The organism is Gemmobacter lutimaris, assembly GCF_003570715.1.
GTDB classification, from domain to species: Bacteria; Pseudomonadota; Alphaproteobacteria; order Rhodobacterales; family Rhodobacteraceae; genus Gemmobacter; species Gemmobacter lutimaris.
The window spans coordinates 221,676-274,058 of sequence record NZ_QXXQ01000005.1; the positions used below are offsets into that span (position 1 = coordinate 221,676).

General features: G+C 61.8%; 72 protein-coding genes and 1 tRNA gene (2 of these 73 running past the window's edge). 41 read left to right on the forward strand and 32 right to left on the reverse strand.

Going from position 1 to position 52,383, the window contains the following annotated elements; genetic code table 11:
* The 10 genes from D2N39_RS11375 to D2N39_RS11415 form a co-directional block, all read right to left on the reverse strand.
* Positions 1-966, reverse strand: the 5' portion of a protein-coding gene (locus D2N39_RS11375; RefSeq protein WP_199725242.1) for an SNF2-related protein. The gene continues 549 nt to the left of window position 1, outside the view; 966 of the gene's 1,515 nt are visible here — the first part of the coding sequence; its start codon is at positions 964-966; the stop codon falls past the left edge of the window.
* A complete protein-coding gene (locus D2N39_RS11380) occupies positions 963-1,241 on the reverse strand; it encodes a VRR-NUC domain-containing protein (RefSeq protein ID WP_119134893.1) in 279 nt (92 codons plus the stop codon). Before D2N39_RS11380 ends, D2N39_RS11375 begins: the two co-directional genes overlap by 4 nt.
* Positions 1,226-2,005: a hypothetical protein gene (locus D2N39_RS11385; protein WP_119134894.1), complete on the reverse strand. Its 780-nt coding sequence runs from the start codon at positions 2,003-2,005 to the stop codon at positions 1,226-1,228. The genes D2N39_RS11380 and D2N39_RS11385 overlap by 16 nt, the downstream gene beginning before the upstream one ends.
* Complete coding sequence (locus D2N39_RS11390) at positions 2,002-4,065, reverse strand: hypothetical protein (protein ID WP_119134895.1); 2,064 nt, start codon at positions 4,063-4,065, stop codon at positions 2,002-2,004. Before D2N39_RS11390 ends, D2N39_RS11385 begins: the two co-directional genes overlap by 4 nt.
* Positions 4,065-4,232, reverse strand: coding sequence for a hypothetical protein (locus D2N39_RS22870; protein ID WP_158589809.1), 168 nt, complete (start codon positions 4,230-4,232; stop codon positions 4,065-4,067). Before D2N39_RS22870 ends, D2N39_RS11390 begins: the two co-directional genes overlap by 1 nt.
* A 10-nt stretch (positions 4,233-4,242) precedes the next feature.
* Positions 4,243-4,833, reverse strand: a complete 591-nt coding sequence (locus D2N39_RS11395; protein ID WP_119134896.1) for a 3'-5' exonuclease — start codon at positions 4,831-4,833, stop codon at positions 4,243-4,245.
* A 65-nt stretch (positions 4,834-4,898) separates the two neighbouring features.
* On the reverse strand, positions 4,899-5,558 hold the full coding sequence (locus tag D2N39_RS11400; protein WP_119134897.1) for an ssDNA-binding protein: 660 nt from the start codon (positions 5,556-5,558) through the stop codon (positions 4,899-4,901).
* A gap of 36 nt (positions 5,559-5,594) precedes the next feature.
* On the reverse strand, positions 5,595-6,809 hold the full coding sequence (locus tag D2N39_RS11405) for a DUF2800 domain-containing protein (protein WP_147373472.1): 1,215 nt from the start codon (positions 6,807-6,809) through the stop codon (positions 5,595-5,597).
* An 89-nt stretch (positions 6,810-6,898) separates the two neighbouring features.
* A complete protein-coding gene (locus D2N39_RS11410; protein ID WP_119134899.1) occupies positions 6,899-7,084 on the reverse strand; it encodes a hypothetical protein in 186 nt (61 codons plus the stop codon).
* Between the two features lie 90 nt (positions 7,085-7,174).
* A complete protein-coding gene (locus D2N39_RS11415) occupies positions 7,175-7,666 on the reverse strand; it encodes a hypothetical protein (RefSeq protein ID WP_119134900.1) in 492 nt (163 codons plus the stop codon).
* 142 nt (positions 7,667-7,808) lie between these two features.
* Between D2N39_RS11415 and D2N39_RS11420 the strand changes: the two genes are divergently transcribed.
* The 4 genes from D2N39_RS11420 to D2N39_RS11435 are packed head-to-tail and all read left to right on the forward strand — an operon-like array spanning position 7,809 to position 11,675.
* The gene (locus tag D2N39_RS11420; RefSeq protein WP_119134901.1) at positions 7,809-8,159 is read left to right on the forward strand and encodes a helix-turn-helix domain-containing protein; all 351 of its coding nucleotides are present in this window, start codon (positions 7,809-7,811) and stop codon (positions 8,157-8,159) included.
* 20 nt (positions 8,160-8,179) lie between these two features.
* The gene (locus tag D2N39_RS11425) at positions 8,180-10,663 is read left to right on the forward strand and encodes a DUF5906 domain-containing protein (protein WP_119134902.1); all 2,484 of its coding nucleotides are present in this window, start codon (positions 8,180-8,182) and stop codon (positions 10,661-10,663) included.
* Positions 10,664-10,671: 8 nt separating this feature from the next.
* The gene (locus D2N39_RS11430) at positions 10,672-11,364 is read left to right on the forward strand and encodes an NERD domain-containing protein (RefSeq protein WP_119134903.1); all 693 of its coding nucleotides are present in this window, start codon (positions 10,672-10,674) and stop codon (positions 11,362-11,364) included.
* Positions 11,361-11,675, forward strand: a complete 315-nt coding sequence (locus D2N39_RS11435) for a hypothetical protein (RefSeq protein ID WP_119134904.1) — start codon at positions 11,361-11,363, stop codon at positions 11,673-11,675. Before D2N39_RS11430 ends, D2N39_RS11435 begins: the two co-directional genes overlap by 4 nt.
* 62 nt (positions 11,676-11,737) lie before the next feature.
* Here D2N39_RS11435 and D2N39_RS11440 read toward each other — a convergent pair whose 3' ends face one another.
* Positions 11,738-12,079: a hypothetical protein gene (locus D2N39_RS11440; protein WP_119134905.1), complete on the reverse strand. Its 342-nt coding sequence runs from the start codon at positions 12,077-12,079 to the stop codon at positions 11,738-11,740.
* Positions 12,080-12,176: 97 nt separating this feature from the next.
* Here D2N39_RS11440 and D2N39_RS22670 point away from each other — a divergent pair, with 97 nt between their 5' ends.
* Both D2N39_RS22670 and D2N39_RS11445 read left to right on the forward strand, forming a co-directional pair.
* A complete protein-coding gene (locus D2N39_RS22670) occupies positions 12,177-12,851 on the forward strand; it encodes a hypothetical protein (RefSeq protein ID WP_147373473.1) in 675 nt (224 codons plus the stop codon).
* A gap of 7 nt (positions 12,852-12,858) precedes the next feature.
* Positions 12,859-13,131 carry a hypothetical protein gene (locus D2N39_RS11445; protein WP_119134906.1) on the forward strand — a complete coding sequence of 91 codons (273 nt, stop codon included), beginning with the start codon at positions 12,859-12,861 and terminating at the stop codon, positions 13,129-13,131.
* An 18-nt stretch (positions 13,132-13,149) separates the two neighbouring features.
* On the opposite strand, the gene D2N39_RS11450 is transcribed toward D2N39_RS11445, so the two are convergent.
* Complete coding sequence (locus tag D2N39_RS11450) at positions 13,150-13,422, reverse strand: hypothetical protein (RefSeq protein ID WP_119134907.1); 273 nt, start codon at positions 13,420-13,422, stop codon at positions 13,150-13,152.
* Positions 13,423-14,843: 1,421 nt separating this feature from the next.
* Between D2N39_RS11450 and D2N39_RS11460 the strand changes: the two genes are divergently transcribed.
* From D2N39_RS11460 to D2N39_RS11500, 13 genes are all read left to right on the forward strand, one after another.
* Entirely contained in the window at positions 14,844-15,062 is a 219-nt protein-coding gene (locus D2N39_RS11460; protein ID WP_119134908.1) for a hypothetical protein, read from the forward strand.
* 14 nt (positions 15,063-15,076) lie between these two features.
* Positions 15,077-15,487: a hypothetical protein gene (locus D2N39_RS11465; protein WP_119134909.1), complete on the forward strand. Its 411-nt coding sequence runs from the start codon at positions 15,077-15,079 to the stop codon at positions 15,485-15,487.
* Positions 15,488-15,501: 14 nt separating this feature from the next.
* Positions 15,502-15,726 (forward strand): hypothetical protein, encoded by a 225-nt coding sequence (locus D2N39_RS11470; protein ID WP_119134910.1) that lies wholly within the window; start codon positions 15,502-15,504, stop codon positions 15,724-15,726.
* A 108-nt stretch (positions 15,727-15,834) separates the two neighbouring features.
* Positions 15,835-15,960, forward strand: coding sequence for a hypothetical protein (locus D2N39_RS23565; protein WP_267899573.1), 126 nt, complete (start codon positions 15,835-15,837; stop codon positions 15,958-15,960).
* 1,322 nt (positions 15,961-17,282) lie between these two features.
* Complete coding sequence (locus D2N39_RS11475) at positions 17,283-17,492, forward strand: hypothetical protein (protein ID WP_119134911.1); 210 nt, start codon at positions 17,283-17,285, stop codon at positions 17,490-17,492.
* Positions 17,493-17,605: 113 nt separating this feature from the next.
* Positions 17,606-18,604, forward strand: a complete 999-nt coding sequence (locus tag D2N39_RS11480) for a hypothetical protein (RefSeq protein ID WP_119134912.1) — start codon at positions 17,606-17,608, stop codon at positions 18,602-18,604.
* Positions 18,605-18,641: 37 nt separating this feature from the next.
* Entirely contained in the window at positions 18,642-19,409 is a 768-nt protein-coding gene (locus tag D2N39_RS11485) for a hypothetical protein (protein ID WP_119134913.1), read from the forward strand.
* Between the two features lie 4 nt (positions 19,410-19,413).
* A complete protein-coding gene (locus D2N39_RS23570; protein ID WP_267899574.1) occupies positions 19,414-19,536 on the forward strand; it encodes a hypothetical protein in 123 nt (40 codons plus the stop codon).
* Between the two features lie 22 nt (positions 19,537-19,558).
* Entirely contained in the window at positions 19,559-20,050 is a 492-nt protein-coding gene (locus D2N39_RS11490; protein WP_147373474.1) for a hypothetical protein, read from the forward strand.
* Between the two features lie 17 nt (positions 20,051-20,067).
* Positions 20,068-20,211 (forward strand): hypothetical protein, encoded by a 144-nt coding sequence (locus D2N39_RS22875; protein WP_158589810.1) that lies wholly within the window; start codon positions 20,068-20,070, stop codon positions 20,209-20,211.
* Positions 20,208-20,531, forward strand: a complete 324-nt coding sequence (locus tag D2N39_RS11495) for a hypothetical protein (RefSeq protein WP_119134915.1) — start codon at positions 20,208-20,210, stop codon at positions 20,529-20,531. The genes D2N39_RS22875 and D2N39_RS11495 overlap by 4 nt, the downstream gene beginning before the upstream one ends.
* A complete protein-coding gene (locus D2N39_RS22880) occupies positions 20,528-20,773 on the forward strand; it encodes a hypothetical protein (RefSeq protein WP_158589811.1) in 246 nt (81 codons plus the stop codon). The genes D2N39_RS11495 and D2N39_RS22880 overlap by 4 nt, the downstream gene beginning before the upstream one ends.
* Positions 20,774-20,783: 10 nt before the next feature.
* Positions 20,784-22,022 carry a helicase HerA-like domain-containing protein gene (locus D2N39_RS11500; RefSeq protein ID WP_158589812.1) on the forward strand — a complete coding sequence of 413 codons (1,239 nt, stop codon included), beginning with the start codon at positions 20,784-20,786 and terminating at the stop codon, positions 22,020-22,022.
* Positions 22,023-22,923: 901 nt separating this feature from the next.
* On the opposite strand, the gene D2N39_RS11505 is transcribed toward D2N39_RS11500, so the two are convergent.
* Positions 22,924-23,433: a hypothetical protein gene (locus D2N39_RS11505; protein WP_147373475.1), complete on the reverse strand. Its 510-nt coding sequence runs from the start codon at positions 23,431-23,433 to the stop codon at positions 22,924-22,926.
* A 305-nt stretch (positions 23,434-23,738) separates the two neighbouring features.
* Between D2N39_RS11505 and D2N39_RS11510 the strand changes: the two genes are divergently transcribed.
* The 22 genes from D2N39_RS11510 to D2N39_RS11600 all read left to right on the forward strand — a co-directional run bounded on the left by D2N39_RS11510 (position 23,739) and on the right by D2N39_RS11600 (position 34,563).
* A complete protein-coding gene (locus D2N39_RS11510; protein WP_119134918.1) occupies positions 23,739-24,323 on the forward strand; it encodes a hypothetical protein in 585 nt (194 codons plus the stop codon).
* The gene (locus tag D2N39_RS11515; protein WP_119134919.1) at positions 24,320-24,535 is read left to right on the forward strand and encodes a hypothetical protein; all 216 of its coding nucleotides are present in this window, start codon (positions 24,320-24,322) and stop codon (positions 24,533-24,535) included. Before D2N39_RS11510 ends, D2N39_RS11515 begins: the two co-directional genes overlap by 4 nt.
* The gene (locus D2N39_RS22885) at positions 24,535-24,675 is read left to right on the forward strand and encodes a hypothetical protein (protein WP_158589813.1); all 141 of its coding nucleotides are present in this window, start codon (positions 24,535-24,537) and stop codon (positions 24,673-24,675) included. Before D2N39_RS11515 ends, D2N39_RS22885 begins: the two co-directional genes overlap by 1 nt.
* Positions 24,668-25,087 carry a hypothetical protein gene (locus D2N39_RS11520; protein WP_119134920.1) on the forward strand — a complete coding sequence of 140 codons (420 nt, stop codon included), beginning with the start codon at positions 24,668-24,670 and terminating at the stop codon, positions 25,085-25,087. The genes D2N39_RS22885 and D2N39_RS11520 overlap by 8 nt, the downstream gene beginning before the upstream one ends.
* Positions 25,087-25,662 (forward strand): hypothetical protein, encoded by a 576-nt coding sequence (locus tag D2N39_RS11525; protein ID WP_119134921.1) that lies wholly within the window; start codon positions 25,087-25,089, stop codon positions 25,660-25,662. Before D2N39_RS11520 ends, D2N39_RS11525 begins: the two co-directional genes overlap by 1 nt.
* A gap of 67 nt (positions 25,663-25,729) precedes the next feature.
* On the forward strand, positions 25,730-26,044 hold the full coding sequence (locus tag D2N39_RS11530) for an H-NS histone family protein (protein WP_119134922.1): 315 nt from the start codon (positions 25,730-25,732) through the stop codon (positions 26,042-26,044).
* 182 nt (positions 26,045-26,226) lie between these two features.
* A complete protein-coding gene (locus tag D2N39_RS11535; RefSeq protein WP_119134923.1) occupies positions 26,227-26,502 on the forward strand; it encodes a hypothetical protein in 276 nt (91 codons plus the stop codon).
* Positions 26,499-26,861 (forward strand): hypothetical protein, encoded by a 363-nt coding sequence (locus D2N39_RS11540; RefSeq protein WP_119134924.1) that lies wholly within the window; start codon positions 26,499-26,501, stop codon positions 26,859-26,861. The genes D2N39_RS11535 and D2N39_RS11540 overlap by 4 nt, the downstream gene beginning before the upstream one ends.
* Before the next feature lie 92 nt (positions 26,862-26,953).
* Complete coding sequence (locus tag D2N39_RS11545; protein ID WP_119134925.1) at positions 26,954-27,583, forward strand: nucleoside triphosphate pyrophosphohydrolase family protein; 630 nt, start codon at positions 26,954-26,956, stop codon at positions 27,581-27,583.
* A 180-nt stretch (positions 27,584-27,763) separates the two neighbouring features.
* The gene (locus tag D2N39_RS22890) at positions 27,764-27,931 is read left to right on the forward strand and encodes a hypothetical protein (protein WP_158589814.1); all 168 of its coding nucleotides are present in this window, start codon (positions 27,764-27,766) and stop codon (positions 27,929-27,931) included.
* Entirely contained in the window at positions 27,928-28,677 is a 750-nt protein-coding gene (locus tag D2N39_RS11550) for a PriCT-2 domain-containing protein (RefSeq protein ID WP_158589815.1), read from the forward strand. Before D2N39_RS22890 ends, D2N39_RS11550 begins: the two co-directional genes overlap by 4 nt.
* Entirely contained in the window at positions 28,674-29,249 is a 576-nt protein-coding gene (locus D2N39_RS11555) for an HD domain-containing protein (RefSeq protein WP_119134927.1), read from the forward strand. Before D2N39_RS11550 ends, D2N39_RS11555 begins: the two co-directional genes overlap by 4 nt.
* A 3-nt stretch (positions 29,250-29,252) precedes the next feature.
* Entirely contained in the window at positions 29,253-29,522 is a 270-nt protein-coding gene (locus tag D2N39_RS11560) for a hypothetical protein (RefSeq protein ID WP_119134928.1), read from the forward strand.
* A 318-nt stretch (positions 29,523-29,840) separates the two neighbouring features.
* Positions 29,841-30,785, forward strand: a complete 945-nt coding sequence (locus D2N39_RS11565) for an FAD-dependent thymidylate synthase (protein WP_119134929.1) — start codon at positions 29,841-29,843, stop codon at positions 30,783-30,785.
* Positions 30,782-31,342, forward strand: a complete 561-nt coding sequence (locus D2N39_RS11570; RefSeq protein ID WP_119134930.1) for a hypothetical protein — start codon at positions 30,782-30,784, stop codon at positions 31,340-31,342. Before D2N39_RS11565 ends, D2N39_RS11570 begins: the two co-directional genes overlap by 4 nt.
* A 205-nt stretch (positions 31,343-31,547) precedes the next feature.
* Complete coding sequence (locus D2N39_RS11575; protein ID WP_233557126.1) at positions 31,548-31,790, forward strand: DUF2312 domain-containing protein; 243 nt, start codon at positions 31,548-31,550, stop codon at positions 31,788-31,790.
* 22 nt (positions 31,791-31,812) lie between these two features.
* Entirely contained in the window at positions 31,813-32,067 is a 255-nt protein-coding gene (locus D2N39_RS22675; RefSeq protein WP_147373476.1) for a hypothetical protein, read from the forward strand.
* A complete protein-coding gene (locus D2N39_RS11580) occupies positions 32,064-32,501 on the forward strand; it encodes a hypothetical protein (RefSeq protein WP_119134932.1) in 438 nt (145 codons plus the stop codon). The genes D2N39_RS22675 and D2N39_RS11580 overlap by 4 nt, the downstream gene beginning before the upstream one ends.
* Positions 32,498-32,797 carry a hypothetical protein gene (locus tag D2N39_RS11585; RefSeq protein ID WP_119134933.1) on the forward strand — a complete coding sequence of 100 codons (300 nt, stop codon included), beginning with the start codon at positions 32,498-32,500 and terminating at the stop codon, positions 32,795-32,797. The genes D2N39_RS11580 and D2N39_RS11585 overlap by 4 nt, the downstream gene beginning before the upstream one ends.
* On the forward strand, positions 32,794-33,078 hold the full coding sequence (locus D2N39_RS11590; protein WP_119134934.1) for a hypothetical protein: 285 nt from the start codon (positions 32,794-32,796) through the stop codon (positions 33,076-33,078). Before D2N39_RS11585 ends, D2N39_RS11590 begins: the two co-directional genes overlap by 4 nt.
* A 7-nt stretch (positions 33,079-33,085) precedes the next feature.
* Entirely contained in the window at positions 33,086-34,342 is a 1,257-nt protein-coding gene (locus tag D2N39_RS11595; protein WP_119134935.1) for a site-specific DNA-methyltransferase, read from the forward strand.
* Positions 34,339-34,563: a hypothetical protein gene (locus D2N39_RS11600; RefSeq protein WP_119134936.1), complete on the forward strand. Its 225-nt coding sequence runs from the start codon at positions 34,339-34,341 to the stop codon at positions 34,561-34,563. Before D2N39_RS11595 ends, D2N39_RS11600 begins: the two co-directional genes overlap by 4 nt.
* Here the strand turns inward: D2N39_RS11600 and D2N39_RS11605 are convergent.
* The 19 genes from D2N39_RS11605 to D2N39_RS11695 form a co-directional block, all read right to left on the reverse strand.
* A tRNA-Ser gene (locus D2N39_RS11605) sits at positions 34,563-34,636 on the reverse strand. The genes D2N39_RS11600 and D2N39_RS11605 overlap by 1 nt on opposite strands.
* Positions 34,637-34,709: 73 nt before the next feature.
* Complete coding sequence (locus D2N39_RS11610; RefSeq protein WP_119134937.1) at positions 34,710-34,916, reverse strand: hypothetical protein; 207 nt, start codon at positions 34,914-34,916, stop codon at positions 34,710-34,712.
* Positions 34,913-35,281 carry a hypothetical protein gene (locus D2N39_RS11615; RefSeq protein ID WP_119134938.1) on the reverse strand — a complete coding sequence of 123 codons (369 nt, stop codon included), beginning with the start codon at positions 35,279-35,281 and terminating at the stop codon, positions 34,913-34,915. The genes D2N39_RS11610 and D2N39_RS11615 overlap by 4 nt, the downstream gene beginning before the upstream one ends.
* A 28-nt stretch (positions 35,282-35,309) precedes the next feature.
* On the reverse strand, positions 35,310-35,633 hold the full coding sequence (locus D2N39_RS11620; protein WP_119134939.1) for a hypothetical protein: 324 nt from the start codon (positions 35,631-35,633) through the stop codon (positions 35,310-35,312).
* 4 nt (positions 35,634-35,637) lie between these two features.
* Positions 35,638-36,312 (reverse strand): NlpC/P60 family protein, encoded by a 675-nt coding sequence (locus D2N39_RS11625; RefSeq protein ID WP_199725243.1) that lies wholly within the window; start codon positions 36,310-36,312, stop codon positions 35,638-35,640.
* 590 nt (positions 36,313-36,902) lie between these two features.
* Positions 36,903-38,402, reverse strand: coding sequence for a DUF2793 domain-containing protein (locus D2N39_RS11630; RefSeq protein WP_119134940.1), 1,500 nt, complete (start codon positions 38,400-38,402; stop codon positions 36,903-36,905).
* Positions 38,403-38,438: 36 nt separating this feature from the next.
* Entirely contained in the window at positions 38,439-41,381 is a 2,943-nt protein-coding gene (locus D2N39_RS11635) for a phage tail protein (RefSeq protein ID WP_119134941.1), read from the reverse strand.
* On the reverse strand, positions 41,371-41,589 hold the full coding sequence (locus tag D2N39_RS11640; protein ID WP_119134942.1) for a hypothetical protein: 219 nt from the start codon (positions 41,587-41,589) through the stop codon (positions 41,371-41,373). Before D2N39_RS11640 ends, D2N39_RS11635 begins: the two co-directional genes overlap by 11 nt.
* Positions 41,586-41,831, reverse strand: a complete 246-nt coding sequence (locus D2N39_RS11645; protein ID WP_119134943.1) for a hypothetical protein — start codon at positions 41,829-41,831, stop codon at positions 41,586-41,588. The genes D2N39_RS11640 and D2N39_RS11645 overlap by 4 nt, the downstream gene beginning before the upstream one ends.
* Positions 41,832-41,840: 9 nt before the next feature.
* Positions 41,841-42,704: a phage BR0599 family protein gene (locus tag D2N39_RS11650; RefSeq protein ID WP_119134944.1), complete on the reverse strand. Its 864-nt coding sequence runs from the start codon at positions 42,702-42,704 to the stop codon at positions 41,841-41,843.
* 3 nt (positions 42,705-42,707) lie between these two features.
* Entirely contained in the window at positions 42,708-43,910 is a 1,203-nt protein-coding gene (locus D2N39_RS11655) for a hypothetical protein (RefSeq protein ID WP_119134945.1), read from the reverse strand.
* Entirely contained in the window at positions 43,907-48,910 is a 5,004-nt protein-coding gene (locus D2N39_RS11660; protein WP_119134946.1) for a tape measure protein, read from the reverse strand. Before D2N39_RS11660 ends, D2N39_RS11655 begins: the two co-directional genes overlap by 4 nt.
* Positions 48,891-49,148 (reverse strand): hypothetical protein, encoded by a 258-nt coding sequence (locus D2N39_RS11665; RefSeq protein ID WP_147373477.1) that lies wholly within the window; start codon positions 49,146-49,148, stop codon positions 48,891-48,893. Before D2N39_RS11665 ends, D2N39_RS11660 begins: the two co-directional genes overlap by 20 nt.
* A 95-nt stretch (positions 49,149-49,243) precedes the next feature.
* Complete coding sequence (locus D2N39_RS11670) at positions 49,244-49,684, reverse strand: phage pre-tape measure protein (protein WP_119134948.1); 441 nt, start codon at positions 49,682-49,684, stop codon at positions 49,244-49,246.
* A gap of 15 nt (positions 49,685-49,699) precedes the next feature.
* The gene (locus tag D2N39_RS11675) at positions 49,700-50,512 is read right to left on the reverse strand and encodes a phage tail tube protein (RefSeq protein WP_199725244.1); all 813 of its coding nucleotides are present in this window, start codon (positions 50,510-50,512) and stop codon (positions 49,700-49,702) included.
* Between the two features lie 107 nt (positions 50,513-50,619).
* A complete protein-coding gene (locus D2N39_RS11680; protein ID WP_147373478.1) occupies positions 50,620-51,159 on the reverse strand; it encodes a hypothetical protein in 540 nt (179 codons plus the stop codon).
* Position 51,160: 1 nt separating this feature from the next.
* Complete coding sequence (locus D2N39_RS11685; RefSeq protein WP_119134950.1) at positions 51,161-51,784, reverse strand: hypothetical protein; 624 nt, start codon at positions 51,782-51,784, stop codon at positions 51,161-51,163.
* 12 nt (positions 51,785-51,796) lie between these two features.
* Positions 51,797-52,189 (reverse strand): hypothetical protein, encoded by a 393-nt coding sequence (locus D2N39_RS11690; RefSeq protein ID WP_119134951.1) that lies wholly within the window; start codon positions 52,187-52,189, stop codon positions 51,797-51,799.
* Positions 52,189-52,383, reverse strand: the 3' portion of a protein-coding gene (locus tag D2N39_RS11695) for a hypothetical protein (RefSeq protein WP_119134952.1). Its footprint extends 33 nt past the window's final position; only the last 195 of its 228 coding nucleotides appear in the window; its start codon lies off the right edge, out of view — the gene reads right to left on this strand; the stop codon is at positions 52,189-52,191. Before D2N39_RS11695 ends, D2N39_RS11690 begins: the two co-directional genes overlap by 1 nt.

A 52,383-nucleotide genomic window follows, 5' to 3' on the forward strand; every position in this document is an offset into this window, starting at 1 on the left:
GTCGTATACGTCGCTGACCAGATTGCGCCGAAAGCGGTGGTATTCGTCCATCACCTTCGGAGGCAGCCTCACCCTGATTTCGTTCTCCACCAGCTTGGGCAGTTCAGCATAGTCCTTGGGGTTCAGGCTGAACATCACATCGCTGAGGCGCCGCATGATTTCCGCCTCAGCACCGGGTTTCGGCGTCACCTCATAGGTGTAGTTGTTTTGGTTGAACCAGCGGTCCATGAACTGCGTCTTGTTGCGACCCAGCCGTTCACCCTGATCCACGATATAGGACAACCCGTAGAGGTTTTGCAGGCCGTTCGGTGCAGGCGTCCCGGTGAGTTCGATCACGGCGCGGGTCTTTTTCCTGGCCTGCACCAAGACCCCGAACCGGGTTAAGGCACGCTTCGGGGTCCGCATCTTGGCGTTCTTCAGCATGGACGCTTCGTCAATGACGATGGTGTCATAGGGCCACCGCTTGCCATTACCGAAGTGCGCCCACAGCCAGGGCAGGTTTTCCTTGTTGACGATGTGGATTTCGGTCGCCTCGGCACAGCGCGCAGCGCGGCGCTTGGCGTCGCCCGTGATCACGGAATAGGTCGTTTCGCAGGTATGGCGCCAAGCCTCAATCTCGTCGGGCCATGTGGCTTCTGCAACGAACAGCGGAGCCACGATCAACACGCGCCGAACCACTCCGGCGTCCAGCATGTCGCGCAGCGCGGTCAGCGTCGAGACGGTCTTCCCGCTGCCCATGTCATAGGCCAGGATCAGACTCGGCGGGCCGTCTGGCGCCCAGATCGTCTTGATCAGGTCCACCGTGACATTCTGGTAGTGCCGCAGATCGTCGCGGCCCAGCTTGCGCGGTGCGTCGTCCAATGACGGCCCGCCGTTGTGGCTCAGCATGGCTGCGGGTGCCACGGTGCGGGCCACAAGCGGGAAGCCGAGGCGCGCCAGAAGGTGATCGAGGGGCGCGGAACTCATCGGAACAGATCGAACGCCGCTTCGATGGAGTCGATCACATGCACCACGGTCCCGGCGCGGCGCAGCTTGGCGATTTCCCGAACCTGATCCGGCCGCAGCGTCTCGCCGGGCGCCTTGTATTCCACGAGGAACGGCCCGGTATCGTCGCGGCTATAGAACTTATCTGGCGCGCCGCGCCGCCCGGTCCAAGCCAGCTTGCGGACAATGAAGCCCGCCGATTTGGCCCGCTTGTCGGCCTGCGCTTCGATGTAAGCCTCTTTCACGCCGCTCGACATTCCGCAGCGCCTCCTTGCAGTAGATCGTTGAAGTGGTGCAGCGGCTTGCCCCATGTGCGGGCCATGGCTGCGGAGATGCCGGGATATGTGGCGCTGCGGGTCTTCCAGCGTTCATCGCTGGGCGACAGCGCGTTCTGGCCGCTGTCTGTCTGGTTCGCCCAGCGTTCCACGGTCTTGCCGCTGCCTCTGGGCCATTCCACGCGCCGACCCGCAACCCGCTGATCCGCAAACCGAAGCAGCGGGCGCAGGTTGTGCAGCCAAAGGCATGTCGCCTTACTGGCGTCGTCACCGAAGTCGTAAGGCTGGATGATCTGATCCGGCTTGCGGATCGCGGTCGAAATCGCGCCAACGGGGTTTTCGATTGCGATGCGGGGCAGGGGCAGGGCCATGATGCGGCGAACCGTCGCCAAGGCTTCCCGACGCGCGCGCGCGCGGGCCTCTCCGGTCAGCGTGCCGGGCTTGACCCTCTGGTGATACCCAACGCCGGGCCAGCGCGCGAAATCAGGCTCATTGAACGCCCAGGCCGCGCTATTGGTCAGATAGGTGCAATCCGGGTGGAACACGCCGAGGTCGAATGTAAGGCCCACAGCGGTAAAGCGCGCCAAGGTTTCGAACACATCGCCCTGGACGTGCCCCCCTGCGGCGGGCCGGAACACCGACCCATCCACCGCAGGAAGAATGTCGCACGACACGACGAAGTGGCCCCGCGCTTCGAAGGCCCGGCGCGTCATGCCGCTGGTTTCCATGCCGATGAACACCCTCATGCCGCAAGGCCCAGCACGGCTTCAGCAATGGCAATCAACGGGGCACGATAGACACGCGGCGCCGCCCCAATGTCACGAAGCATGTCATGGGCCGCGACGACATAGCGGTGCCGGTCCAGATCGTCGGGCACCTCCATGTCGTCGGGCAGCGTCATCATCGGCTGACAACCCTCGGTCTTTGGGACCATGGGGCGGTTGCCGGTCGTCGGGTGGCCCGCCCGCTTCAGGATCGGGTTGCCTTCCGTGGACCAGTAGTATCGGACCAGTTTGCCCAGATAGCGTTCACCGCCGTAGCCGATCAGCGGTCTGGAACGGATCGTCTTGCCCTTGGCGTCGATCCGTTCGTGAGTGCCATAGATCGGTTCGCCCGGACCCCATGTCGCGCCGCCAGTGGCATTGATGATGCAAAGGAACTGCCGCAGATCGGTGCAGCCGAAGATCGTGTCTTCCAGCGGAATGCCATTGCGCAGATAGCCCAGCACGGCATCCGCAACGATGGTCATTTGCGGGTTCTTCTTCAGGCCGTCGCGGCTCGGGTCGTAGTCGGTGTTAGCCTCGCCCCAAGGCAATTCCTTGGACCAGTGATTCGCCAAGGTGCCTTTTCGCTTATATGAACCGTCGGGTTTCAGGGCGATATAGGCGTTGACGCTTTGGCTGTAGACCGAGGCGTATTCCGCGAACTCAAGGTTGAAAGAGGTAAGCCCTTCCCACCATTCGATAATGTCTTGGATCGGGCTGGGTTTCAGCCTGTCGGTGGGTTTGCCCTTGTCGTTGAGAACAAATCCGTCCCATTTCGTGCGGGGGCATTTGAAGATCACGCCGTCGGTGTTTGCGCTGACCACCGGAATACCGGCGAGGTGCGCAGCCTCGATCAGCATGAGCAGAGACAGTTGGCCGGTCAGGGTGACGGAAATCAGCAGGTGAGGCGCGAACAATACTGAGAACGCCGATCCCAATTTGCCGTAGGAACCGTTGATCGCAATTTTCAGACCCTTGTCGGTAGTCTTGTCTTTCGCGCGTTTCGCGGCAAGTCGGCGGTCAATAATTTGCTTGTAGACCGGCAAGAATTGCGGACCCATGGCCTTGGGATAAAGGCCGAGTTTCATAATGATCGACGGGTATTGCGACGCCACGTCAGCGTCGATCAGAACCACGTCGGCGTCGCTATGAACCGAGCGGTTCGACTCGGTGGAGTGCAACCCGCCAATGCCAAGGGTGTATTTCAGGCCGTCGAATTGAATGTCGAAATCTGAGAATGACTTCGGCAGGTCCACCTTGCAGTTCTTGCCGAGGCGAATATCTGTGTTTCGGATCGTTTCCAGAACTTCGCGCATGTATGGCGTCTGAAACTTGATCCATTCCGGCACTTCATAACGGAAGGCGTGGCCCTCGGAATACATCGCCTTTTGGATGCGCTGCCCACGGTGTTCCTCGACGCGGCTTTTCAGGATGCCTTCACCGACCTGCGCGTCGGATTTGGAGCGCAGTTCGAGGCCATAGGTTTTCCCGAGTTCCACGCGCAGATCGAGCGGTTCAGCGAGGCGGCGAAACAGTTCCTCGGTGCCGTCAAGATCGCCGTATTGGCAATATTCAATAACGTCATCCATTTCCTTCGGGGAAAGGATGCGGTCATGCTCATATGGTAGTTCTTGCAGACGCTTCATCTGCATCCGACCAATCAGGGTCTTGAGGCCGTCCCTGACGGACGGATTAGGTTCGAACAGGTCAATGTGATCCAGGTTCTTCGGGATGACGATTTCAAGTTCCCGCTCGGCCCGCCAATGCGGCACGCGGTTCATAATGATGTGGTTCGCCGCGTCCTTCACATCATCCAATGACGCGCCGCTCAGCATTTTGTAGATCACGGGCAAGTCGAAGTTCAGGCTGTTGAAGCCCACGGTCGTATTGCCGCGCAGAATTTTGCGGACCTTTGCGAAATCGAAATAGGTCCGTTCCGAAAACTCGAAATGCGCGCGAACCCCATCCTCGACCCGCTTGATGCCGAGGTAGAAGAAATTTCGGTAAATCTCGGTGTCGATGATGAGGGTTTTGCCCGGCATCAGCGCGACCCGGCACGGCATTGCGGCGGCTCAGGATCGTTCACATCCCAGGCCAAGTTGCACTTCGCGCACACCATTTGGTCACTGTATTGCCGAGCAACACATGCGGGCCGGGTGTCGGCGGCTTGCGCCGCAATGAACCGCTCATAGGCTTCCTTGATCCGCATGTCGCGCGCCTCACAAGCCCAAGAGGTCGTCAATATCGTTCGCCGGGGCGGTCGGAGCGGCTTGATCACGCTTCGGATCGCGCAGCATTTGCCAGTAGCGGGAAACCCATGCGGCTTGGTGCTTGGCGTCATCCAGGGCGTTGTGATGCACGCCGGAGCCAGCGATTTTCGGGGGGCGCATACCGGAGATTTCCGCGATGGTGCGGCAGCAGCGGATGTTCCAGAATTTCCAGATTGGGTTCAGGTCGAGGGCACGCCAGAAGCCGTATTCCAGAATGGTCATGTCGAAGCCGGGGCCATTGCCCCAGACCTTGACTTGATCCCAATTGGTATAGAACCCGGACAGGTCAGCCAGTGCGATGCGCAACGGCGTTGTTCCTGCCACTACGGCTTTGCGTGCCGCCTCACTCTGGGTCAGCCACCATTTCAGCGTTTCGCCGTCAGGAGCGCCGTATTTCAGGGCGTCACTTACGTCGATTGCGCGATAAAACTCTTGGCCCAATGCGCCGGTTTCAGGGTCGAATTTCACCGCGCCGATGGTCAGGATCGGTGCGTTGGGCCGCGTCCCCATCGTTTCAATGTCGATCATCACATGCAGCATTTCGTTGCCCGATCCATAAAAGGTTGATTGGCGCCCCGCGTTTTACGGGGCGCCAGAATGTTGAATCAGATGCCCAAGTCGTCATCACCGCCGGAAGACGACCCGCTGCCCAGATCGTCTTCGTCGTCGCCGTAGTCATCGAACTCGGAGTCGTCCATGTCGCCGCCAGCGAACTCCTCGTCACGCTTCCAGAATTGCAGAGCGTCGCATGTCACGAAGATGCCGTTGCCGCCCTTGTCCTGCGACTTGATCGGGAACAGGTGGAAATAGGCGATGGCCCAATGGCCTGAGCGGAACAGGTCCAGTAGGATTTCTTCATCGTCAATCTCGTTGCCGCGCCGGTCGCGGAACTTGAACTTCCGGTCGTTGGTCAGCTTGAGATAGCGGGTATCGGCATAGCCGCTGCGCACATCACCATCTTCCGTAAGGTATTTGTCGCCGTCGAACAGCGGCCAGCGGCCTTTCGGGCCATCGTCCAGTGCGGTCTTGAATTTCGCCGGTTCCTTGCCGGGAAATTCCTTGCGCATGAAGTCGATGATCCCTTCGTTGATCACCTTGATCGACGCTGCGCCCTCGGTCGTGTTCTTGTAGAGCAGCCCGTTGGTCCGGTATTTCAGCGAACCGTTCTCGAAGCTGCGGGTCTTTTCAAAGCCCTTGAAGAAACTCAGGCGAACCAGGGCTTTGATGCGGCCGGTCTGAGGATTGAAGGTAGGTTTGAAGGACATTTGGTTTCCTCGTTGGTTGGTTGGTCGGTTTCAGGGTTAAAGCGTGCCCAGATCGTCGCCGTAGTCCTCGAAGTCATCGACAAGCGGCGCGATTGCGTCTCGCTTGTCCTCGATTGGCGCGATGGTGGGCTTGGGGTCTTCTTGGGTGATAAATCCGCCCGGAAGTTCAGCGCCTTTACCCATTGCCTTCAGGGCTTGGGTTGGCGTGATCAGCTTTTTGTTGAACGTGGCGTCAAGGCCGAGACGCTGTTTCAGGAACGCCTCGGCCGCGCCTTCGGTGGCCCACTTTCGCGGGGGCATTCGACCGTATACCGCCTTCTGACCAGCGGTCGGGCCGTTGTCCAAGAGGTGTTGCAGCGCCGCGCCGCCGATGAAGTTCAGCCATTGCTCAATCTCGCGCTTCTTCGTCGCAAGCGCGATGATCCGCTCAGGAGTAAGGCCGTCGATCTGCGGCGGCGCCCACTGTTCCGGCGCGTCGAGGTCGTCAAACTCAAGGTCAAGCAGATCGAACATATCGGCGTTGTGCGCCGGGCAACCGCCCTTGCGGTTCGGCAGGTTCGCGGCGGGGCACCACGCGCAACCCTTCTGGGTCGGGATAAGCGGGGCGCTTGGGTCAGTTGTCGCCGCAGCCTTGACCCGCAGTTCCTCACCGAAGGCCAGTAGTTCATCCAGCGTCACTTCCCAATAGCCGCCACCGGCCGGATGGCGGGGCTGGTCGATGATGATCAGGAACATGGTCGCGTCGGTGACGTGCCGCGCGAAATTGTCCCAGAAGCCCAGGGCGTAAATCATCTGCTGGGTGTTCTTCACCGCAGATACCGGGACGCCTCGGCCATACTTCAGATCGGAAATGACGATGAGGTGACGCCCAGCCACACCGGAGTCGAGCGTTCCGAACTGGCCCGGCATCCAGCGGCTCAGATTGATGCGCTTTTCAACGAACACCTCACCATCGAACTGGCGAATTTCGTCAATTCCGGGCTGTAGGAAGTCAGCCATTTCGGCGTCGCATTCATAGAGCGCGCCGTTGACCCTGACCTTGGTTCCAATGAAGTCATAAGCATCGAACCCAAGATCAAGGCATTGTTCCCTGATCCAGTGGGCCGCAGTCCCCTCATCTGCAAATGTGCTGGATTCATTGGGGTAATTCTTGGTGAAGTTCACCGCGCCGGGGCACGACAGCCACCGGCTAGAATCCGATGGACCGAGGCGCGCATGGGCGCGACCAGTGTTTCCAAATGGTGCAGACATTTCGCTTTCCAAGGCTTTCGCCGCGTGGGCCGCAAGTTCGGCTCACAGAGGGAAAGCCTTGGCCCGGAGTAGGGCCAAGGCATGTGGACTCACTCGACGGCAAGAAGTTCGTCGGCGTGGAACCAGCGGTCTTCGGCACGGCCGTCGGCCGAGGTGTATTCCACGAGGTATTGCGGCATGTTGGACCGCAGGTATTCGGCAAAGCCGGTGATCCGGCCCGTTTCGCCGCTGCGTGCGATTTTGACGTTCTGGCCCATCTCGAAATTGGGGTTCATATCGTTTGCTCCGTCTGATGGATTTCGCGGGTCGTGGACCGCGCCGCGCGTGCATCAGTCGGCACGCGCGGCGCAGCGATACTTCCGGGCTTAGATGCCCAGATCGCCTTCGTCGGCCCCACCTTCCGGCTCGGGATCGGCGGCAAGACGGCCCACGCCGAAGCCCTTGTCGGCCTTCTTCGCCTTGTCGTTCAGCCAGCCGTGCAGCTTGGTGATCTTGCCGTCATCGCCGTCCAGATCGGGCAGGGCCTTGGCGCCGAGTTGCTTCAGCACGTTGCGCAGCGCCTCTTTCCGGGCCGTCACCTCGGGGTGGATGCCATCGGGGTTTTCGGCGTCTTCCTCCTTGGCGAACTCACCCAGCCAGTCACCGAGGTCGGACTTCAGCGCGGCGAAGGCGGACTTTTCCGGCTCAGCCTTCGGTTTGTCGGCAGCCTTCGGTTTGTCGGCGGCCTTCGGCTTGTCAGCAGCCTTCGGCTTGTCGCCGGAAGCGGCGGCGGGGGCGGCGGCCAGGACGGCTTCCAGCGCGGCGGTATTGCGGTTCAGGGCTTCGATCAGCGCGGTTCCGATTGCTTCGATGCTCATTCGCTTTGTCTCCAAGACTCAGGGTTGGGTTCGTCGTGCTGACCGTAGTAATGGCGTTCAATTCTCAGTGCAACAAAAAGTTGACTAGGCAACACATGACGGATAGGCAAAGAGACGCAACGAACTTCAAGAGGTGTATCCCATGGCCCAGAGCGACGAAGACTTGCTCGGCATTGCGGGCGGCAAATATCCCGCGCAACGCAAGGCGACGCGCAATTCCGGCGATCTGGGGCAGTTGCACGCCCTGCTTCGTCGCGGGCTGCCGGATTTTACGCATGACGGAATCTTTGAGGCGAAGCGATTCGCCCGCACCATCGGCGTCAGCTACCAGGCGATCTATAAATGGTTCGACCGGGAGCGGATTTCTCCAAATCGCGTGGCCCGGATCATTGAACTTTCGGAGGAAACGACGGAATGGCCCGAAGGCTTCGTGCCGCTGAAGCGCGATGACTTCTGGCCGTTCATGGGGAACGCCGACAGCCGCGCAATCTGAATCTTGCGCGGTGATCGAGCATGTTGGAACAGGCGGTCGGCCTATCGGAAATCGGCTTTGCGCTGCATTGGCTGCATCAGCGGTCAAAGCGGCCCATCGGCAAGGATTGGGCGAATAAGCCCGTAAACTCGCCCCAGAAATTGCGGGATACATTCGACCCCAAGTTCAACTTGGGTGTCCGTCTCGGAAAATGGTCAAACCTCAGCGGGTTTTTCCTTTACATCATCGACGTTGATATTCGTAAGCCCGAACTTGCCCAGGACGCGCTGGACAAGCTGGGCGACATGCTGCCCGAATTGAACACGCATGTCGCGCCCTGCGTCGTGTCGGGTTCGGGGGGCGCAAGCCGTCACTATTACCTGCTTTGCGACAAGCCTTTCCCGTCACGGAAGTTCGCCCATAGCCCCAGCTTCACGCTGGTATGGGATGACGACAAGGGCCGTGACGTTAAGAAGTGGGATTGGGAACTCCACTTGCTTGGCACTGGTTCGCAGGCCGTAATTCCGCCCTCGATCCACCCCGATACCGGCAAGCGGTATAAATGGATCAGGGAGTTTGACAGGTTCGACTTCGAGTTCGGCGCAATCGACCCGGTTCCTGCCGAAGCCTTGGAGCGGCTTGTCGGCTATGAAAGCGTTGGGGAGATAAACCCCGAACGCCTTCGGCCCATGGGGCTGAGCCTGAGCGACATGCGGGATTACCTCGTTGACCTGCCGGTTGAAACGTGGGTCGAGGACCGTGACGGCTGGTATCGCCTCGGCATGGCGATTCACCACGAAACGGCGGGCAGCGTTGCGGGTTTCGACCTGTGGTGTGAGATTTCGCGCCAGTCGAAGAAGTTCGATGAGCGGGACTCCAAGCGGGTCTGGAAATCGTTCAGGGACCGCAGCGACCGCCTGCCGTTCCGCATGGCTTCTATCGTGGCCGTGGTCAACGACATGCGGATGGAAAGCGAGTTCGAGGACTACGGCGAGGATGATCTTGACGCCGAGGTGGCGGCGGCCCGCGCCGAGGACGAAGGCACGACGCCGGGCATGTTCGATGACCTGTTGGGCGACGCCAACGGGAAGGTGCCGGGTCGCAAGCCCTCGAAGTCCCAAGTGGCTCTGGCGCGGCAGCAAGCCGAAGATGCGCTTGGCAAAGAGGTGCCGAAATGGATCAGGCGCATGAACCAGAAGCACGCCCTTCTTCGCAACGAGGGGCGGACTGTGGTGATGGATTTCAAGGCGAACGGTGACGTTGCGTTCGGCTCTGTGTCCGATCTTCATCAGCTATATGAAAACGACCGGCGCCCGAAAGACGATACCACGGTGCCGGTGTCGAAGCTGTGGATGCAGCATAGCGGGCGAAGGACTTACCCCAATGGGGTGGTGTTTCTGCCAGGCAAAGACCTCGAAGGGACATACAACTATTGGCAGGGCTTTTCCGTTGAGCCTGACGGCACGAAGTCGTGCGCGCTTTTCCTGCGCCACCTCCGCGAAGTCTATTGCCAGAACGACGAAGACCTTTTCAGTTACCTGATCCGGTATTTCGCCCATCTGGTCCAGCAGCCCGAGGACAAACCGGGGGTCGCGCTGGTGGTTCGCGGCGGCAAGGGCTGGGGCAAGGACACGCTGTTCGAATACATCGGGCGCCTGTGCATGAACCACTACGTCGGCGTGTCGCACAAGGATCATGTCGTCGGCAAGTTCAACCACCACGTTATGAAATGCCTCGTCCTCCACATGGAAGAAGCATTTTGGGCCGGTGATAAAGCCGCCGATGGCCAGCTAAAGAGCCTGATCACAAGGCCGACGATCCTCATCGAACCCAAGGGGTTGAATCCCTTCACAATGAACAGCGTGCTGCGCCTGTTCATCACATCGAACGAAGATTGGGTTGTGCCAGCGACGCCGGGCGAACGCCGGTATTGCGTGTTGGACGCCAGTTCGAAACATAAGGGGAACCACGCCTATTTCCGCGCATTGCGGGCCGAGATGGACGGCGATGGTCCTGCGGCATTGCTGTATCACCTCCTGAATATCGACCTCACCGGCTTCGAAGTAAGGGAAGTGCCGAATACCGCTGCCTTGGGTGAACAGAAACTTCAGGGCCTCAAGAACGTGGACCGCTGGTGGTTCGACGTTCTTCAGCAGGGTTACATCGAAGGGTTCGGCCGCGAAGCGGACAATATCGACACGCTGTCATGGGCCAATGGCGAAGTGAGAGTTGCGAAGGCCGAATTGCGAGAGGTATATGAGCGGTGGCTGAGAACTAGGCGCTATGACGGCGAGGCGCTTTCCCCGGTCCATTTCACGAAACGCCTGCGCTACCTGCTTCCCGGTATGGTATTGACCAGGTATCGCGGATCAGCGGGACTCGCCCAGGGGTTCGTAATTCCTGATTTGCAGCGCGCCAGGACCGAGTTCGAAACCGCCATTGGATCGGTGATCAATTGGGAAGGCGAAGGCGCCGTTGTCGATGAAACGGAAGACGATGATCTGAGCAATGGCGAGGGGGATTGAGGCGCGCCATGCCAGCGTATCGCTCAGACGCCGAGACGCAAATCCGCACCGCCGTTGTTGAAGAACTGCGCCGCGTCATGCCCTGCGCCCGCATCATCCATGAGGTGAACGCTTTCTCGTTCGGCAACCGGATCGACGTGCTGGCCGTGGCAACGGATCGGATCGTTGCGGTTGAAATCAAGTCGGAGCGCGACAAGCTGGACCGGCTGGAACGCCAGATCGAGGCGATGCGCGGCATTGCCCATGTCACCATCGCCGCGCTTCACCAGAGGTTCTTGCGGCGATCCCACCTGGACGGCTTGACTGCGCCCGACGAGGCCCGTGGCGCGCTTGTGTGGGTCTATCCCAGGGCGACGCGCCACGGTCATCCCGAGGTGGGCCAGAGGTGGCTCATGCCGGGCCAATGGGGTGGTGCCGCGACGCACCGCGATATGCGGCTCAGGGATGGCTCCAAAGCCGTGACGATGCTTTGGCGCGACGAATTGATTTCGATCTGCCGCAGGGCCGGGATTGAGCGTGTTTCGGCGCTACGCATGGACGAACTGGCCGACTTGATCCGCTGGCGGCTGACCGGGGCAGAGATAACCCGTGCGGTGTGCCGCGAATTGCGGCAACGCCGCTGTGCCGAGGCCGATCCACCGATTTTTGATGATTGCGGCGCGGAGCCGCCGCGCGATCCATTCGAAGGGCTGTTGGGATGAGCGTTGTGGCACATTGCGATGAAACGCGGCGCCGCGTCAGGCTCACGCTCTGGGCCTATGCCTACGAGTTTCGCCATGACGCCTTGGTGCCTGACGCGGTGTTCGACGCCGAGGCCCGGCGCGTCGATCTGAGCCGCAGCACCAGCCGCCCCGATCTGGACCAGTGGTGGCGCGACAACTTCGATCCCAGCACCGGGGTATGGATCAGGCGCCACCCCGAACTGACCGTTGTGGCGCGGCTCTATGTCACGCTGAAGCGCGCCAAGCGGGCCTGGTTGATCCGCAGCCTGTTCCGCGATGTTCTGGGGTAGTGATGCCAAAGGCAAACAGTCGAGCGTAAGCTCTGAGCGGCATCACTACCCCAGCGTATTTCCTAGTCACTGTCGCGCAGTGCGTCCCTCAGAGCGTCGTCAACCATTTTGTCGAAGGTCAGTTGGTCAGGATCGTCCTTGCCGTAGGGGTAGTTCGGCTCCGCGTCCAGGATCACACTCCTGATGAAGTCCCCCTTGAGTTCCCCTGCCATCATCTTCCCGAGACGTTTGGCAACGTTGGTTTCAATTTTTGCCCGCTGTCGATCCATCTGTTCAACTGCGTCAGTCAACCTGCTGAGTGCGTCGATGAGTAGATCGCTCGGGTGAACGCCATCGCTGTTAAGCGCAAGCTTGGCACTGGAAAGTTGACGTCTAATCTCAGCGAAATCATAAGGTTGTGACATGACTTTCCCTAACTTTGTTGTTCGGTGTAGCACCTAGCTTGATACTATATGCCTTGCGAGATTACACTCAACCGCAATTTGAAAAACGGAGGTGGGAATGAGTTCACCGGAAATTTGGGCGACGGTAGTGTTTCTTGGAGTTTGCTTCCTGAGTTATCTAGTTTACGGCCCTGCGCCTTCATCCGAACTGCATGACACAAATTCTGGGGAGGTTGTCAGTTTAATTGACCTTGGATCGCGTGCTCCCAAGGCGGCTGGCATATACCATGCTGTTTTGATACGACAATCTGGTAATGTTTATCGCGATCTTGGGCTATTTCCGTCGGCGCAGGCGGCACTGGCCGAGGCGTGTAAATCTTTTCGTAGGGCGAGCGTTGAGATGGTGCGTATTACACATTGCGACGAGACTTCAATGGCGGTCTATCGCAAAATTTACAATTTTCGGGGGCGAGCGGAAGGCAAAAAATTAGCAGGCGTCACTATCAGGCTTGTTGAAGCTGCTCCCTCGCGTCCCATTGATCAACTGGAAATTAGTTTCCGGGATGCTGAGAATAAGGGGGGAACAAAATGGGTAGTCTACTTCAATTACCGTTGCAAAAAGTGCGGAGGAACAAAAATTGAAACACCGGATGCGAAGAATGAACTTGGCGTGGTATTTTGCGAAGGGTGTGGGCATAATTTTGGAACTCTTGCGGAGGTATCCGAGTTGTCCAATAGAAAAGCCGAATATGAGGTTCTACGGTTAGAATCAGAGCGGGCCGGAGGGAGGTGAAATAGGAATGAAGAAGTTCCACTGCACCGCGCCACTTATCATCGGGGCGAACCGCTATGCCGCGAAGTGCTTCCGCTGCGGCAGGCGCATCGAACCGGGCCAAGGCCAGGTCATTGCGCCTAGCGCCGCCATGGACGCGGTGTGGCACGCCAGTGGCACGGGCTGGCATACCGGCTATCCCCAGCGCGTGCTTGTGACGCAGCACGCGGAGTGCGCCGCGATCTGGGGCGGCTCGACGCATCATCGCATCCATGGGCCTTGCCTCGCCCCGCCGCTGTGAAACGCCCGCTCTGCGGCCCTAGAAACGTCCTTCTCTGGCATTGTCGCAGAACTCGTCTAGCCGCTTCGTCCGGTTCAGATGGGTGATGATTTCCCTGGTCCGTGCTTCAACCACTTCGGTGGCGGCATCGGTGCTGATCATCATGTGCCGCGCCCCGGTGGCGCGTTCCAGATCGGCTTGGAGCGGAACGGCTTGGCCCGAGACAGGGGTGAGCGTGGCGCGGACCAGCGCAAAACCTGTGACGCGCCACGGGGCGCATGTTTCACCACGACCGCCATTCTTCTTCGCCATGAGCCACATTCTGCGCACCCCTTGCCATGGATTCCATCGCCTCGATCCTATTCCGTCGCGGTGCGCCGAAGCGAGGCGTGACGCGGGCCGAATTTGGGCCGTTCAGGGTTGTTACCCTGAACAGTTCAGGGTAAAAAATCGCCACCCTGAACACCTAAGTCTATGATATTTATGACGAAAAGACTGGTGTTCAGGGTGTGCAGGGTAAAATTGGGGAAAATCGCCAGGAATCTGGGAAAAGCGTCTCAAAGTAGTTCAATGATTAAACTATATCAGATTTTCAGGAATCAGGATGAAAAACCACCATGAACACCCTGAACACCCTGAACACTACCATATATTCCAAGTAAAATATAATAAATATATATACTTAGGGTGTTCAGGGTAGTGTTCAGGGTAAACCCATATGTTCAGGGTAAACCTTCCTTCGTTCGATCCTATATTATTTCAAGCCTAAATAGTTGCAAATGCAATTGAATAGGATCGAACGAGTGGGGTATTTTGATACCACTGAAAATGGGGGTAAAAATTTCGGGTCGCCCCGGCTCAAAATCCGTCGATACGTTCCATCCGTCGATAGGATCGAACGGAAAACCGGGCCAGCGATGGAACCTATCCCATCCGTCGATACGTTCCATCCGTCGATAGGATCGAACGGCGGGCCAGCCGACAGCATCACCCCGGTTCACAGCCGTGGCCCGGTTGTCGGTTGAGCGTCAGTCTCGAAATCGACGCGGATTGTCAGTAGGTCGTCGGTTTGGAAAGTGGCACGGCCGCAGAACCGCAATGCCGCTGAACCGGAGTGCCGTCAGACGCGGGGAATTGGGCGTTTCCACCGAAAAAACTGAAAAAGTGCCGATCAACCGAGCCTCGGAGCCTCCCCCCGGCAGGGCCTGGGCCGGGAAGGACCCGAAGCCAAGCCCTGCCGGGCCAGCGGATCGACGGGGGAACGGATCGACGGGGGAACGGATCGACGGGGGAACGGATCGACGGGGGAACGGATCGACGGGGGAACGGATCGACGGGGGAACGGATCGACGGGCCAGCGGATCGACGGGCCAGCGGATAGACGGGCCAGCGGATCGACGGGCCACGCCGGGCCAGACGGATCGACGGGGGAACGGATCGACCGGCCCGGCGCCTTGGCGTGCTGATCCTCGAGCGGCTGGCGTGCTGATCCTCGAGCGGCTGGCGTGCTGATCCTCGACCGGCCCGGCGCCCTGATCCTCGACCGGCCCGGCGCCCTGATCCTCGACCGGCTGGCGCCCTGATCCTCGACCGGCTGGCGCCCTGGCGCCCCGATCCTCGACCGGCACGCGGCGCCCTGGCGTCAAAACTTGTTATTGCCCGATCAACAAAAGGTTGACCGCGTAACGCGGCAATGGCAGATTAAGACGTGACGCGAATCTAGGGGAATTGAAATGATCAAAGATGAATTGACCATTTGGCGCCTGACGTGGAGTCATGCGACCGGCGTTTATTGGCTGGCAATGCGCCTTTGCCAGCGTGACGACTCCGAGGCTTGGCTGGATATTTTCCGCAAAGATGAGCGCGGCGTTACCTTTGCGGCAAGCCGCAAGAAACCCGCTTTGCCTGACAATGCGCGCCAAATGGCGCGGCATGTTGCAATGTTTCGCTGATAGGAGTCGATCCGATGAAAACCAGTGTAACCAACAAAATCACCACGGGGCATTTCAGCCTGCGCGACTCCTTTGATATTCCCGCAGGCACGCCGGTAATCTTCGGGGCGCCGGATTGTGACGGGAAGCCTTTCCCGCATTGGGTGCTGGCCGAAGAAACCGCCGCGCGGCTTTCCGGCAATCCGCACGACGCCGCGCGGCGGTTTATCGTGGTGCATCCCGATCACGTCACCCCGGCGCCGGGTGACGGCTACGCCGCACAACTGGCTCATAGCCGCGCCAATTTGCCAACGCTGGCCGAAGTCAGGGCCATGGCCCGGCGTGAAAAGCGGGAAATTGTGCAGCGCGTGCTTATGGCGGATGACACAATTGCCTGTATCAAAGCTGGGCCGCGTGGCGGCCTGAAGATTCTCGGCCGGTTTTAAGGGGAGTCCAGACAATGCGCCCCCTGATCACTGGCCCGAAGCTGGCAACCGATGAATATATCTATTCGCGCGGCAAGGCGTCGCGCGACGCGGCCGAAGAACGGATTGAGTCGCTGATCTGTGAAGGGGAGATAAGCCCGGCGGAAAAGCCGCGTGCCGCGCGTTACACGCTGGCCGATGGCGTCACAGCACGCTGGGCCATTGTTTTGACCGATACCGCCCTTTCGCCCTACGTCTGATCCGCACGCCAGCACGCCAGCACGCCAGCACGCCAGCACGCCGGGCCGCCCTACATAGGGCGGCCATTTGCTTTTCTGGCCCGGCGCCCCGATCCTCGACCGGCTGGCGTGCTGATCCTCGAGCGGCCCGGCGCCCCGATCCTCGACCGGCCCGGCGCCCCGATCCTCGACCGGCCCGGCGCCCCGATCCTCGACCGGCCCGGCGCCCTGATCCTCGACCGGCTGGCGCCCTGATCCTCGACCGCCCCGGCGTGCTGATCCTCGACCGGCTGGCGTGCTGATCCTCGACCGGCTGGCGCCCTGATCCTCGACCGCCCCGGCGCCCTGATCCTCGACCGGCTGGCGCCCTGATCCTCGACCGGCTGGCGCCCTGATCCTCGACCGGCTGGCGTGCTGATCCTCGAGCGGCTGGCGCCCCGATCCTCGAGCGGCCCGGCGTGCTGGCGTGCTGATCCTCGACCGGCTGGCGCCCTGATCCTCGAGCGGCTGGCGCCCTGATCCTCGAGCGGCTGGCGCCCCGATCCTCGAGCGGCCCGGCGTGCTGGCGTGCTGATCCTCGACCGGGCTGGCGCCCTGGCGCCCTGATCCTCGACCGGGCTGGCGCCCTGATCCTCGAGCGGCTGGCGCCCTGATCCTCGAGCGGCTGGCGTGCTGGCGCCCTGATCCTCGACCGGCCCGGCGTGCTGATCCTCGAGCGGCCCGGCGCCCTGATCCTCGAGCGGCCCGGCGCCCTGATCCTCGACCGGCTGGCGCCCTGATCCTCGACCGCCCCGGCGTGCTGATCCTCGACCGGCCCGGCGTGCTGATCCTCGAGCGGCTGGCGTGCTGGCGTGCTGATCCTCGAGCGGCTGGCGCCCCGATCCCCGACCGGCCCGGCGCCTGATCCTCGAGCGGCTGGCGCCCCGATCCCCGACCGGCCCGGCGCCTGATCCTCGAGCGGCTGGCGCCCCGATCCTCGACCGGCCCGGCGCCCTGGCGTGCTGATCCTCGAGCGGCTGGCGCCCCGATCCTCGAGCGGCCCGGCGCCCTGATCCTCGACCGGCTGGCGCCCCGATCCTCGACCGGCCCGGCGTGCTGATCCTCGAGCGGGCTGGCGCCCTGATCCTCGAGCGGCTGGCGCCCTGATCCTCGAGCGGCTGGCGCCCCGATCCTCGACCGGCTGGCGTGCTGATCCTCGAGCGGCCCGGCGCCCCGATCCTCGACCGGCCCGGCGCCCCGATCCTCGAGCGGCTGGCGCCCCGATCCTCGACCGGCTGGCGCCCTGGTGTCAAAACCCGTTATTGCGTGGTCAACAAAAGGTTGACCGCATAACCTGAAACCGGCAATCTAAACACACGGCGAATCGCGCCTGAAAGGAACGCAGGAATGGATAACCTTTTGCCTTTTGCGAACCATGCCAGCGGCTTTAACGCCGCGCGGGCCGGTATCGCTGCGGAATACATTAGGCGCAATTTTGCGTCGCGGAACAATTGCCGCGCCAGCGCGGCCTATAATCGGGCCGCGTTGCGAGATGCTTGCGCCGCGTTGCGTTGCGGCAAAGCCTTGGGAGTCGTGAAATGCTGATCCGCGCCGCCAAGCCGCGCCCCGTCATCATTGCGGCCCGGAAAGCCGCGCGCGCCGCTGGGGCGATGACCTACGCCGGGAATCCGTGTCACGCCGGGCATGATGGGACTCGCTACACCGCAACGCGGCAATGCGTGGCTTGCGCCAAGGCGGCCCGGCTGGCCCAGACCGAACGCGAAAAAGCCGAAAGGGGCGCCAAATGAGTTTCGCCGCTGGACTGGCCCTTGCCGTGATCTGCGCCGGGCTTTTCGCAACTTGGGCCGCGCCGCGCCTTTAGCGGGCCATTTGATCAACAAAAAGTGGAGCAAGAAACACGATGACGAACAAAACACCATGGCAACGCGCCACGGCCCCGGATTGCACGCTTTCCGAAGCGTGGCACGCCTCGCCCTATGTCAGCACCGAAGCCGCGCCCCGCAATATCGCTTTGGTCCGGGCTTTCCGGTTTCATCGCGGCCGCATGGTCGGGCCGCGCGCCTTGCGCATCAGCGCCACGGCCGCCTTGGCTTTCGCGCAGCAGGACGTGGAACAGGGCAAAGCCCGCTGGCCCGGCCATGGCACCACCCAAGCCGGGGCGCCGGATGAGCAAGGCTTGCGCTATGTCGAGAACCCGACCGCCATGGGCCTTCGGCTTGTCGGCTATGTCCGGCCCGAGTTCCGTCATGCCCGCGTCTGGCATGACGGCGATATGGGGTATTACGACAACCCCTATTCCGAGTCGTGCCGCGACGGTTCAGGGCTGATTTATGGCGTGGTTTATCAACTGCCGGGCCGGAACGGCGAGTCGCGCTTCGTCGCGGGTTACGTCGCGGGCGGGGATTGTGGCGACGGCGCAACCATTGATTTGGGCCGGGTCTTCACCGATCCGCGCGGCGATTATTACGCAGCGCCGGGCGACCTCGACGCGGCACGCGACGCGGCCCGCGCGGCCGACTCCATCGCGGAACACGCGGCGGAACAGGCGCGGGAACATGAAACGGCTTGGCGCGCCGGAAGCGAATGGCGTGAAGCCGTGGAACGGATCAAAGACGCGCGCCGGGAATATTACGCCTTGAACGCTGAGCGGCGGATGATGCGCCGCCGTATTGGCGCGATGCCCGGCGTTGAATTGATCTGCGCCACGATCCGCAAAAATCTTTTGGCCCTGGCCGATGAAATCGGAGAGGCGCGGGACCGCATGACCGAATTGGCGCGGGACCGCATGACCGAATTGGCGCGGGGCGACTGTTCCACGCTCTGCTTTTACCCCAGCGACGTTTTGCGGGCCGCGTTTTGCGACGGCGCCGACTTGCCGCTCGACGCATTCCCGGCCTGAAACCCGCAACACAGCCTGAAGCAAGGAAACCCGAACGATGACTTTCACGCTTGACGACGCCAAAGCCATGGCCCCGGAAAATGCTTTTGACGTGACGGCGGAAAACTACGTCGCCCGCTGGAAGACTCCGAATGAATATCACCGCGAAGGCTATGTGACTGGCGCGCGTTTCGCGGCTTTCGCCTTGGCCCGCGACATTTTGACCGAATTGCAGCCCGAGTTGACGGGCTGGACCGTCGCCACCTATGACAACGAACCCGCCACGCTCAACTCCGACCGGGTTTCGCTGCGGAAAGGCCCGGCCCGTATTTGGCTGACGTGCCAATCTTGGGGCGCGGCCGGGTTTCAGCGTGTGAAATTCCAAGCCTATTGCGTGTCGGAAGACAATCGCAGCGGCCCGAGTGTTGAAGCCAGTGCGGCGCTTGACCGTGGCGCGGCCGCCATCGCCAAGGAAATCAAGCGCCGCATCCTGCCCCGGCTGGAAGATTTGACCAAGGCGCAAAACACCAAAGACAAGGCGGCCCGTGAAACGGCCGCGCGTTTTGCCGCCAAGCTGGAAAAGTTGATCCGCAAATACCCCGATCTGCGGATCAAGGCGGAACAGCCCGAAAAGGCCGATTACATCAGCGTAAGCACGAAATACGGCGCCGCCATTTCCGCCGATCTGCGGATCTATGAAACGTCGGCTCGGCCCGACGGTGAATTGGTTTGGCGCGCAATGCCGCGCAGCGGCTACGGGGTTTCGATTGACGACATTGACTCCAAGGCGGGCCGCGAATTTTTCGCCCTGCTTAATCGTGCGTGACACGATGAACAGCCCCGCAATGCAATGGCTTGGCGATGCAATCGGCGCCCTGACTCTGGTTATCGGCTTCCCGTTCGGGGCGCCCTACGCCGTGGCGCTGATCCGCGCCGCCTTGTCCTATCTTTGAAACTCCAATAGGGGAATCCGCAATGCCGAAATTTGTGATGGATGGCCGCGACGAAGCGGCGCGCCGGGAAAGCCAATTCGTTTTCGGTTTCATCGAAGCAATGTTTTTCACGGAAACCGAACCCGGAACCTGTATCGCGGAATGGCATGACGCCGAAGCCGTGGCGATGCGGGAATCCGGTCAATGGGCCGCGCTTCCCGGTGATGCGGGTTATACCGATCTGCACCCCGACACGCTGGCCCGGATTCGCGCGGATTGCGAAGCCTGGCAAAACGCCCATGTCGATCTTTTGGCGCTGGCCTATGACCGGCCCGGATATGATGAGGCGCAAGCCGGGCGGGACTATTGGTTTACCCGCAACGGCCACGGAGTCGGCTTTTGGGACCGCAAGGAATTGCGGGCCGATGATCTGGGCGAAAAACTTTCGCAGGCGTGCCGCTACAGCGAATTGAACCCGTTTTTCGGCAACCATGTGAGCCATGGTGACGCGCCATTCGTTCACCTCGACATTTAACGCAAGGAATAACCGCGATGTTGCACCCCGACGACGACCTTAGCCCAAAGCAACGCCGCGCCGTGGCGCGCCATTGGCACCGCCTGCAAGTCACCCTGCCCGGCATGGGCGCGGGGCGGCGCATCTCGACCCGCAACCCGATCAAGGAGTCGGCCAAATGATGGCACCCCGCCAAATGCCGCGCCGCTATCTCGACGGCGCCCCGCCAATTGTCGCGGCGCAAGTTCTGGACCTGTTCCGCATCACCCCGGCCGCGCCGCTGGATTTTGACCTGATCCTGAAGCCCGATCCGGCCGACTCCGAAGTGCTTGGCCTGGACTTCGGCGCCTATGGCACGCGGGGCACGCATTTTTTCCTGACCCGCCATGAGGCGCGCGCCTATCGTGCCAGGAACAGCCGCCGCCGCGTGGCATGGGCCGATCTGCCGACCGCCACGCAACGCGCGATTGTGGCATATCTGGAATGGGACCCCGCCGAATGACTCTTTCCGTCAAGCTGATCATCGGGGCGAATGCCTATGCTTGCGTCACGCATGACGCGGGCCAGACAGACATTCGCCTTTCGCCGGGTAAATCCGCCGTCGCTTCGCTTCGGGAATACGCCACGGAATGCGAAGCGCGCGCCGCGCGGGAAAAGGACAAGGCGGAACTGGCACGCCGGGCCGCCGATCATTTGGAACGTGACGCCGGGCCGGGACTGGCGCGACGCGGCGCCCCGGTCTAGGCTTTTCCGCATGACGACCGCACCGCAAGCCATTGCTCTGGGCCGAGGCGGCCGCAACGCCCCCGGAATCCCGCTGCACCTCCTGACGCGGCACGCCCTTGTTACGGGCCAGACCGGCACGGGCAAAACCGTAACGCTATTGAGCGTTGCGGAACAGCTTTCGCGGGCCGGGGTGCCCTTGCTTCTGCCCGACGTGAAAGGCGATCTAAGCGCCATTGCGCGAAGCGTTCCCGGCGTCACGCGGCTGGACGTGATGAGCGGCGCGGCCCAGATACCGCTTTGGGACTTCGGCGCCGATCTTCTGGGCCGCGCGATGGAACTAAGCGAACCCCAAGCCGCTACCCTGGAAATTGTTTTTGCCTGGGCCGATGACACGGGCGCCCCGCTCGACACGCTGGCCGATCTTCGGGCCGCGCTGGCCCGCGTGCTGGGCCAGCGCGACGCGGTTTCGCGGCATTACGGCTATGTTTCGCAAGTCAGCCTTGGAGTCGTTCAACGCGGCGTGCTGCGACTGGAACGCGCCGGGGCGGCCCCGATCTTCGGCCCGGCCCGGCTTGACATTGCGGCGCTGGTGGATCAACCGGGCCGCGTGACCCTGCTAGACGCGACGCGGCTCTTTCAATCGCCCCGGCTTTACGGCGCGGTAATGCTACGGCTGTTGCGGGAATTGTGGCGCCGTTTCCCGGAACGGGGCGACGCGGCCCGGCCCCGGTTCGCTCTGGCAATAGATGAGGCGCACGCCCTTTTTGCTGAAGCTGGCCCGGCGTTGCTGCGCCAGACGGAACAGACGGCCCGGCTTATCCGTTCCAAAGGCGTCGCCCTGATCCTCGCCAGTCAGATGGAGTCTGACGTTCCTGCCATCGTGGCGGAACAATGCGCCAGCCGTATCAGGCACGATAGGGCGCTAGGCATCGGTCGGGCCGAACTTGTGACGCTGGACCGCGCCTCGGGCCGGGCCACGGCGCCGGAAATTGTATGTCCCGTCATGCCGGATTGCGGCACGGCGCCTTGCGACGCCGTGCCCGCGATGACGCTGGCACCAGCGTCGCGCCCCGCTGATCCGGCCGCGCCGATTAGCGCCGAACCGTGGCGCGACGCCGGGGCGGTATTGGCCGCGCTGCTTTTCGTCGCCGCGCCTATCGTCGCCGTGGCCCTGATCGTCTGGGGCGGCGGTGGAGCCTTCCTTTTCGGTGTTTTGCTGGCCCTTGGCCTAGTATTCCTGTTCAACCCGCCCCGGCCCGGCGGTTGAAATACGACGGGCCGCCGCACCAATCCGCCCCAGGTTCTAACCATGGCCCGCGCCACGCAAGGCGCGGGTTTTCGCTGTTCCGGCTGGCGCCCTGGCGCCCTGATCCTCGAGCGGCCCGGCGCCCTGGCGTGCTGATCCTCGACCGGCCCGGCGCCTGATCCTCGAGCGGCCCGGCGCCCCGATCCTCGAGCGGCCCGGCGCCCCGATCCTCGAGCGGCCCGGCGCCCTGATCCTCGACCGGCCCGGCGTGCTGGCGTGCTGATCCTCGACCGGCTGGCGTGCTGATCCTCGACCGGCTGGCGCCCCGATCCTCGAGCGGCCCGGCGCCCCGATCCTCGACCGGCCCGGCGTGCTGATCCTCGACCGGCTGGCGTGCTGATCCTCGACCGGCTGGCGCCCCGATCCTCGAGCGGCCCGGCGCCCCGATCCTCGACCGGCCCGGCGTGCTGGCGCCCCGATCCTCGAGCGGCCCGGCGCCCCGATCCTCGACCGGCCCGGCGTACTGGCGCCCCGATCCTCGAGCGGCCCGGCGCCCTGATCCTCGAGCGGCTGGCGCCCTGATCCTCGAGCGGCCCGGCGCCCCGATCCCCGACCGGCTGGCGCCCCGATCCTCGACCGGCCCGGCGCCCCGATCCTCGAGCGGTCCGGCGCCCTGATCCTCGAGCGGCCCGGCGCCCCGATCCCCGACCGGCTGGCGCCCCGATCCCCGACCGGCTGGCGCCCCGATCCTCGACCGGCCCGGCGCCCCGATCCTCGAGCGGCCCGGCGCCCTGGCGCCCCGATCCTCGAGCGGCCCGGCGCCCTGGCGGCCCGATCCCCGACCGGCTGGCGCCCCGATCCCCGACCGGCTGGCGCCCCGATCCCCGACCGGCTGGCGCCCCGATCCCCGACCGGCTGGCGGTCAATCTACCAGAAGCCCGGCGCGCCGGGCTTCTTGCATGAGCCATTCGTGGTTGTCCAAGCCGTCAACCTTGGCGTCACTTGGGTCAATTCGCCTTGGGGGATACCCCGTCGCCGTCACGGAGTCGCATGTGAAATCGCCCCTGATAACCGCGCCGTGTAGGTTCTGGGCGTCAAACTCGACAACCCATTGCCAGTTGATCGGGTTCGGCGGGTTGGCTTTCCATTCTTCCCGCCGCTGATCCCATTGGCGCGTTTCGTGGCCCATTGCGCCCGGCCTTGGGGCGAAGCCAGCCATGTATTCCTCTGGCGTCATAGCGAATTGGTATAGCTTGGCATCGCGGCGCTTGTATGTCGCAGGCGATATTATCCTATCTAGGAACGCGGTTTCACAACTCGCAAGCCACGCGGTTCCGCTGCGATTTTCGTATTCCCGGTATCCGAAATATAGCATGGCGCCAAAACCGATTGCCACACCTACGCCTATTAGATTCACACGCTTCAGCGCCACGTCATCCCGCTCCAAATTCTCGTTTCGATTCCGCCAATGCCCTCGCGTGACATGTCAATTTGGCATAATTGTGACGTGACGCACACCGGCAATCCGGTGCTGACACAGTGCGGGCCGAGGCGTAAGCCCCTTGGATGGATCGCACCCCGCCTGGCCCGGCCCGCGCCAAACTTTTCCGCCAAATCTTTCGACGTTTCAAAACTGGAAGAACGCAAAGCCAACCAAAGTTTTGGTATTGCGGCGCCCCTCAGTTCAACATAATGTTGAGCAATCTAGAATCAGGTGGGGCAGAGGGGTCATCCGAAATGACGCATGACGGCGAAACATCGGACTGCGACGATCACAACTGGATCGAGCATATCACCCTTGGCGCGCCGACCGTCTTGGTCTGCACGAAATGCGGCCTGCGACGCGCCATCGTTGCTGGCAATCAACCCGGCCACGACTGTCAGCAACCGAATCTGGTGATAGTGCCCAAAGTCCTGCTGATAGCATCGGATCGTGGCGTTTGCGTCGGTGGTCGCTGGGACGGGTGGATGATGGTGAAGCACCCCAACGGGCAATGGGTTTCGCATCACAAATTGGATGCGGTCAGCCCGATTACGGAAATGTCCGACTTGTTGCGCGCCATCGGGACGGGCGGTGGCCCATTGATCCCACTTTCGCCGATGGGCGACAAACCGATAATCGCGCGAGATGCGGAGAGGGCGCCAGAGATTTCTGCGCTAATCGAGGGCTGGGGCAAGCTGATCTGCGAAGCGGAAATGCAAATGTCGGACGATGCTGATTGCGGCGAACGAATTGATCTGCGGGACTATGGCGTCTGTGTTGATGTTGATACCGCGAAGGCCACACTCACCGCACTCCGTGCTATCAGGGGTGACGCATGACCGCCCGACCCGACTTCGACCACAACCTTTCGACGGATTGCCCCGTCCCGATCAAAGCCAAGATCACGGCATACATGCGCGCCGTGGAACAGTGGGCCTTCAAAGGCGCGCAACACCCCGAGGATCACGCAGCCATTGAAATGAATCTGAAGGCGGCGCGTTACAATTTGGAGCAGACCATCCAGAGCGCGTTGAAGCGGGCGGCTAAGTGATGGCGGCGTTCGCCGGGTTCGTCGCAGGCGTTCTTTTCACTGGCGCGGTTCAACAACAAAGCGATGGCCTTGCTGCAATGAGCATTGCATCGGCCATTTTCGCAATCATTTTCACATTCGAGGCCAACCGAAATGACTGATCGAAATTGGCGCGAAGCCAAACTTCCGACTTGGGTGAAAGACTCGATCATATCCGAACTCAACGCGGTTGCCATCCGCGCAGCACTGTCGTGGCCCAACGAAGGGCGGCCCGTGCCTGTGCCATTCCGATGGGGCGACTACGACAACCTGGTTGGAACGCCGGAAGAAGGCGTGTTCTGGACCACTGAGTTCAATGCTGTCGGTAGCGTCAGAGTTGCGCGCAATGACGGCATTGCCGCGCCGGTTCACAAGACTTGGCGCTTCTCCTGCGATGGCGGCAATTGGTCCACCACGGTGGTTCGCGGCCCGCTGTTCCGAACCGAGCGAGAAGCGCGTCTCGCACTTCTCTGGCAGCACTGTGATAGGTTCGCCGTGGAACTCGCGGCCCTGCGCAAACCGCTGTGCATGTGATGATCGACGGACTGACCTTCTCCGAGGTTTCCAAAATTTTCGGATCGACCGATGCGCCAAAGGAAGACGATGGCCCGGACCTCCTGTTGCGGCGGATTCGCAGCTTCGACGCCAGGGGCCTCGTCGTGGCTCAGAGGGGAGATAGCGGGGTTCGGGAAGGCTATCTCGATCTGGAACAGGCGTGCCGCTGCATCGTGTTCCACGAATTGATGGAACTCGGCTTCGACGGCGAGGTGCTGCGGTCGCTGCGGCGCGCCCTTATCCAGCGCGACGACCCAACCGGCCCAACGGCAATGGGGCTTGTAATTGCCGCAATCCGGCGCGGCGTTGAACCTGCCCAAGTTCAACTCGTGATCCACCGGCTCAAACGAAAAACCCCAAAGGGATATGGGCATGTGTTCCGCTTCACCGGGATTGGCGATGGCATGGAAAGCCGCGTCTCGCCAGAGAATACGGGGCACGCCTGTGTCACGCTCGATCTTGGCGCCCTGCTTTCACGTTTCACGGCCGGGTTCGACACAGCAATGGCGAAACTGCGACACAAGGCAGCCAAATCGAACAGGATCAACCGTTAATCCGCCTTGCTTAAAACGCCGATCTATGCGCTAATTATAGCACCCTGAAATTGAACCGGAACCAAGCATGATTGACCTCAGCGCAATGACCCTCAGCGAATTGCGGGTCTTGGAACGCCATGTCGCAAAAGCAATTGGCGATTACGAGAACCGCAAGAAGCGGGAGGCGCTGGCCGAAATGAAGGCCCTTGCGGCGCAACACGGCTTCACCTTCAACGACCTCGGGCTTGAAGATGCTGCACCGAATACCCGTGCCCCGGCCAAGCCGAAATACGCCAATCCCGCCGATCCGACCCAGACTTGGAGCGGGCGGGGCCGAAAGCCGGGATGGGCCATTGATGCGCTGGCCCAAGGCAAGACGCTGGACGATCTGGCGATCTGAGGCGCGGGAGACGGCTTCGAAACGTGGCGCGATCCAGAGATGGGTGGCGCCTTTTTCCTTGACTAAAGATCAACAAAATGTTGAACAAATTGGGGACGGTTGAACAGTGTCGGCTTTGCGGCTCACACGCGCGTGGTTCAACTGGCTCCAACCGACTTCCAACCAACGGAGTGAACAACGCAATGCGTATCCTGAATCTTTTGAGCGGGGCCTTGGCGGCTTTTGCGAGTGGCGGCGCTGCGGCTCAGGCCGTCCCGCTCAACGCTGCCCAGCGGCTCACCATGGGCTTCTTCAGCGACGATCCCCAAGGCCGCGCCGTGGACTACAAGGCGCCTCACGCCCCGCGTGGCACCCCGGCCCGCCCGCGTCACCCCAGGGCGCGGCGTTTCCGCCTGGACATGGGCAACGGCAAGGCCATCGTGTTCCGGCCCCGCCTGTTCCGGGGGCATCGCGCATGAACCTCGACAAGCTGCGGGCCGCGATCCGCAACCACAAGGGCCACGTCTCGGTCTATGTCACGCTGGCGCCGGGGAAATCCTATTGGCTACCGCTGCAAAAGACGCCGTTGCTCGACGCCTTGGTCGAAGCATTTGCCGATGATCCGCGCGGCAAGACCGTGCCAACCGGCATTCACTTCGATCCGAACAGCGCCAGGCTCAGCCTGAACGCCGCCCCGGCCGTGGATCAGGATCAGGCTGAAGCTGAAGCCGCAGACCTCGATCTGGACCTCGGTTTGGGCCACGAGCCGAATGGCGGGTCGGACCTCGGCCTTGATGACGGCCTTGGGTTCGACGCCGATCCCGACCTTTCGATCTGACGCCGAAACGGCACCGGGACCACGGCAGAAAACCGTCTTGCCGTGGTCCAAAATTCAACGTAGTGTTGAATAGTCAACAGGGAATCACCAAAATGACGATGCACACCGAAACCACGTTGCGCCACATGTTCAACGCGGGTCGCCTGTATTCCGCCGATGCTATCAACGCGCTTGTCGCTGAAATCCACGCCGACAACGTGGCTGCGGGCTGGTGGACTGACCTCAAAACGGGCGAGTCGTTGATCGGGAAGCGCAACGTGCCCGAAATGCTGTGCCTGATCCACAGCGAGATTTCTGAAGCCTTCGACGGGATGAGCCAGCGGCTTCCCGATGACAAACTGACCCACAGGATGATGTTCGAAGTCGAACTGGCCGATGCGGTGATCCGCATCTTCGACCTTGCCGGTGGCACTCAGGTCAATCTCGGGTGGGCCATCACCGAGGCGCACCACAACGCCCCGGCGTCGATCTATGGTCCTGATGCCATGGCGCGCTTGATGGCGGTTCACAGCCGCCTCAGCGCCGCGATGGAGGCATACCGCAAGGCCAACAAGGCACGCTTCGATGAAGCCTTGGGCGAAGCGGCTTGGGTGATCTGCGCCATCGCCGTGGCCCACGGCCTCGACCTCAGCGGGGCAATCCAGGAAAAGCGGGCCTACAACCGGCACCGTGCGGACCACAAGCGCGAGAACCGGCTTGCCCATGGCGGCAAGGCGTTCTGAGACGGCGGAATGGGCGCAACAGCCATGTCTTACGAACTGCTCCTGATCTGGTCATACGGCGCTGCGGCACTGTGTGGCGGCGTGTTCCTCGGCTTCCTGATCTGGGGCCTGAAATAGCACACCGGCAGGCCACGGCTGGGCTTGCTACATAGTTCAACAAATTGATGACGGATAAATCCAATGTGGATCATCACGTTTTCCGACGCCTGGATCATCATGTGCCTGCTTATCTGTGTCGCGCTGGTTTTCATGCCGCCGTGCAGCGGCGGGAACACGGCAGGGCGGCGGCGCAAGCCCGGATCGAGGGGCCACACCACCAATCCCAACCAAGGGGGCGACGAGAAATGACTCAGCAACAGAACCACGAAACTGAAACGCGGCTCACCGCTGTCAGCCTCGCCGTGCTTCAGGAACGGCACCGCAGCACGGCCGAAGCCCTGGCCCGGCGCGAGGCTCAGCGCCGTGACTTGATGACGAAGCTGGTTTCCACGGATTACCAGATCGTCAAACTCACCAATGACTGTTCCGACTTCGCCACGGCCATGGCCCGGCTTCAGGGCTTGGGCAACAAGTTCATGCCGATCACGGGCGTCACGGTGGAACGCGATGATCCGTATTTCCCCAATCCGCTGAACCCGGAAGCGGCCGCCGTTGACGCGGCGCGTATCGCGCCGATGCCGGATCGGGATTGGCGGGCCGTGGAGGCTGCGATCCAGATCAGCCGCGCCGTCCCGGTTGACGGTGATGCCACGATCTATTGCGTCACGCGGCTCGGCCTCTTGGACCTGCTTCGCGCCTCGGGGATGCAGCGAACCGGCGCTGTGCCCGGCCATCGCGTTGAAACGCATGTGGATGACCGCGACTGCTGGCTCAGGATCGGCAGGGCTATTCACCGCAAAATGGCTGGCACAGTCGGGGGGTTTGAACTGTGGCGTGAAATCTCGCGCCAGTCGGAGAAGTTCGATGAGCAGCAAGCCCTACTGGTCTGGAAGTCGTTCGGCGCTGTCCCGGCCGAGGATTTGCTTGTGCTTCGGTCCTTCGCTGACGCGGAACTCATGCGGGACAAAACCGCGAAACGCGAGGCCCAGCAATGAACGCCGCGAACCTGAAAGCCGTCGAAACGGAAGTGGCTGCGCCGCAGCGGTTCGGCGCATGGATGCAGACCTTCAGCGGTGTTGCGTTCTGGCCCCTCGATCCCAGAGCCGATGAAATCCACCTCATTGATGTGGCGCACGCCTTGGCGCACCAGTGCCGCTATGCTGGGCACGTCTCGAAGTTCTACAGCGTTGCCGAGCATTGCGTTCTGATGGCGGCGGCCATGCCGACCCCCGAACTGGCGCGCTACGCCCTGCTTCACGATGCGACGGAAGCCTATCTCGTGGATGTGCCCCGGCCCGTGAAACGCTTCATGCCGGAATACCGGGTCTGGGAAGATCGGCTGTGGCACTGTGTCGCGGCGCGGTTCGGCCTTAATCCAGACATTCCGGCCGAAGTGGGCCTGGCCGACAACGCCGTCCTGCTGGATGAGGCGCGGGCCTTGATGATGCCGCACCCCCTGCCGTGGAACGTGCCGGGGCCTGCGCTTGGCGTTGAAATCCAATGCTGGGAACCGGCACGGGCCAAGTCGCAATTCCTGATCATGGCGCAAGCCCTCGGGGTGGAGTGAGACGTGACTTCGATCCCGAGCAAGGCGCCTCGCGTCACCGAGTTCTGGCACAAGGACGCCAAGGGCTTTCATTCGCCGCACCACCTCGTCGGCAAAACCTTTCTGCACGTCAAAACCGCAACTCTCTACGTCGTGGTTGACGTGGTGTTCAACGCTTCAACTGACCAATGGGCGCTGCGTTATGAGGCGCATAACACCGGCCGTCGCGCGCCGTTCCGGTTCACCCGCGACGCGACCGAGTTCATGGACGGCCGCTTCTTGGAAGTGAAATAGGGTAGGGGAAATGGCGAAGTGCAAACTTAGCAATTGCCGGGAAGAAGCTGTCACTTTTGCCGCAAAGCGATACTGCCCCGCCCACCTCGCGGAATACAAACGGAAGCAGCGGGAATTTCTCGCCGTCCGAGCCACGCTGCGGTGCTGTGAAACCTGCGGGGAAAAGTTGACGAAAACCGGAAACGACAATGGTGATACCCTTTGTCGTTCCTGCCAAACCGAGGCGCGGACCAAGCGCCTTGCGGAACTGAAACAACGGCAATTCGACAGTGCTGAAACAGTCGAAGCCCTGAAAGACTGGATGAGGGAATACCTTCTATGACCATCACCGCCAAAGTGATCCAGCGCAGCCGCCAAGCCTCGGGCGATTATCCCGACCTGATCACGCTGCAATTGCGGTATCCCCGCTTTATCCATGCCGAGGCCAAGACCCATCGCCTGATCCGCATTGATGATGCGGAATATGAGTTCCTACAGGAAATCTCGCTGATGGATGACGAGAACCTGAGCCGGAATGCCAGCAGCAGCCGCGCCGTCCCCGTTGAGCGCATGATCCAGGATGTGCTGGATGATCCCGCAATGCCGGTGGCGTGGGGCAGCAACAAGCCGGGGATGCAGGCCGGGGCCGAACTAGCCCACTGGCCCTTGGCCCGCGACTGCTGGCTTGACGCCCGCGACGCTGCCGTGGCCCGCGCGAAAGAAATGCTCAACCTCGGCGCACACAAGCAGATCGTGAACCGACTGCTGGAACCCTTCGGGCATATCAGCGTCGTCGTCACCGCGACGGAATGGGATAACTTCTTCGCCCTGCGCTGCCACGCCGATGCCGATCCTACGATGCGGGCCTTGGCCGAGGCAATGCGGGCCGCGATTGCGGAATCGGAGCCGACAGAAGCCGTTGGCCTCGAAACCCAACGGTGGCACTTGCCCTATACCATGGTGCGGGATTGGGACTATGCCTTCAGCCTCATCGGCGGCCCGAACGGTGGCCCGCACCCCTTCAGGACGCTTGCCATGATCAGCGCGGCGCGCTGTGCCCGCGTGTCCTACCTGAACCACGATGGGACCGCGCCCGATGTTGCGAAAGACCTCGCTTTGGCCCGCAGGCTGCTTGAATCCCGGCACATGTCCCCCTTCGAACACCAAGGCCAGGCGCCCGATCCGAACGACATGGACACGTCCCGCTGGGGCAATTTCACGGGCTGGGATCAGTTTCGCAAGATTGCTGAAATCGCAACTACTTCTGTCGAGGCTGCGCAATGACCACCGTTATCCTGATCAACGGCAAGCCGCGCGCCGGGAAAGACACGTTCGTGGATGCCATGACCCAGGGCTTGCAGCACCTCGGCGTGCCGGTGGCGCGCTTCAGCAGCATCGAGCCGATCCGCGATATGCTGGGCCATGCGGGTTTCGATTTGGCGCAAAAGACCGAGGCGGATCGAAAACTCTTGTCCACCGTGGGCGACGCGGTGGGGGATCACTCCGAGTTCCGATCCGCGCGGTGCGCCGATGAGGTTCAGCAACACCGTCGAACAGCGGGGCGGCGCGGCGTTGTGTTCCTGTTCATCCGCGAACCCGCGATCTGGGAACGGGTGAAGGCCCGGCTCAACACCGGCCTGGTGGCGCAATACCAGCCCTATACCTTCCTGTCTGTATTCATCGAAAATCCTGACGTGCCGGAGGTAGTCAGCAATCCCAGCGACGCCGGGGTTTACGCCATGAACTATGACGCTGTGATCCACAACGACGGGTCGTTGGACGAGTTCATGGATCAGGCGATGTATTACGCCGGAATTGTCGCGGGCCGCCTGCCGATTTAGCCGGAACGACAAAATTTCGGCTTGCGAAATACTCAATAATCAACAATATGTTGATCAAGCAACACAAGGATGAATCGCAATGGCGCCCTCCGATCTTGACTTGGATGAAACCAGCGCAACGCCGGGCGTGGGGCATAACAGCGGCAAGACGCCGGGCAACAAGAAGCGCAAGGCCAAGGCCGACGATGGCGCCGAGCCGTATGACATGGTGTCCGACGAACTCCGTCAGTTCTGCGAACGCTACGAGCAACTGGAAGTCGAAAAGCGGGAAACCGCTGATCAGCAGAAAGAACTTCTGGCTGAACTGAAGGGCCGGGGTTTTGACCCGAAAATCTTCAAGAAGATCATCGCGGAACGGAAGCGCGACGCCGATGATCTGGCCGAAGAAGCTGCGGTTCTGGAAATCTATCGCCAGGCCCTCGGCATGGAAATCCTGAAGAACATCTGAGGCCGGAGCGGAGCGTTTCGCCATGTCTCTGAACCGTGACTCCGGCTCCGATGAAATAGGGGCGAGGCTTATCGGAGCCGGAATTGATCGCATCACGTTGGCGCGGCGCGGCGCGTCCCACTGGCAAGTCGAGGCCCGCAACGGGGCTTGGTGGGCCATGGGTGAAATCTGCGAAACGCCAGAACATGCGATCCGTTCGGCCTGCGCCGCGTTCGACGCGGAACGGGCCAAAGTCAAAGCCCTGAAACCTGATCCATTCGAAGGACTATTGGGATGAGCAAGAAAGCCAAGACCACCGCGACCGAAAGCGAAACCGACCTCGATCCGCAGGACGAGCCGCAGACCGAATCCGATCTGGACTTCGGCCTCGGTGAATCCGCGACCGATGACACGGGCCTCGGGCTGGACGAAACTGATGCCCAAGGCGAGGCGGATGTTCCGCCGACCGAAGTGACGCACCGCGTCCATGCCGCGACCGGCGTTTCGCTGCGCCGGGGCATCCCCATGCCGGAAGTCGTCTCGGGTCGCCGTGCGAAATACCCGTGGGACGACATGGAAGTGGGCGAGTCGTTCTTCATCGGCGGGGTCAGCGAAAGCACCATCTCGTCGTCGCGGCTCACGGCTCAGAAGCGCCTCGAAGGCCGGAAGTTCGCGGTGCGCAGCGTGACGGAGAACGGCGTCGAGGGCGTTTGCGCCTGGCGCGTCGAATGATGGAACGGGCCGAGCCGCGTGCCCTGATTTACGAGTGCCGGGACAGCGATGTTCCGGCACATCGTCGCTTCATCGCTCAGTTCACGATCCACAGCCTGAACCGCTACATCGTTGTGCATGGCGCGACTCCGGCGCTGGCCCGCGCCAAGCTGGAATTGATGCGGGAATACATGGGCCTTGATGCGCTGGCCCGGAGCAAGTTTGACCTGAATGGCAAGCTGGCCGTGCTGAATGGCGGCGAAGACGTGGCCCGGCCCACGGCCCTGCTTTCGACGTTCGAGGACTTGCTGGGATGATTGACGAGGCATTGCGTAACGCCGCCAAGTGGGGCGATCTGAACTATGTCAGCCTCGCGTTTTGCGTCGCGGACGGGCTGTTCGAGGCAAGTTATCGCGGAACGCGGGACAAGGACTTTCGGGTCGTGCGGCACGCCGATCCAGCCACGGCCCTCGCAATGGCGCTGACCGCGAAGCGCGCCGCCACGGTTGCGGCACCAACGAAACCCGCGCCGCCGCTGGCCCGGCCAGCCGTGACGACACGGGCCAGCGGCGGCGCGTTTGACGATCTTCTGGGGTGATCCTGAGATGACTTCCGTTAGCCTGCACCAAGGCGATAACCGCGCCACGTTGCGCCGCCTGATCGACCAAGGCATTCGGGTTCACTCCGTCGTGACTGATCCGCCGTATGGCCTCGTGTCGATCCAGAAGCGGTTCGGCAAAGCCGGTGCCAAGGCGGCCCGCACCGATGGTAATGACGGCAGCTTCGGCCGTCTGTCAGGCGGGTTCATGGGCAAGGCGTGGGACGCGACCGAGATTGAGCGCGACCCAGAGTTCTGGCGCTTGGTCTGGGAAATCCTGCTGCCCGGTGGCTTCTGTTTCGCGTTCAGCGGCAGCAGGACGGGCCATTGGCAGGCTTGCGCCATGGAACTGGCGGGCTTTGTCATGCACCCCATGCACGGCTGGGTATTCGGGACCGGCTTCCCGAAAGGCCACAATCCGAAGGTTCCCGGCTTCGAAGGCTGGGTCCACGGGACGCAGAGCCAAAAGCCTGCACTGGAACCGATCTATCTGGCCCAGAAACCGTTCAGTGAGACGACCGGCGCGGCGAACCTGCTGCGCCACGGTGTCGGGGCGGTGAATATCGACGGGTGCCGGGTGGAATATGCCGGGGCTGCGGATCAAGCCGGTGCCGTGCCCCAGGGCCGGGCCACGGCCAAAGTGGGGGCGCTGGCAGGCAAAACGCAGAACGATGCGGAGCGCACCGAATTTGTGCCGGATAACAGCAAGGGCCGCTATCCCGCCAACCTGATCCTCGACGGTTCGCCGGAAGTGGTGGCGCTGTTTCCGAACACCACGGCAGCAAAAGCCGGAAAGCGCAATGCTGCCAAGGCAGGCGGAGTTTATGGCGACTATGCTGGCGATGACGCGCCCCGCATGGGTCATTCCGACAACGGCGGATCGGCCGCCCGCTTCTTCCACCACTTCCCGCCCGACGCCGATCCGGTGATCTATCACGGCAAAGCCGGGAAAGCCGACCGGGCCGGATCGAAGCACCCCACGGTGAAGCCCGTGGCCCTCATGCAATACCTGATCCGGCACATCACCCCTCCGGGCGGCACGGTCCTTGATCCCTTTGCGGGCAGCGGCACTACGGCCGAAGCGGCGCGGCGCGAAGGCTTTGACTGCATCCTCATGGAAGCCGAAGCCGAGTATTGCGACTTCCTGCGCCAGCGGTTCGGTCTGTCGCGCCCCGGCGCCGCGTTCGACTTTTCCGATCTTCTGGGCCGCGATCCTGACGTGCCCCGGTCCAGTGAAACCATGTTCAAGGAGATTTTGGGATGAGCGTTGAGAGGTATTCAGATACCGTCGCTCTGGTGTGCGACGCTTGCGGTGTCACAACGCCGCGCCGCGATGCCGACGAGTTTCAGGACTTGGTGGACGAAGCAAAGGCCGATGGCTGGCGTGTCACGCGCCGCGATGGGGTATGGCAACACCACTGTGACGCCTGCGACGAAGAAACCAGTGCCTTGGATCAAGCCCGGCGCAAATTCGGGCTTAGGTGAGAGTAGGGCCGGATTCGAACCGGCGACCTCTCGATTTCCAATCAAGCACGCTAACCAGACTGCGCTACCCACTGATAGTTTCCGAAGAAACCAGAGCGAAGTGTATGTGCCGTAACACAACGCTTCAGTCAAGCGGCTTCCCGCTGCTACCTCACACCTTGATCCACCTCGACCGGGGCGAAATACGGGCCAACGCCCCAAACGGCCCGCACCGTGGCTGACACGCAACCGCTCGGCATGTGCAAGCCCACCACGATGATGAGGGACGCGACGACCCAGGTTCGGGCTTCACCTTCGAGCCATGTGCGGATCGGCCGGTCGGCATAGTCCGTTCTGCGGATCATCATGGTCATCCCTCCTTGCGGTCCACGCGGCGCAAGGTGGCGTTGAACACGGCCAAGACGAATTTGCCGCTGGACATGCCGAGGATGCCGACCGCGAAATACGCCGAGCCTTCCAACCCGGCCGAGTCGATGGGGTAAAACGGGTTCTGTTCCATGAAGCGGATCGCGGCCGGGCCGAAATAGGTGGCGCAGATCGAGCCGGTCAGCACGGCCAGCAGGCCCCGGACGAGGTGGAACTTTTCGTCCATCAGGTGCCGGATCAGGCCGCCCGCCGCGCCCGCCGTCATGGCCCGGCCCGTCTCACCGAACAGCCATCCCGCCAAGGCGCTGCCGCTGATCAACAGCGTGTCGAAAATGGAGTTCCCGTTATCCAATGCGCCGGTCCTTCGTCTGCCGCGTGTCTCAGAACTTCGACTGCACCAGGGTCCGCAGCACGGCATCGGTCGGCCCGAGGCGGCCCAGAGCATCCGGCACCGAAGCCTTGGCGTGCTTCAGCGCCATAGCGATGGCCGTGTCGCCCGTAAGCCCGGCCCGCAGCGCGGCCCGCAGCCCGGTTTCCAACGCGCTGTGCAGCACGTCCTTGTCCTTCTGTTCCAGCTTGACGTTCAGCCAGCGGTCCAGCAGCCGTTCCACGGCCATACCGGCTTTGACCAGCACGCCGAGCGTGACAGCGACGAGAACTTCGGTGATGTGCGGCGCGGTGGCTTGAAGGAATGTTTCCAGCATCGGTTCAGACCTCGTTGGTGGTGATGCCAGCCGCGCCCGCCGTCATGCGGGGCAGGGGCGTTCTCGGCGTGGCGGGGGTGGCCGTCGCGGGCCAGCGGGACGCCAGCAGCCGGGACTTGGCGATCCGGCTCACGTTGACCGCGTTGTTCTGGTTGCCGCCGAGGCAGAAGAAATAGGCGTCGTCCTGGCCCACGGCGAAGGCGACATGGCCCCCGCCGCCGCTGCGTTCAAAGACCAGCACGCAGCCATAGCAAGGTTCGCAGGCCGTGCCGAACAGCGCCCAATTGCGCGCCCAATAGGGGTTGGCGCCCAGCGCGCCGCTGAACGGCTCGGCGGGCAGGCTGTTCTTGATCGCCGTCTCGGTGAAATCGCCACACCACGGCAGGGCCTTGGGGTCGCCCAGCGTCTTGCCGTCGCTTCTGAGCCACGCCTTCAGCGCGGCGTTGTCCCGCGTTTCGTGAAGCCCCAGCACGGTCTTGGCCTCCGTGATCCACGGCGGGTCGAGAAGGTCTTTTGCGGCCCAGCCGGTTTGCGGCACAGCCGCGCCGCCGTTGCGCCTCAGGGCGTCAATCGCGCCCAAGGTCTTCGGCCCCCAGATGCCGTCTTCACCGCCAGGGTCATAGCCTTCGAGCGACAAGCCCTGCTGGATCAGTCCAATGCCTTCGCGTCTCGACGCCATAGTGACCACCTCTTGATCATCCGTTTGGTGTTCATACCACATAAGGTTGATCTTGCGCCACAGCGAAGTGGCCGTGGCGCGCAGCGGGGGTCAGAACCCCGTATTGAACCAGTTGTAATCCGACGTTGACCAAGAGCCTCGCGGAGTCTCCGTTCCGCCGAACCACGTTACTGCGTCGTCCGACCAAATGAACCGAAAGGTTTCCGGCATGTAGAGCGTAAAGGACTGCGGCATAAGGCCCATCGCCGCGACTGTCACTTCACTGGCGAATGTGCCCCATATTTTCACCCTAGCAGTTGACGGAAGTGAGGTAGACAACCACTGTGCGTATGTCGTGGAGTTGGTGTAGAGGTCCGTAAGGCTGTTGTTTGACGGACCAATATCAGAGTGGATATTGTTGGCAGATGCGAGGTTTTGCGTATGGACCCCAGAAACAAAATTCCACTGTATCGACCGCATCCTAAGCGTCTCAGGGGCACCGTCAGACCCTGAAAGGAGTTCGACTCCCCAATGCTTCCATGTCGTCTTGACGGGCGGTGCCCCCGCCAGCTTACGAGACGATGCCACGCATCCATAGATCGCGGAAAATGTCATACCGACGCCTCCAAATCACCGAAGATAACCCAGAGGTCGGACCAGATTTTCACCAGCGTGACAACCGAACCCACGGCACGAGTCGCGGCGTTGAAATCGGCCGGGACTTGCAACGTGGCACCACTCCCTGCGACGAACGTAACTCCCCCGGTGCTGTGCTGACGCACCATCACGCTGAACCCGGTCGGCAGGTTTTCCGTGGCATCGGCTGGCACAGTAATCGTGGTGGATGTGCTCGTGTTATAGTGCATTAGTTGCCCGAGGTCCGATGCGGTGATGGTGTGCGCCGTGGCGGTGCTCATGGCGGTGGCAATCAGTGCGGCGCTGGTAGGCGGATCGACCCAGACCAGCCCATCGCCAGCGCCGTTCACAGCGAGACGCTTCGCGGCATCCGGTGCGCCATATGTCGGCAGAGCCTCGGGCGGATCGACCCATTCCACCGCATCCTCGGTCGCATTGACCGCAAGGTGTTTCCCGGTGTTCCCAACGAACGAAGGTAGCGAAGTGCCGCCCCCGGTTTCATCGGTGGCCCATTCCACCCCGTCTTCGGTCGCGTTGACCTTCAGGACTTTGCCGGTGTTCCCGGCATAGCCCGGCAGCGTCGTGCCCCCGCCGCCCGTTTCATCGGTGGCCCATTCCGTCGCGTCGCCCGTGGCGTTGACCTTCAGCACATTCCCGGCCTGGGCGGCGGAATAGGAAGGCAGGGTGTCACCCGTGCCGTCAACACCCCACTCCGTCGCATCGCCAGTGCCATTGACCTTCAGCACGCGGCCCGCCTCCGACACGGAATAGGAAGGCAGGGTGTCGCCCGTGCCGTCAACGCCCCATTCCACGCCGTCACCCGTGGCGTTGACCTTCAGCACTTGCCCCGCCTCCGGCACGCCGTATGACGGCAGTTCGGCTTCGAGGGTGAACCATTCCGTCGCGTCGCCCGTCGCGTTGACCCGCAGCACTTGCCCGATCTGGGGCGCGCCGTAGGACGGCAGGCCGGTGAGGCTGGCCCATGCCAGTTCGGTGCCGTCGCCCGTGACGCTGAGGAACTGGCCGAGTTGGCCCGCGCCATAGGCCGGAATCTCGGGGTTCGCGGGCACCCATTCCAGCGCGTCGCCGGTCTCGGTGATCCGCAGCACCATCCCGGCTTGCGGCTCACCGAAGGCAGGAAGATCGGTGGCCTGGACGGACCACGCCGCACCTGAGAACCGCCACAATGTGTTGGTCGGCGTCTCCCAGGCCGTAATGCCGGGCGGCGCACTGAGTTTCACCCAGACCCCGTTGTCTCTCGCCCAAACCTTCATGGCGTCGGCGCCATCCAGCACGATGTAGATCATACCGTCGGTCGGCGCGCCCGGCAGTTCGGCTTCGTCCACCACGCCGTTGACGCTGAGGGCCGACAGGATGGACACGGTTCGAAGGTTGGCGTTCATAGCGTCGCCCCAACCATCTTCAGATTCAAGCCACGCGCCGGTCAGGCCCAGCCCAGGGAATTGTCTTGCCATGGTATTTCATGCTCCAAGTTTCGGTTCGGGCTTGGATCAGCCCCAATTATTGCCCCAATCCAGGCCCCAACCCGCAGCAAGGCCGATGCGGACATAGCGCCGGGCATTCTGGATCGACTCGTAACCGTCATGCACCGCCACGAACTCGACCCAGCCTTTCCGGGCCGAGCCGAAGTCGGCGGCGGGGAAGGTGTGGCTCGTCCCGGTGAGGCCGGGGTATTCAGTCAGCAGACTGCCCCCGAGGTCATAGATGCGGATCGTGGTGGTCTGGCCCGCTTCGATGCCGGTGGACGGCGCGTCCCAACGCGGCTGAAGCGCGTCCTCGTCAAGCCTGTTCCGGTTCGACCACGACACGGTTATGTTGGTGGGATACGGCTCGGTTTCAAACAGGGCTTGCGCAAACCCGAAGCCCGTTCCGCCGTTCATCACTTGGCAGTTTGCGGGCCGGATCGGGGCGTGAAGCCGGGGCAGAACCTCGCCGTAAAACACGGTGTCGGCTTCGCTGAGATGAAGGCGCTGGCCCGCTACGCGCGGCAGGAAGCGCAGATCGAGGCCGTCAAGTCCGGGGATGAGCAGCGTGTCAATCGCGTCACTCGCGCTTGATGGCAGGCGCCACAGCAGCGTCCCGGCATCCCATTGCCGTGGGATGGTGTCGAACATGCCGCGTGTCACGTCCCATTCTTGGGCCGATATGTTGAAGGAATCGAGCCGGATGATTTCGGACCCCAGATCGCCTTGGCCCAGCATGAGGAAGTCGCCGGGAAAGATGAAGCCGTGGCCCATTTCGTCAATCAGTTCGCGGGGCAATACAGATTCAACTTCTTGCGCCATAGCGAATGGCAGTTCGCGCGCTTCGCACTCACCGACCCGACCCGAGTTCCGCCAGTAGGGGAAGCCCGACACAAGTTCAGTGTCGGTGTGAATCCACACCTCAATATCATTGGGGTTCATGTCGGGGTGCGACGCCATGGGAACAACGATCTGCCCCGGTGCGTTCTGCTCGATCTGTTCCGGCGTTGCGCCACCGAGGATCGCCATGGGGTAGGGCAGGGCAATGGCGGTCTGGTGGATCATCGGCACGGGGCGTTGCGGCGCCTCCGGCAAAAGCCGGTCCTGCGGCGTGCGATACACGGTATGGCTGACGCTGAAAATGTCCTCCACCACGGTCACAACGAGATTGCGGTCCTGCGGCGTGCCGGGCTGCACCGTCATCACGCGGATCACCATGTCCTCAATTTCCTCGTCGGGGTAATTGAGGCGGAACACCGCGCCGGGCCGAACGGCCCAGAACTTGCGGCTCAGGCGCAGCGTTCCGCTCCACAGCGGATAGCCGACCTCAGCCACGTCGCGGTCGGCGAGGGCCTGGGCCAGATTGGCGTTGCGCACCATGTAGTAATTCCGGCTATCGCTGGAAATCCCGCTCTGGATCGCCAACGCAGCGTTATTGTGAGCCGTGACCGTGGCGCTTTCCTCGGTGGTCGGGTCGGTATAGGTCACAACGATTTCGTTGGTGACTTCACTCCAAAGGCGCCTGCGGCCCTCGGTGATTTCGCATTCCGACGGCCCGATGATCGTAAGGCCGCCAATATCATAATCGTTGCGCAGCAACTTGATGTTCCAACGCGCGTCAACCGGGTCTTGGAACATCAGGGCCTTGATGTGGTCAATCACTTCCTTGGCGATTGTCTCACCATCGGCTTGTTCCATCCATTTGAAGCTGATGCCAAAGCGTTCGTTGAACAGGGTTTGCGACGCGGCTTGAAAACTGACCTCATTCATCTGGGACACATCTTCACCGAGGCCCCAATCCTTGTTGATGAACAATTCCCAAAGGAAGTTCGCCGGATTGGCGTCTGGCAGCATTCCGCCTTCCGCAATTGCGCAATGCGTGTATTCCAGCCCAGACCAGTTGACCTTTACGGTTTTCTCTGGCGTGGAGACGTATGAACTGCCGGGCCACGGGCGGTATCCATAGTATTGCCGGATGAACCTCGTTCCGGGCGGAATTGGCCAGTTGCGATCAATAGTGTTTTTGCCACCGCTGTTGCGCCCAACTGTGGCATAAAATTTCGGATAAGTGCTTATCAATTCGCCGGGTTCAAACGCGCCAGTTTCCGGGTTTGTTTCACCGCCGTAAAACCAGACATAGTATTGCGTAACGCCGAGGCCATCGACCCTTCCGCTGTTGCTCTGGAACTCGGAAACCAGGAACACGTCGAGGTGCGCAAGGCCAGCGTCAATTTCTTCAATCGACGGTCTTTTGTCGTTCGTGACGGAAAGCGGCTCGGCGGTATCCCCGTCGGCCGGAACTTTGGTCCTGTAATACTCGCCTTGGATGAAGCCGGGGTTTTCGAACTCCACGCCGCAATACACGTTTTCATAGGTGGAAATGCGGCTGAACGATCCGATTGGTTCGGCAGGCCCGATCCCCGGAATGGTGATCCCGTTCGACAGGATCACCGGCATTTCGTAGGTATTTCCGTCAGGAACCAGTGGGATATTCCATCCGTTCGTCATGTCTGGTTCCGGCTCACCGAGCGGCCAGATAGCGGCGTAATCGTCATTCAGTTCGCGGAACAGCTTCGTAACCGAAACGTCGAGCGACGGCACATAGGGGTTATTCGTCACCCATTTGAAACCGGCTTCGAACATGCCGCGAAAAAACAGAGACGCAATCCCGCGATAGCCCGGCGCCGTTGCCGGGGTCAGCCCCATGCGCTTGGCGAGGGGTTCGGATGCCACCTGATCGAAGGTGCCGGGATAGCATTCGACAATGCCGCGAACCCCGCCTTCTTTCCCGTCACCGCCAAATACTTCCGGCAGATCAATGCACACATCGCGGCGTTCCGTGACGGCGCCGCACCAAACCCGCTTGTCCTTGATGCGGACCTGGTTGATCGAATCAATCGGCCCGTGGCAGATCGCATAGTGGACGCTAAGCTGGTAGTCGTAGACCTTGACGCTGTTCTTACCGCCCATTTGCTTGTGCCGCCTCTTTTTTAGCCGTCTCGATCATCATTTTAAGACCGGCATCTTCGATATGCTCCAATTCGGACGCCGGGATACCTTCCTGCACGAATCGTTTGAAGTCTATCCCAAGTTCTCTTGCCTTTCTTCGCAGCCCGCGAAAGCAGAAATCGTATTCCGCCGTTCGGCTGTGGCGCGGATGAACCCGAACCTCCGTCATTTCTTCGACCCGGTGTCCGCTTTGCGGTGAACCGACAGCTTGTCCCAATGGCCGAGGTTGTTCAGCCCGGAAATTCTCACGCTGCCGACCACCACTGGAATAGGCCGACCGGCTTCCGCAGTAGGGTCTTCGAGGTCTTCCGTCGCGGGTGGCTTTTCCTGCTTCACGCCGGGTTGAAGCAGGAACCCCACGAAGGACCAGGCAAAGCCGATGATCAGGTTGGTGAGAAATGGAAGGGGCATTTCATGGCCTCAGTCGTATATGTTTTTGCCGATGGGGTTTTCAATCGGAATGAAGGGTTGGCCGCCATAGTTCTGCACGTTGTCATGCAATTCGGAACACGCCGAAAAGCTGTGCGGGCAACCCAAATAAATCGACACGGTATTGCCAGCGGTCAAATAACGGGTCGGCCCCATAAGGGTGACGGTGTTTTCCGATGCGGCGAGTATCGCGCGGTATTCCGTGCCGCTGTCCCCATTCCATTCCACGACGCCGCCGATATAGTCCGAAGGCGTCACGCCGGGCTTCATCCAGCCCGGATCGAGGCTCAGCGTTGTGCCCGCAATGCCTGCCACCGCGCCCGTGGTCATTGCGGCGCCTTTGTCAGCCAGGCATCGCGGGCCATAGAGGACATGGGGGCACGAAAGCTGGTAGTTCCGCCGAAGTCCGGGCCGCTTCAGCGAGTTGCCGAGCGGGCTGCACGACAGTTTGCGCATCTCGCCGTCCAGCGAACCTTCGTTGACCTTGCCGATGAAGGCCACGGGGAAATTCTCCCCGGTTTGCCACGATGATGGGGTGGCAGGATCAGCGACATTGCCTTTGAACACGGTCAGCCGAACCATGAAACTTGGCGGAAAGTATGCGAACAGCCGCCCTATATCCGTGGATTTCGGCAAGCGGACTTCGATTTCGGCGCTGCTTGAATCGAGTGCGCCACTGATCTTCTGGCTGTCCCGATCAATCGGGATGGGCTGGTATTCCACGTCGTTGAACGTGATCGGTGCCAGCGCATTGGTATAGGCGCGGAACGCTTCGGCGGCCTCACCGTATCGAAACAGGAACAGTTCGACCGGGTTTGCCCCGACCCGCGATGCTTCGTAATCGTTATACGACACGGCTCAAGCCCCTGAAGTCGGCAGCACGCTCATGGGTAGAACCACCGAGGCGTTGCTGTCTGTGATGAAGGAAAAGGTGATGCTGTCCGATGCCAGCCGCCGCCGGTTCAGCCAGCGGACCTTGGTGTTGGCATTGAACTTGGCCCCGAGGCTTGGCGTAACGCCGAACCTGGATTGACCCTCCGGCGCGGCAGGAAACTCGCCGGTAAGGCTGTGGATCGCATAGCTGCCGTCATCGAAGAACGCGATGATGCGGTTGTGGGTAATGGATCCGGCGAAAGTGGCTTCGAACCAATCCCCAGCAACGCCAAGCACCGATGTTCCCGGCACAGCCTCGATCAGTTCGAAATCGTTCTCTGGCGATGGCGCCCAGAATGAATTGCGCCGACCCAGGCGACGCGCAACAAACTGGAAAAGTTCGTCAACCTCGTCGTAACCCAAGCCGTAAAACGTAGCTGAAACGGTATCAGCCACGAAACCGAACCTATCGACGGTCTGCGTCACGCCAATATCGAAGTCGATGACTTCTGCCAGAGCCGTTGCGGTGTGGCTGATCGCTTCACCCCAATTGGGGCGCTTCAGGAACAGGTCGCGCCCCGAGTATTGCGGAAAGACGTGGCCCGTGCCTGGCATGGAGAACCGGCCCGGAACGATTGCGGTGTTGATCGACAGGGTGAAAGTTTCGTCGGTGCGGTTCTCCATCGCCGGGTCTTGGGTGAAGCGCACGGGATAGGCGCGATGCACCTTCGCCCCGGCCGCGAAGCCAAACACCAACGGGGCGTCCAGCGTCACGACTGCGCCAGCCACGGATGACACGGCGCGGGCCTCGGTCGCGGCCCCATCGCTCAGGATCAGCGAGGCGCCGGGCACGATCCAATGCGGAACGGCGTCCAGTTCGATTGTTACCGACCCAGCCATGGCAGCGGCCGTCAAGGCGCGGTATGGGCCGGGGAATGCCATGGACCATTCGTCGTTGCGGCCCCGGATCATGTCGGCCCGAAACTGCCGTGCCAGCGCCCTGGTGGCCCGAGCCTGCCCGCGAAGGAATGCCCGAGGCACGGCCCGGAGGCAGTCCCGTTCTTCGCTGCCGTCGCGGAACTGCCGGATTTCCGTCTTGTAGTCCAGTTGCAGTTCGACGCCGTTCCGCCAGTTGAACGCAAGCGGAACGATGTTGGCGTTTCGGGCTTTGGCCGTTCCGATTGTCATACCAGTGCCTTTTTGATTTGCGGCGCCAGCATTCTGATCTTGTTGACGAACAGCTTGTCGGCCGATGGCGCCGACAGAATGGCTTGCGCCGCGCTGTCCGTGTCGAACACGTTCAGGATGCTCATGTTGGATTGGGCCGCGCCGACGTTGGCGATGTGGCGCGGGTTGTCCTCCGTCAGAATTTCCTCGCCGCGCTTCAGCTTGGCGGGGATTTCACCGGGCTTGAACCCTGCGATGCCACCCTCGTGGTAGACGAACGCCTTGCCAGACCATGCCGGTGCCGCACTCGTGGCCTTGCCGCCGAGCGCACTGGCCGCCGTTCCGATGGGGCCGCTGATCCCGGCCAGCGCGTTCAGGATCGCTTGCTTGATGATCATCTGCCCGATCTGGATCAGGAAGTCCGAAGCGAATTTCAGGAACGCCGTGCCCAGGGCCTTGAAGCCCTTTTCACCGTTCGCCAGCGATTCCGCAAAACTCATAAAGGCGCCGGTCAGCCCGTCCGCGAAGCTGGAAACCGCACCTTCGAACTGCTGCGCGTTCAGGCCGAAGGCTATGATCTTGTCATTGCCAGCCGACAGGCTCATGCGCTGGGTTTCCAGCTTGGCGATGGCCGCGTCAGCTTCCGGGCCGCCAATCGCGGTCCACATCGCAATGGCGTTGGTGATCGCTTCCCGAAGCTGCTGGTTCACGCCTTGAAGCGTCTCGCCAAGCCGCGCCGCGCCGGTCATGTCCCCCTGTTCCCGCATCATCTGCTGCTGCTCCAGGAGGCTTTGCCGCAGGTCGTAAAGCTGGTTTACCCGTTCTTCGGCGTCCTGGCGGCCCTTCGATGCGTTCTGCGCGTCCCATAGCGCGGCAGCCTGCGCCCGGACTTGTTCAAGTTCCTTGGCGCCGATCTTCGGGTTCTCGGCCTTCGCGTCGCGGATCGCGGCTTGGATTGCGGCTTCCCGCTCCTTGCCAGCGTTGATGCGGCCCTGCTGATCCAGTTCGAAGGCGCCATCGGCCAGCCGCTTTGCCGTGGCTTCGGCTTGGTCCTTCGCCAGTTTCGCGGCTTCCACGGCCTTTTCGTGCAGAGCCTCGCCCTCGGTCGCGGCATAGGCGTAGACCCGTTGCAGCGCCTCGGCGCGGTCGATGTGGCCCTTGAACAGATCGCCCTTCACAGCGTCCGTCACGTTGTCCACCACGCCACCAGCGGCCTTGTCGCTGGCATCGACCTTGCGGGCATCCCCGGCCAGCACAGCGGCGTAGATTTGGGGCAGGGCGTCGCCCGGCTTGACGCCATGGTCGATGAGATACTTGCCCACGGCCGCGACTTGCGCCCCGACACTCATGCCTTCCGTCACGCCGTATTGCGCGCGCTGCGGCTCACCCCATTGGATCAGGCCGATATGTTGCCCCCACTTGGTCGTAGGCCCGGATTTCCATTTGTCGAGCGTGCCGCCCGTCTCGAACGACATGACGGCCAGGAGGTCGCGGGCCGATACGCCGAGTTGCTTCGCCACGGTGTTGGTGGCCTGAACGAGTTCACCGAGTTCTTGCCCCGTCGCGCTTCCACGCCCCGCCACATATTCGGCTTCCATCCGCGCCGTTGCCATCGGATCGGGGATTGTGGCGAAGCCTTGGCCCCAAAGGCCGAACACCTCCTTGATCTTGCTCCAATCCCCGGACTTTGCTGCTGCGACCAACGCTGTAAGCGCAGCAGCGTTCAGTTCAGTGACCCGCTTCAGGCGTTCCATTTCGTCGGTCAGGCCAGGGATTTTCTCCTTCAGCGCGTTGATCGCGTCGGTGTAGTTCGTGGCTTTCTTCGTGTCCTCAAGCGCGGCGTTGGCTTCATCCGTCGCGGTCTTGAAGCCCAAGAGTTCCTTCACCGTGTCGCTGATCGTGCCGCCAAGGGCGATAACGATGCCACCGGCTTCTTCCATGCGCGTGCGGATTTCAGCCATGGATTGCCCCGCTTCGCCGCCACCGTCGGCAATAGACAGGAGATTGGTGATCAATTTTTTCAGGAAATCGTTGTCCGTCCTGCTGTAAACTTGGTTCAGCGTCTCGGTGAATTTTTCCAGCGAAACACCGCCGCCGGTAAAGGCCGCTGTGATTTCCCGAACCGCCTTGGCATCAGCCTTCAAGCGGGCCTTGTCGCTGTTGCCAATCAACGTGCCTACGTTGAAGTTAGAAATGGCGTCGTCCAGCACATAGAGGGCGCCCCTCATGCGCTTCATCGCAGCCTCCCAGGCTGCGCTTTGCGTGTCGAGGTTTTCCAGTGCGCGGGGCAGGGAGATGGATTGCGCGACTTTCCGAAGGCCCTCGGCCTCGGTCTTGGCCGAGTTGTAGGCTTCCTGCGTTTCGGTCAGCAGGTTGTTGTGCATCTCGATTGCCGCACTGGCGTCGTCAACGCTGGTGATCCACGCCCCCACGGCCGTGATGATGCCCGTGATCACGAGGCCGGGCAGGCCGCCAATCGCGGCCCAGAGCGCCCGCATTGCGCCTGCCGTGATGACGGCCGCGCCGCGCAGCAGGGTCAACCCGCCTACAAGGGCGCGCGTCCCAAGTGCCATGCCACGGCTGGTCGCGGCGGTGGCGGCCAATCTAGCCCGTAGAGCGTCGAGCCTGCCAATGGTATTGTTGACCGCGAAGAACAAGATGCGCTGCGCCCGGCTCATGTGACCAACAGCCGCGACGCCTGCCACCATCTGCGCCGTGAACCCGCCAAGGGCGGCAATACCGCCTTGCACGCGCGCCGTGATTGCGAGGAAGAACTTGCCAAGGCCGACGGCGAACAAACCGGCCGCTGCTTGGGCAATCAGGTCGATATGCTGGACGGCAATCACGAGTGCATTGGCGAACGCGCCAACGGCCTCGCCCACACCCCGGAACAAATCCTTGCCGTCAGCACTGGACGCGAAGGCGTTGAAGTTTTGAAGGGCTTCGCGCAGCGCCGGGATGAAGCCTTTCGCCATTTCGATGCGGGCGTTGTAGACGCTGTTTTCGAAGCGCCCAATGTCGGTGGTAAGTGAGTTGAGCGAAGCCGCGAGTTGCGGCCCGAAGCGGTTCGCCATTTCACGAGTGAACTTGAGCATGTTGCCTTCGGTGGCGAACAACTCGCCTTCTCGCATCATCTTGTCGAGTTCGCCCGTGGTCTTGCCGATGGCGTTCGCCAGGATCGAGAACGCACCGGGAAGCCGGTTGCCCAACTGGCGCCGAACTTCTTCGGCAGAGAACTTACCCTTGGAGACAATCTGTTCCAGTGCGGTGAAGGTGCCGCCGAGTTGTTCGACGGACAGCTTGTTCACCCGCCCCGCCTCTGCCACGGAGATGAACATTTCGCGCACGCTTTCTTGCGCGAAACCGGCCTGTTGGGTTGCGATGGCGAACTTGCCGTATTGCTCGGCCAGAGTGGGGAAGGCGATGCCGAGGCGTTCGGCTTCGTTCCGCAGCCACAGCACTTCTTGCGCCACGCGCGCCGTGTCTTGCGCAAACACCGCGCCGAGGCGGGACTGAACGCTTTCGAGACTGCGGAAGGCGGTCACAGATTCCTTGACTTGCCCTATTGCGCTGTTGAAGCTGAGATAGCCCGTCACCAGCCCGGAGATTTCAGCGGACAAGCGCGACGCAGCGCCCGCCGCCTCGCGCTTGGCCTGCGTCGCCCGGTTGATGGAATCCGTGTATTGGTTCGTCGCCCCGGCCGCATCGCGGGCCGATGAGGTGGACCGCAGACGGGCCGCGTTCAGCGCACCTTCCGCCGCCGCGCCGTTCCGGGCCGCCGTGGTGCTGGCATTGCCGCTTGCCGCCAGGTTGGCGGCGCTTCTTGCCGCTGCTGCGGCGGCGCGGTCTGCGGCGGCCTGCTGTTCAACGTAATTCTTCTTCGCTTCGCGGGCCGCAGCGATGATGCCCTTGAAGGCATTCACCTGCTCCGTGGCGTTGCCGCTCAGGGTCTTGAGCGCATTACCGAGCCTAGCGGCTTCCGACTCCAGCAGCTTCCATTCCTGCTTCGCGGCCTGCGCGGTGCGCTGCTGTTCTGCCACGGCTTCGGCGGTCTTCCGCATCGCCTCCGCGACTTTGGGTTGGGCGAAGCCGCCAGAGCCATTGCTGTATTTCCCCAGCGCCGCGACAACGCCTTGGTTGCGCTGAAGTTCGGCCGTGGCCTTTGCCGTGTCCCGCGCAAGGTCGATCTGCTTCCCGCTCAGGGTGGCGGCACCAGCGCCAGCGGCCCGCAAATCGTTTTGCAGCGCGGCAAGGGCCGTGTTCTCCGCGCGAATGTCGGTTCGCAGCGACAGGGTGGCATTGCCGACTTTCGCAACCTCCGTTTCAAGACCTTGGTGGGCCTTCGCCGCAGCGTTCACCCGCTGGGTGACGGTCGTGATGGCGGTGTTGAGCGACTTCACTTCGGCCGTCAGGGCTTTGGACTCGTTCGCAACGCCTGCGGAATAGCCCGACTTGTCGGCCACGGCCTGCTTGTGAGCCGAACGCAGGAAAACCCCGGCCGAAGTTGCGGCCGGGCCGGAGTTCGGCGTCTTTGCCAGTGCGGCGTTATAGGAATCCACCGCAGCCTTTGCCGCTGCCACCTCGTCTTTGTGCCGCTTCGTCTCGGTGCGGATTTCGGCTTGCCGGGACTTCGCAGCAGCGAGACGCTGGTTCAGCGCGTCTTGGGCGTCCCGCATTTCCTTCAACGCGGCGGCCGACTTTGCGGCCTCGTCGCGTAGCCTGTTGAACGACGTTTGGTTGTTCGACAGTTTGGCGGATAGCTTTTCCACGGCATCACCGGACGCCTTGATGTGGGTCGCAGCCTCGTTGAAAATCTTCAATTTGGCGGCATCGGTTTCCAGCTTGCGAATATCAGCCGAAATCCGGCCGATATTCTTGTCCGTATTACCGATTGCCCGGAAGCCGTCGGCTGCCTTCTTGGCGTCAATCTCGATCTGTTTCAGGGCGTCAGAAATGGCCCGCGCCTGCTTCGACGCATCATCCTTGGCCCTGATCTTGATTTCAACGTCTCTGCGCGCCATGACGGCCCTTCTCCTTCCGAACCAGATCGCCCATGTCGATCTTCGAAGACCCAGGGTCGTCTTCGCCGCTCAACTGTTTGACGAGTGACGAGAAATGCTTGACCGCAGCTTTCCCGCCGTCTTTCCCGAAGGCCGCGACGGCTGTGGTTATCGCGGCCTGCATCAGTATCGCGTCGCTGGCCCGGTCACGATCCAGCCGCTCGACGCAAATCCCGGCTTCCTCGTAGACCATGGACACGGGGTAATCCGGGGCTGCGGCATGGCCTTGGCTGACCAAGAGGCTGACGTTACGCCGCAAGTCCCAAATCCAATGGGCCAGCGTCTCGGGGCGCTTCAGCCCTGGCCCACGCCCTTCATTACGCTGAGGGCCAGAGCGATCAGCTTTTTTGGGTCGAACCCCGCGTTGAACGTGAGTTCACCGATCTTTTCGAGGCAGGCCATTTGCGTGCCGGTCGGCATCGCCATGATCACATCCATCGGCGTTGGGCGCCCCTCGGCTTCCTCGTATTCCGAATAGGCGTCGGTCGCGGTGGCGATGATCTGGGCAACGATGACCGGGGCACTTTTCAGCAGGCTGACCCCGATACCGCTCACCTCGATTTCGCTGATCGAATCCGGTTCGCGGCCCCGGAACTGCTCGAACAGCAGGTCCATTGCCTCGGCGTTGATCTGCATCAGATCGGTCATGTCGTTCAGCGAGAGGCCGCGAACGGTGGCAACAACGTCGCCACCGTCAATGACCTCGGCGCGCTTCAGGGTGTATTTCAGCGCCATGTCATTTCCCCCGCGTTACGCCGTGACGGCCCGGCCGTCGGCGTAGAGGGCTTCACCGCTATCCGGCTTCAGCACCTCGACGGTGAACGGGATTTGCTGCCATTCGTCGGACTTCAGGGCGTAATCGCCATTGGGCGACAGGGAGACGGACGGCAGGAAGTAGTCGATATTGTCGCCTGTGGGGTTGAATGCGACGAAACGCAGGGCGCCTTCGATGGGCGAGGAACCCGAGATGATCCGCGTGCGGGTCGATGCCGCCACGGTGAACGTCACTTCGATGGAGTCGCCCGCAGCCAGTGCGCCGCCTTCCAGGATTTCGATGCGGCCCAGAGCGGTATTCAGAACGTAATCCGTGCCAGCGGCGAGGGCGATGTTGCTGGGCAGCGCCACCTTCTCGACAACGAAGGTGGTGTCGGGCGGGCCTGCGACGCCAGGATAGATGACTTCCCGCGCGCCCGAGGGGTTCAGGGCGGTCATGCCAAGCTGGTAGAACATGCCCGGCTCCACCCCGTCGAACGTCTCGGTGGTGGTGGCCTGCGCCACGGTGAGCGCGTCGGTCGAACCGAAAAAGAACAGCGCGACGTTCTGGGGTTCCACGTTGTCGGTCACGAGCGAACCCGAACGGGTGATCTGAAGGATCACGCTGCGGTCCTTTTCGCGGATGCCACGGTCGGACGAGAAATGCTCCAAGTTCTCCGACTCGAACGTCAGGTTGAACTCGGGGGTATTGCCCAGATAGCGTTCGCCGCCCAGGGCCTTGGTGACGGGATCGCGTCGGGCGAAGTAAATCTCGCCACGGCCGAGGGTATAGTTGTTCGTGATCGGCATTTTACGGTTCCTTCCGCGTGATCAACAAAAGGGTGAACATTGGTGCAAGCCAATGCTGGGCCTAGCGGCCTACGCATTTCCTAATCCACATTTAGTTGATTGGCAATTTAACCGAAAGGATTTGCCATGTCCTCAACTATTTTAATGTCGAGGATCAGATAAAAGACGCCATAGTTCGATACTTCCTCGGTCGGCCTGACGACCGGCGCACCGATTCGCATTTCCAAGAGCCGCCCGCCCATGCCAAGAATATCCGGCGCGCCCGGCCTGCGGGTCTGCGTTTTTGCCAATTCGAGGGCCAAGGCACGTTGCACATCGGCGGCGAGAACATAGGCCCAATCGCACGGCTCATTGTCACGATCATTCTTGGCCCAACCTTGGATCAATACTTCCCATTGCGAATCCCGGTTGTGGTTGTCCGGGGCGCGGCGTTTCCCATTGTCGTGGGCCACTGGCGGTTCAACCAACGACACCAATGTGCCCGGATCATCGTCGCCAATGAACAGGCGGCCGCGCACAACGCGCTTGGTTCCATCGGCTTCGGTGGACAGGTCCATCTGATAGCCGTTTGCCGGGGTGATGGTTTTCAAAACCTCAGTCAAAGCCGTGAGGATTTTGAGTCTGAACGGGGGATTTATTGCGGGCATTTCAAATCTCCATTTGTCGCCAGAACTCGGCTTCCAACATTGCGGCTACGCGCGGGCTAATATCTGTCGCAACGCCGCCTGCGTTTTTTTCGGAGTGCAGGACTTGGGCGACCGACGGCCCGTAAAGCAACCATAGATTATTGCCCAACCGCGTTGGTTTATAGCCCGGAGGCGCCTTTCCGTTCTTCGTTCTTACGGCAAGGCCAAGGTTTGATTTCGCGTCCAGGTCGGCGTTACCGGCCCGTAGCCTGATCAGAAACGCGCCCTTCATAAGCCGCACTGATCCGGGGGCCACTTCGACATGAACCCCGGCCTTCTTGCGGCCAGCGGTATAGCTTTCCTTGGCAAAACGGGACAACGAGGTGTTGCGCGACCTCGCGCTAATCGTCGCTTCGAGATTGCTTCGGGTGGCATAGCGGCTGATTTCCAGGCGGCCATTGCGGGGCGCGACGTAATCCTTCGGGAAATTCACGCTGCGCAGAACTTCGTCGGCCGCCAGTTTCCGGCCGCGCCGGGTCGCGTCGTTCACCGCGCGGCGCGCCGACTCCGCGATCTTGGCAGGAAGTTCGTCAATGGACTGGATCGCTTCCAGTCCTTCGACAACGAGAATGAAGTTCTCGGCCATGGCGCCCCCGGATCACAGGACAGCGGGCACCGGCAGGCCCGCGCTGTATTCCTGATCCAGCGGCGTCACGGCCCAGGTTTGGGTCAGGTCGTCGCGCGGCTCGGAATTGTCGAGTTCATAGGCTTCACCGGCTTCCACCGAGACGATGCCGCCACGGCGCAACACCACGGCCAGCGCCTCAAGTTCTTCGATGAGGAACACCAGGCGCGGGATGGGAACGCGACGCTCGACCATGCTTCCGCTTTTCGTGGGGGTGTCCATGCCGGTGGGGTCAATAGTCTGGTGGATGCGAACCGTCAGAGCCACCGGCACCGCGTTGGGGTTCGCCAAATAGAGCGCCGCGACCTTGGCACGCTCGTGCAGGTCGCGGCGGGCTTTCCGCTGAATTTGGCGGATCGAGCGCATCAGGTGTCTTTTACCTTCGTCGCCGGGGCCGCTGCCACGCTTTCTACCTTCGGCGCCGGGGCAGCCGCCGCAAGTTCATCGGCGCGCGGTTGGCGGGCCGCGCCCAAGGCGTCGAACTGGCGCGCTTCAGCGGGCTTGCATTCGAAGCAGGTGCCGGGCGCAATCTGAACTTCTTTGCCATCGGTGCCGCGCGT

Excerpts from the sequence above, each read along its gene's own strand:
- D2N39_RS11435 (WP_119134904.1), top strand. The coding sequence starts at position 11,361 with ATGAGCGTTGTGGCACATTGCGATGAAACGCGGCGCCGCGTCAGGCTC.
- D2N39_RS11575 (WP_233557126.1), top strand. The coding sequence starts at position 31,548 with ATGGTGTCCGACGAACTCCGTCAGTTCTGCGAACGCTACGAGCAACTG.
- D2N39_RS11445 (WP_119134906.1), top strand. The coding sequence starts at position 12,859 with ATGAAGAAGTTCCACTGCACCGCGCCACTTATCATCGGGGCGAACCGC.
- D2N39_RS11420 (WP_119134901.1), top strand. The coding sequence starts at position 7,809 with ATGGCCCAGAGCGACGAAGACTTGCTCGGCATTGCGGGCGGCAAATAT.
- D2N39_RS11540 (WP_119134924.1), top strand. The coding sequence starts at position 26,499 with ATGAACCTCGACAAGCTGCGGGCCGCGATCCGCAACCACAAGGGCCAC.
- D2N39_RS22675 (WP_147373476.1), top strand. The coding sequence starts at position 31,813 with ATGTCTCTGAACCGTGACTCCGGCTCCGATGAAATAGGGGCGAGGCTT.
- D2N39_RS11685 (WP_119134950.1), bottom strand. The coding sequence starts at position 51,784 with ATGGCCGAGAACTTCATTCTCGTTGTCGAAGGACTGGAAGCGATCCAG.
- D2N39_RS22670 (WP_147373473.1), top strand. The coding sequence starts at position 12,177 with ATGAGTTCACCGGAAATTTGGGCGACGGTAGTGTTTCTTGGAGTTTGC.
- D2N39_RS11410 (WP_119134899.1), bottom strand. The coding sequence starts at position 7,084 with ATGAACCCCAATTTCGAGATGGGCCAGAACGTCAAAATCGCACGCAGC.
- D2N39_RS11530 (WP_119134922.1), top strand. The coding sequence starts at position 25,730 with ATGATTGACCTCAGCGCAATGACCCTCAGCGAATTGCGGGTCTTGGAA.
- D2N39_RS11680 (WP_147373478.1), bottom strand. The coding sequence starts at position 51,159 with ATGCCCGCAATAAATCCCCCGTTCAGACTCAAAATCCTCACGGCTTTG.
- D2N39_RS11485 (WP_119134913.1), top strand. The coding sequence starts at position 18,642 with ATGACTTTCACGCTTGACGACGCCAAAGCCATGGCCCCGGAAAATGCT.
- D2N39_RS11535 (WP_119134923.1), top strand. The coding sequence starts at position 26,227 with ATGCGTATCCTGAATCTTTTGAGCGGGGCCTTGGCGGCTTTTGCGAGT.
- D2N39_RS11475 (WP_119134911.1), top strand. The coding sequence starts at position 17,283 with ATGCTGATCCGCGCCGCCAAGCCGCGCCCCGTCATCATTGCGGCCCGG.
- D2N39_RS11385 (WP_119134894.1), bottom strand. The coding sequence starts at position 2,005 with ATGAGGGTGTTCATCGGCATGGAAACCAGCGGCATGACGCGCCGGGCC.
- D2N39_RS11395 (WP_119134896.1), bottom strand. The coding sequence starts at position 4,833 with ATGCTGCATGTGATGATCGACATTGAAACGATGGGGACGCGGCCCAAC.
- D2N39_RS11520 (WP_119134920.1), top strand. The coding sequence starts at position 24,668 with ATGACTGATCGAAATTGGCGCGAAGCCAAACTTCCGACTTGGGTGAAA.
- D2N39_RS11415 (WP_119134900.1), bottom strand. The coding sequence starts at position 7,666 with ATGAGCATCGAAGCAATCGGAACCGCGCTGATCGAAGCCCTGAACCGC.
- D2N39_RS11555 (WP_119134927.1), top strand. The coding sequence starts at position 28,674 with ATGAACGCCGCGAACCTGAAAGCCGTCGAAACGGAAGTGGCTGCGCCG.
- D2N39_RS11660 (WP_119134946.1), bottom strand. The coding sequence starts at position 48,910 with ATGGCGCGCAGAGACGTTGAAATCAAGATCAGGGCCAAGGATGATGCG.
- D2N39_RS11440 (WP_119134905.1), bottom strand. The coding sequence starts at position 12,079 with ATGTCACAACCTTATGATTTCGCTGAGATTAGACGTCAACTTTCCAGT.
- D2N39_RS11610 (WP_119134937.1), bottom strand. The coding sequence starts at position 34,916 with ATGACCATGATGATCCGCAGAACGGACTATGCCGACCGGCCGATCCGC.
- D2N39_RS11570 (WP_119134930.1), top strand. The coding sequence starts at position 30,782 with ATGACCACCGTTATCCTGATCAACGGCAAGCCGCGCGCCGGGAAAGAC.
- D2N39_RS11630 (WP_119134940.1), bottom strand. The coding sequence starts at position 38,402 with ATGGCAAGACAATTCCCTGGGCTGGGCCTGACCGGCGCGTGGCTTGAA.
- D2N39_RS22880 (WP_158589811.1), top strand. The coding sequence starts at position 20,528 with ATGACTCTTTCCGTCAAGCTGATCATCGGGGCGAATGCCTATGCTTGC.
- D2N39_RS11645 (WP_119134943.1), bottom strand. The coding sequence starts at position 41,831 with ATGCCCCTTCCATTTCTCACCAACCTGATCATCGGCTTTGCCTGGTCC.
- D2N39_RS22875 (WP_158589810.1), top strand. The coding sequence starts at position 20,068 with ATGTTGCACCCCGACGACGACCTTAGCCCAAAGCAACGCCGCGCCGTG.
- D2N39_RS11400 (WP_119134897.1), bottom strand. The coding sequence starts at position 5,558 with ATGTCCTTCAAACCTACCTTCAATCCTCAGACCGGCCGCATCAAAGCC.
- D2N39_RS11495 (WP_119134915.1), top strand. The coding sequence starts at position 20,208 with ATGATGGCACCCCGCCAAATGCCGCGCCGCTATCTCGACGGCGCCCCG.
- D2N39_RS11510 (WP_119134918.1), top strand. The coding sequence starts at position 23,739 with ATGACGCATGACGGCGAAACATCGGACTGCGACGATCACAACTGGATC.
- D2N39_RS11675 (WP_199725244.1), bottom strand. The coding sequence starts at position 50,512 with ATGCCGATCACGAACAACTATACCCTCGGCCGTGGCGAGATTTACTTC.
- D2N39_RS11405 (WP_147373472.1), bottom strand. The coding sequence starts at position 6,809 with ATGTCTGCACCATTTGGAAACACTGGTCGCGCCCATGCGCGCCTCGGT.
- D2N39_RS11550 (WP_158589815.1), top strand. The coding sequence starts at position 27,928 with ATGACTCAGCAACAGAACCACGAAACTGAAACGCGGCTCACCGCTGTC.
- D2N39_RS11625 (WP_199725243.1), bottom strand. The coding sequence starts at position 36,312 with ATGGCGTCGAGACGCGAAGGCATTGGACTGATCCAGCAGGGCTTGTCG.
- D2N39_RS11590 (WP_119134934.1), top strand. The coding sequence starts at position 32,794 with ATGATTGACGAGGCATTGCGTAACGCCGCCAAGTGGGGCGATCTGAAC.
- D2N39_RS11390 (WP_119134895.1), bottom strand. The coding sequence starts at position 4,065 with ATGCCGGGCAAAACCCTCATCATCGACACCGAGATTTACCGAAATTTC.
- D2N39_RS11690 (WP_119134951.1), bottom strand. The coding sequence starts at position 52,189 with ATGCGCTCGATCCGCCAAATTCAGCGGAAAGCCCGCCGCGACCTGCAC.
- D2N39_RS11655 (WP_119134945.1), bottom strand. The coding sequence starts at position 43,910 with ATGACAATCGGAACGGCCAAAGCCCGAAACGCCAACATCGTTCCGCTT.
- D2N39_RS11565 (WP_119134929.1), top strand. The coding sequence starts at position 29,841 with ATGACCATCACCGCCAAAGTGATCCAGCGCAGCCGCCAAGCCTCGGGC.
- D2N39_RS11525 (WP_119134921.1), top strand. The coding sequence starts at position 25,087 with ATGATCGACGGACTGACCTTCTCCGAGGTTTCCAAAATTTTCGGATCG.
- D2N39_RS11470 (WP_119134910.1), top strand. The coding sequence starts at position 15,502 with ATGCGCCCCCTGATCACTGGCCCGAAGCTGGCAACCGATGAATATATC.
- D2N39_RS11515 (WP_119134919.1), top strand. The coding sequence starts at position 24,320 with ATGACCGCCCGACCCGACTTCGACCACAACCTTTCGACGGATTGCCCC.
- D2N39_RS11450 (WP_119134907.1), bottom strand. The coding sequence starts at position 13,422 with ATGGCGAAGAAGAATGGCGGTCGTGGTGAAACATGCGCCCCGTGGCGC.
- D2N39_RS11500 (WP_158589812.1), top strand. The coding sequence starts at position 20,784 with ATGACGACCGCACCGCAAGCCATTGCTCTGGGCCGAGGCGGCCGCAAC.
- D2N39_RS11380 (WP_119134893.1), bottom strand. The coding sequence starts at position 1,241 with ATGTCGAGCGGCGTGAAAGAGGCTTACATCGAAGCGCAGGCCGACAAG.
- D2N39_RS11595 (WP_119134935.1), top strand. The coding sequence starts at position 33,086 with ATGACTTCCGTTAGCCTGCACCAAGGCGATAACCGCGCCACGTTGCGC.
- D2N39_RS22870 (WP_158589809.1), bottom strand. The coding sequence starts at position 4,232 with ATGCGGATCAAGGAAGCCTATGAGCGGTTCATTGCGGCGCAAGCCGCC.
- D2N39_RS11635 (WP_119134941.1), bottom strand. The coding sequence starts at position 41,381 with ATGGGCGGTAAGAACAGCGTCAAGGTCTACGACTACCAGCTTAGCGTC.
- D2N39_RS11425 (WP_119134902.1), top strand. The coding sequence starts at position 8,180 with ATGTTGGAACAGGCGGTCGGCCTATCGGAAATCGGCTTTGCGCTGCAT.
- D2N39_RS11580 (WP_119134932.1), top strand. The coding sequence starts at position 32,064 with ATGAGCAAGAAAGCCAAGACCACCGCGACCGAAAGCGAAACCGACCTC.
- D2N39_RS11480 (WP_119134912.1), top strand. The coding sequence starts at position 17,606 with ATGACGAACAAAACACCATGGCAACGCGCCACGGCCCCGGATTGCACG.
- D2N39_RS22885 (WP_158589813.1), top strand. The coding sequence starts at position 24,535 with ATGGCGGCGTTCGCCGGGTTCGTCGCAGGCGTTCTTTTCACTGGCGCG.
- D2N39_RS11430 (WP_119134903.1), top strand. The coding sequence starts at position 10,672 with ATGCCAGCGTATCGCTCAGACGCCGAGACGCAAATCCGCACCGCCGTT.
- D2N39_RS11640 (WP_119134942.1), bottom strand. The coding sequence starts at position 41,589 with ATGACGGAGGTTCGGGTTCATCCGCGCCACAGCCGAACGGCGGAATAC.
- D2N39_RS11670 (WP_119134948.1), bottom strand. The coding sequence starts at position 49,684 with ATGGCGCTGAAATACACCCTGAAGCGCGCCGAGGTCATTGACGGTGGC.
- D2N39_RS11465 (WP_119134909.1), top strand. The coding sequence starts at position 15,077 with ATGAAAACCAGTGTAACCAACAAAATCACCACGGGGCATTTCAGCCTG.
- D2N39_RS11585 (WP_119134933.1), top strand. The coding sequence starts at position 32,498 with ATGATGGAACGGGCCGAGCCGCGTGCCCTGATTTACGAGTGCCGGGAC.
- D2N39_RS23570 (WP_267899574.1), top strand. The coding sequence starts at position 19,414 with ATGAACAGCCCCGCAATGCAATGGCTTGGCGATGCAATCGGCGCCCTG.
- D2N39_RS11600 (WP_119134936.1), top strand. The coding sequence starts at position 34,339 with ATGAGCGTTGAGAGGTATTCAGATACCGTCGCTCTGGTGTGCGACGCT.
- D2N39_RS11460 (WP_119134908.1), top strand. The coding sequence starts at position 14,844 with ATGATCAAAGATGAATTGACCATTTGGCGCCTGACGTGGAGTCATGCG.
- D2N39_RS11490 (WP_147373474.1), top strand. The coding sequence starts at position 19,559 with ATGCCGAAATTTGTGATGGATGGCCGCGACGAAGCGGCGCGCCGGGAA.
- D2N39_RS11620 (WP_119134939.1), bottom strand. The coding sequence starts at position 35,633 with ATGCTGGAAACATTCCTTCAAGCCACCGCGCCGCACATCACCGAAGTT.
- D2N39_RS11545 (WP_119134925.1), top strand. The coding sequence starts at position 26,954 with ATGACGATGCACACCGAAACCACGTTGCGCCACATGTTCAACGCGGGT.
- D2N39_RS22890 (WP_158589814.1), top strand. The coding sequence starts at position 27,764 with ATGTGGATCATCACGTTTTCCGACGCCTGGATCATCATGTGCCTGCTT.